The organism is Klebsiella sp. GN_Kp190, from assembly GCF_040061795.1.
GTDB lineage: Bacteria > Pseudomonadota > Gammaproteobacteria > Enterobacterales > Enterobacteriaceae > Klebsiella > Klebsiella michiganensis.
This window is the reverse complement of record NZ_JBEAFN010000071.1, coordinates 1-56,590: the sequence shown is the minus strand read 5'-3', so window position 1 is coordinate 56,590 and position 56,590 is coordinate 1. Positions and strand designations below refer to the sequence as shown.

Genomic DNA, 56,590 nt, shown 5'->3' with positions numbered 1-56,590 from the left:
CTGCACGACCCACCAATGCAAAAAAGCGCCCTAAAGGCGCTTTTTTGCTATCTGCGATATATAAGATTCGAACCTGCCGCAGGTTCGAGTCGACAAAATTGTCGGGAACAATTTTGCACAACGCGTAGCGTTGCCCGAAGGGCGAGTCTCAGGATGAGACGAGTAGCGAAGAGAGACAACGGAGCCGCCTGCGGCGACAGCCCGGAGGGCGAGCGAAGCGAGTCATCCTGCACGACCCACCAATGTAAAAAAGCGCCCTAAAGGCGCTTTTTTGCTATCTGCGATAGACAAAGCCGACACGGGCCTTCATCTTGCTATCCGGCACAGACCATCAATTCACCAGCGCCGCAATCAGCTTCTCCAGCGCGGGCGTCGCCTGCTGTTGGTCATAGACGATATACAAATCTGCGGGTATGCGTTCTTCCAGCGGGCGAAACACCACCCCCGGCCACGTCATTTGCGCATAGCTATCAGCGATGAGCGTAATACCTATCCCCATACTGACCATCGCCAGAACCGTTTGCGGCTCCATCACTTCACGGATAATCATCGGTGAGAATCCGGCGCTCTGGCACACGCGCTGCAAAAACGTCCAGTCGGTATGTATTGAAGGCATGGTGACAAAATATTCGTTACGCAACGCCGCAAGCGGGATCGCCTTACGCGCGGCAAGCGGATGCTCTTCCGGCATGGCCACCAGAAAAGAGGATTCGTGCAATCGCAGGCTGGTAAATCCAGGAGAAGGCGCTGTCGCCATTCGCCAGACGCCGGCGTCCAGCTCGCGTCGTTCCAGCATCGCCATCTGCATGGCGGGCATGTTCTCGCGGAAAAGCACCTCTACGTTAGGGTTCTCTTTCAAAAAACGCCGCATCACCGGACGCATTTTTCCCCACATAGCCGTACCTATCACGCCCAACTCTACCCGTCCCGCCTCACCCCGCCCAATCTGTTCCACGCGCGCCAACGCCTGATTCGCGCTGGAAAGCAGACGACGGGACTCCTCCATCAGGATTTTTCCTGCGTGGGTCAACGCTACGCTGCGGGAGTGGCGAACAAACAGCAGCGTGCCAAGCTGCTGCTCCAGGTCTTTAATGTGAATGCTGAGCGGAGGTTGCGACATGTTCAGACGGGCCGCCGCACGACCAAAATGCAGCTCTTCGGCAACAGCCAGAAAATAGCGCAATAACTTCAGATCGATACGATGCGTGCGTTCCATGGGTCATGCGCTCCTGAGGCATAAAGATAATGCGCAAAGTTACCACACTGCATCAGAAAAAATGAAACGGCGGAACATGTGCCCGCCGCGGAAGAGGATTAATGCGTCAGCGCTTTTTTCATTAACTTCTCAGGTTCATGTTTATATTTGAAGAACGCGGCAAAAATAACCGCCAGCAGCAATGAATAGGCCGCGAACACCAGCCAGATGGTCTGCCACTCTTTTACGCCATCAACAGAGAAGTAATCCACGGCCATGCCGCTGAGAACCGAACCTACCCATGCGCCAACACCGTTCACCATGGTCATAAACAACCCCTGCGCGCTGGCGCGAATATGCGCCCCCGCCTCTTGCTCTACGAACACCGATCCTGAAATATTAAAAAAGTCGAATGCGCAGCCGTAAACGATCATCGACATCAGCAGCAGAACAAAACCGAACGGAGACGGATCGCCAAAGGCAAAAAAGCCAAAGCGCAGCGTCCACGCCAGCATACTCATCAGCATGACCGTTTTAATGCCAAAGCGTTTCAGAAAGAATGGAATGGTGAGAATAAAGGCGACTTCCGCCATCTGCGAAACCGAAAGCAAAATAGAGGGATAGCGTACGACAAAGCTGTCGGCAAACGCCGGGTTGCGGGCGAAATCATGCAGAAAGGGGTTACCGAAGACGTTGGTTATTTGCAGTACCGCCCCGAGCATCATCGCGAAGAAAAAGAAAATGGCCATCCGCGGATTTTTAAACAATACGAATGCATCCAGTCCCAGCCTCGTGGCCAATGTGGCGCCAGGTTTCTTCTCGGTCACAGCAATTTTCGGTAGCGTAAGCGCATAAATCGCCAGTAATAACGACGCGGCAGAGGCGATATACAGCTGCGCGCTGCTCAGCTCCAGCCCCATCAGGCTCACCGTCCACATGGCGACAATAAAACCAAGAGTGCCAAATACGCGAACAGGAGGAAACGCGGTCGCCGGATCCTGGCCGGACTGTGCCAGACATGAATAGGAGATGCTATTAGACAACGAGATAGTCGGCATATAGGCCATCGCGTTAATCAGCATTACCCAGAACATCGTCTCCGGATCGGTGACGGTCGTTGCATAAAGAAGCACGCCCGCGCAGACCAGGTGGCAGAGCATATAGGCCCGTTCTGCACGTAGCCATTTATCGGCAACGATCCCCATAATGGCGGGCATGATAATGGCCGCCAGCCCTTTGGAACTATAGACAATGCCGACATTTGCCCCGGTGAAATGCAGTGTGTTTATCATGTAAGAACCCAGGGTGACCAGCCAGCTACCCCAGATAAAATATTGCAAAAACGACATGAGTTTTAAGCGAGAGGCGATACCCATTTTTCCGTTCCTTGCCATTAAAGTAAGACCCCGCAAGCGGGGTCAATATTTATTATTTTTTCAGGCCAGTTTGCGTAAGAAGCCGCAGATCAGGTTAATAAAGTTCTGCCGGGAGAGTTCGGCCGCTGCCAGGGTTTGCGCGTGAGATAGTTTCACATCGCCGAGGCCCTCAGCCAGATTGGTAATGGCTGAGACGGCCACCACTTTCAGCTCGCAATGGCGGGCAGCGATGACTTCCGGCACGACGGACATCCCCACCACATCGCCGCCGATAATCTGCATCATGCGAATCTCCGCCGCCGTTTCAAAATTCGGCCCGGGATAAGAGACAAATACGCCTTCAGTCAGCGGAAACCCCTCCTCCTCCGCTACGCGCTGCAGAACGGCGCGGTAATCCGCGTCATAGGCGTTGGCCAGGGAGAAGAAGCGTTCGCCGAAGCGCTCATCATTCAGGCCCACCATTGGCGTACCCGGCATCGTGTTAATATGATCGCTGAGCGCCACCAGACTTCCCGGCCCCACTTCCGGACGTAAAGAACCGGCCGCGTTAGTACAAAACAGCAGTTCACACCCCAGCAGCTTTAGCGTCCGGATGGCATCAGTCATCACCGTCATGCCCCGACCTTCATAGAAGTGCCCACGCCCTTTCATGCAGGCAACGGGTACGCCGGCCAGATTTCCAAGCACCAGTTCGCCGGCATGGCCGTGCACGGTACTCACCGGAAAGCCGGGCAGCTTCTCGTAAGATATCGCCACCGCATCTTCAATTTGTTCCGCCAGCGCCCCGAGACCCGACCCCAGGATAAAGGCCACCCGCGGCGTAAAATCCGGCTTATATCCGCGAATAATATCGGCGCTATACCAGGGATTCTGTGAGAAAAGCGTGTCGCTCATAAGCTGTCCTTAAAAACTGAAAGATCGATAAAGTGATTGGCTACCATGCTGTTATAACGATGCTACGCAATCGATTACCAATACAGTTTTCCCGGACGTTTGATATTAAAAAGCTATTGATTTCATTTCTGATACAAGGGGTCGTTTTCGCGTAAGGCGGTCAGCTGGCCAGCCTGCTGCCGCACCACCTCCCACAGCGCCTCTGCGGCTGTCGATAGCGAGCGGTTTTTACGCCGCGCCAGCATCAGCTGGCGTTCCACCACCGGGGTGAGTCGCTTCACCTGCAGATGACTTCCCTGAGGGAGCGGCAGCGCTAACGCAGGTAGGATGCTGATGCCTATCCCCGACTCAACCATTGGAAATAGCGTGGCCGGATGACCGATTTCCTGCACGATATTTGCGGTAACGGCGAATCCCGCGAGCGCGGCGTCAATCAGCGGCCGGCTACCCGAAGCATAATCCTGCAAAACCAGCCGCTGGTCATGCAGCGCATGCCAGCTCACCGCGTCCCTTTTAGCGAAAGGGTGATCGCGACGGCAAAGCAGCAGGAAAGGTTCAGCGAGAACCGCCTCACACTGCAAATCGGTCGCGGCGCCAGGGTCGATAACAATGCCAAAATCAACTTCTCCCTGACGGATGCTCTCCAGCACCCACTGCTGGGGGCGATCGTGCAAAACGAAATCTATCTCCGGATAGCGACGGTTGCTGTAGGCGATGCACTGCGGGATCAGATGGGCGGAAATGGTCTGGCTGGCCGCCACCCGCACGGTTCCCATAAGCTGCTGCCCGACGCGCCCGGCCTCACGCAACGTGCCGTTTAACTCATCCAGCAGGCGCTCAAGCCGGGCCGCCAGCTGCTGTCCGGCTTCCGTGAGCACCACTTCGCGCGTCGTTCGGTCAAGCAGGCGTACGCCGGTCTGATGTTCCAGCTCTTTCACGCTGTGGCTTACCGCTGACTGACTCAGGCCAATACTCTCCCCTGCCCGGCTAAAGCTTTTGACGCGAGCAACGGTCACAAAAACCTTCAACTGACGTAGCGAATAATTCATCTCTTTTTTTCATGAATAGATGCAATAAATCGATTTTATTTCTCAAACTAAAGAAAGCACAATAGCGACATCGATTTTCAGGAGCGTTTATGAAATTTTTCCGCATTCTTGATCCATTCACCCTGACATTAGTCACCGTCGTCCTGCTGGCCTCCTTTTTTCCTGCGCGCGGCGGATTTGTCCCCTTCTTTGAACATTTAACCACCGCCGCCATCGCGCTGCTTTTCTTTATGCACGGCGCCAAGCTCTCCCGTGAGGCGATCGTTGCCGGGGGCAGCCACTGGCGTTTACATCTCTGGGTCATGTGCAGCACGTTTATCGTTTTTCCCGTACTTGGCGTGCTATTCGCCTGGTGGGCGCCCGTTAACGTCGATCCGGCGCTCTATTCCGGGTTTATTTATCTCTGCATTCTTCCCGCCACCGTCCAGTCAGCCATTGCGTTTACCTCTCTGGCGGGCGGCAACGTGGCGGCTGCGGTATGCTCGGCTTCGGCCTCAAGCCTGCTGGGGATCTTCATTTCGCCGCTGCTGGTCGGCCTGTTGATGAACCTGCACGGTGCGGGGGGGAGTCTGGAGCAGGTTGGCAAAATCATGCTGCAGCTGCTGCTGCCGTTTGTGCTGGGACATCTCTCTCGTCCGTGGATTGGCAACTGGGTGGCAAAACATAAAAAGTGGATCTCGAAAACCGACCAGACCTCCATCCTGCTGGTGGTCTATTCGGCGTTCAGCGAGGCGGTTGTTAACGGTATCTGGCACAAAGTCGGCGTCGGTTCGCTGCTGTTTATCGTTATTGTCAGCATGGTGCTGCTGGCGATTGTGATTGCGATTAACGTCTTTGTGGCGCGCAGGTGCGGGTTTAATAAAGCGGATGAAATTACGATTGTCTTTTGCGGGTCGAAAAAGAGCCTGGCGAACGGCATTCCGATGGCCAACATTCTCTTCCCGACCTCTATCCTGGGGATAATGGTTCTGCCGCTGATGATCTTCCATCAGATTCAGCTTATGGTCTGTGCGGTGCTGGCGCGGCGCTATAAGCGCCAGGCCGAAGCGTTACAGGCGCAGGAGAAAAGCCGCGCCTCCGAAGCCTAACGCGGGCGCTTAAGGGGCTCGACCAGGCTGGTCAGCCCCTCCGTTTTAATCAATAGCGTTAATGCCATCAGCTCGCCAAGATGCCCGGCGGGAAATTGATCCTTACGGGCAAACCACAGCAAATACTCTTCCGGCACATCGATTAAGCGCCGCCCTTTGTATTTACCAAACGGCATTTCCGTGTTGGCAATCTCAATAAGCTGATCTTTATCCACGCGACTCTCCGAGCAAACGCAGCATTTCGTCTTCATCGATCACCGCAATTCCCAGCTCCTGCGCTTTGGCAAGCTTAGAGCCCGCCGCCTCCCCGGCGATGACCAGGTCGGTCTTCTTCGACACGCTGCCCGCCACCTTCGCCCCCAGCGCAACCAGCCGGGCTTTCGCATCGTCACGGGAGAGCTGACTCAGGCTACCGGTCAGAACCACCGTTTTGCCGGCAAAGGGGCTATCAATCTCTTCCGCATTGACCACGACCGGCGCCGGCCAGCGGACGCCTTCTTTACGCAGCTGAGCAATCACTTCGCGGTTGCTCTCTTCGGCAAAGAAATTACGCACGTGCGTGGCAACCACAATCCCGACATCGGGCACTTTTTGCAGATCGTCAATTGAAGCCTGCTCCAGCGCCTCAATGGTGCCAAAGTGGGCCGCTAAACCGGCTGCCGTCGCCTCACCGACTTCGCGGATCCCCAGCGCATAAAGGAAACGGGCAAAGGTGGTCTCTTTGGACTTCTCCAGGGCATCCACCACGTTCTGCGCTGATTTGGGCCCCATGCGATCGAGCCCGGTGAGTTTACCCGGCGTCAGTTGGAAGAGATCGGCCGGCGTATGCACGTACTCTTTTTCAACCAGCTGATCGATGATTTTATCGCCCATACCGTCAACGTCCAGGGCGCGACGGGAGACAAAATGCTTGAGCGCTTCTTTACGCTGGGCGCCGCAGATCAGACCGCCGGTACAGCGCGTCACCACTTCGCCTTCCACGCGTTCAACGTCGGAATGACATACCGGACAATGGGTGGGGAACACGATCTCACGCGTCTCCTCCGGGCGTTCTGAGAGCACGACGTTCACGACCTGAGGGATAACATCGCCGGCGCGGCGAATGACCACCTTATCGCCGATACGCAGCCCCAGACGCTCGATTTCATCAGCATTATGCAGCGTCGCGTTGCTGACCAGGACCCCGGCGACGTGTACCGGCTCCAGACGCGCAACCGGCGTGATGGCGCCAGTGCGCCCGACCTGAAACTCAACGTCGCGCACGAAAGTCATCTGTTCCTGCGCCGGAAACTTAAACGCCACCGCCCAGCGCGGCGCGCGTGCTACGAAGCCAAGCTGTTCCTGCAGCGCCAGCGAATCGACCTTGATGACCACGCCGTCGATATCAAACCCCAGCTTCGGCCGATCCTCTTCAACCTGGCGATAGTAATTAAGCACTTCCTCTGGCGTATGGCAGAGCTTTACACGCTCGCTGACCGGCAGCCCCCAGGACTTAAACTGCTGCAAGCGCGCCGAGTGGCTGGCAGGCAGCTCGCCGCCTTCCAGCACGCCCACGCCGTAGCAAAAGAAAGTGAGCGGACGCTTCGCGGTAATTCGCGGATCGAGCTGGCGTAAAGACCCCGCCGCCGCGTTACGCGGGTTAGCAAAGACTTTACCTCCGGTTCGCCGCGCCTCTTCATTAATTTTTTCGAACCCTGCCTGCGGCAGGAACACCTCTCCGCGCACCTCAAGCCGCTGCGGAATATTGTCACCGCGTAGCTTCAGGGGAATCGCGCGAATGGTACGCACGTTCGAGGTAATATCTTCACCGGTCGTTCCATCGCCGCGGGTCGCCGCCTGCACCAGCAGGCCGTTTTCATAAAGGATACTGACCGCCAGGCCATCCAGCTTGAGCTCGCAGCAGTAAGTCAGGTTATCGGTATTTTTCAGGCGATCCTGTACCCGCTTGTTGAACGCGAGGAAGCTCTCCTCATCAAAAACGTTGTCCAGCGACAGCATCGGGACTTCATGGCGAATCTGGCTAAAAGAGGCTAACGGTGCGGCACCGACGCGCTGGGTGGGCGAGTCCGGGGTGATCAGCTCAGGGTGCTGAGCTTCCAGCTCGCGCAGTTCGCGCATTAACCGATCGTATTCCGCATCAGGGATTTCCGGCGTATCCATGACGTGGTAGAGATATTCATGATGGCGAAGCGTGGTTCGCAGTTCAGTCAGTTTTTGTTCGTTCGATTCCATATCACACCATCAATGATAAAAAACCCCCGACGGGCGGGGGTTCAGGATAAGTAGATGAAACGCAAGAAGATGAATCAGGCGTTAGCCTCTTTCACTTCACGAATTCGGTCTTGATATTCACGCAATTTTTGCGGCGTCATCATACGACGCTGGTCATCCAGCACTACGCCGCCGACTTCATCGGCAATGTACTGCGCGGACTGCAGCATCAGCTTAAAGTTTTGCAGTTCATCGCCAAAGGACGGAACCTGCATAAAGATAGTCACCCCGGGCGTCATCATATCCGCCATGCTGTCAGGATTGAAGGTGCCAGGCTTAACCATATTGGCCAGACTGAAGAGCACCTGACCGCTGCCGTCCGGGCTGAGGTGGCGATGGAAAATATTCATATCGCCAAATTTGAAGCCCGCCTGCTGGATGCTATTGATGAGTAGCTCGCCGTTGAGCTGCGAACCGTGGTGCGCAGCGACGTTCATCACGATGACCGTCTCCTTACGCTCTTTAGGCTGCGGCGCGGCCTGCTGCGGCTCAGGGGCCTGAGGTTCCGGCGCCGGCTGCGGCTCTGGAGCGGCGGCAGGTTGTTGAACCGGCTGCTGCACATGCTGAACGGGCTGCTGCGCATGCTGAACGGGCTGCTGCGCATGCTGAACGGGTTGCTGCACATGCGGAACGGGCTGCGGCTGTACCGGCTGCTGAGGCGGCACGGCGCGCTGCGGCTGCTGGACCGGGGCCTGGGCGTGAACGGGCTGATGTTGCGGCGGCTGCGGTGCACGGACAGGCTCTTCCGGGCGCACAGGTGGCTGTTGCGCCTGACGCTCATAAGGAGGCTGATACTGGTGCTGCGGCTGACGAGGTGCTTCATGCTCCCCATGAACGCCATTCGACGCATGACTGGTCCGATGAACCCGGACTTCACCAACGCCTTCAACATCGTCATCAAAGTCGTCGCCTTCCGACGCTTCATCGTCGCGAGACTTCATACGTTTCAGTGGGCGATCGCGAAACATCGAGGAGCGTTCTTTACGGCTGGTCCAGAAACCGTGCACCAGTAAAGCGATTATGGCGATCGCGCCAACAATGATTAATATCAGACGCAAATCCTGCATCATTATATTCTCTGTTGTTCTAACACCTTGCCACCACGGCAAACATTTACTCACTAAGAGTATTTGCCGATTACATCAAGTGCAAGTGCGTCGGGGGCTTTCACTACATAAAGATGAACTAAATCGTGCTTTTTGCTGTTTTTTCGAACATTTCCTAACTGGTTATTGTCTGCTAACCCGATAAAATAGCCCGGCATTCAGCCTGGATGTCAAAAAAGGAGCATTACCTGACTATGGTTTCATCATCCGTAACGACCCCGCGCAGTGGCGTCTACTATTTTTCGCAGGGTTGGAAGCTGATCGGGCTGCCGGGGATCCGTCGATACGTATTCCTCCCTTTACTCGTCAACATTATTCTGATGGGCGGCGCATTCTGGTGGCTGTTCACGCGTCTGGACAGCTGGATCCCTTCGTTGATGAGCCATGTTCCTGAATGGCTGCAATGGCTTAACTATCTGCTGTGGCCCATGGTGGTCATTTCTATTCTGCTTGTCTTCGGCTACTTCTTCTCGACAATCGCCAACTGGATTGCCGCGCCCTTTAGCGGCCTGCTGGCCGAGCAGCTTGAAGCGCGCCTGACGGGCGCGACGCCGCCGGACGTCGGGGTTTTCGGCATCCTGAAAGATGTGCCGCGCATCATGAAGCGCGAATGGCAGAAGTTCGCCTGGTACCTGCCGCGGGCCATCGTCCTTTTGCTTCTCTACTTTATCCCCGGTATCGGCCAGACCGTCGCCCCCGTGCTGTGGTTCCTGTTCAGCGCCTGGATGCTGGCGATTCAGTACTGCGATTACCCTTTTGATAACCATAAGGTGCCGTTTAAAACGATGCGTCAGGCGCTGCGCACGCGCAAAGTGACCAATATGCAGTTTGGCGCCCTGACCAGCCTGTTTACCATGATCCCGGTGCTAAACCTGGTCATCCTGCCCGTCGCGATTTGCGGCGCGACGGCGATGTGGGTCGATTGCTACCGTGACAAACACGCCATGTGGAAGTAGCGCTATCGCTTTCGGAGCGGCTTATGCCGCTCCTTATTACTTCTGGCTTGCCATTATTTCTCTTCTGAATATAGATATGCTAAATCCTTACTTCCGCATATTCTTTAAGCGGGTATGCTGAAGCCGTACTCCCAAATTTCATACAGTTAAGGACGGGCCATGAGTAAGATTTTTGAAGATAACTCCCTGACTATCGGCCATACGCCGCTGGTACGACTGAACCGCATCGGTAACGGACGCATCCTGGCAAAGGTAGAATCTCGTAACCCGAGCTTTAGCGTAAAATGCCGTATCGGTGCCAATATGATTTGGGATGCCGAAAAACGCGGCGTGCTGAAGCCCGGCGTTGAGCTGGTGGAACCGACCAGCGGTAATACCGGTATCGCGCTGGCGTACGTGGCTGCGGCGCGCGGTTATAAACTGACGCTGACGATGCCGGAGACCATGAGCATCGAACGCCGCAAGCTGCTGAAGGCCCTGGGCGCTAACCTGGTGCTGACCGAAGGCGCCAAGGGGATGAAAGGCGCCATCCAGAAAGCCGAAGAAATTGTCGCCAGCGACCCGGAAAAATTCCTCCTGCTCCAGCAGTTCAGCAACCCGGCCAACCCGGAAATTCATGAAAAAACCACCGGCCCGGAAATCTGGGAAGATACCGATGGTCAAATCGACGTCTTCATCTCCGGCGTCGGTACTGGCGGTACGCTGACCGGCGTGAGCCGCTATATCAAAGGCACCAAAGGTAAAAAAGATCTGATTACCGTTGCCGTTGAACCTACCGACTCCCCGGTTATCGCCCAGGCGCTGGCAGGCGAAGAGCTGAAGCCAGGCCCGCACAAAATCCAGGGTATTGGCGCAGGCTTTATCCCAGGCAACCTGGATTTGAAGCTGGTGGATAAAGTAGTGGCTATTACCAATGATGAAGCCATTTCCACCGCCCGTCGCCTGATGGAAGAGGAAGGCATTCTGGCCGGCATCTCTTCCGGCGCTGCCGTTGCCGCTGCGCTGAAGCTGCAGGAGGATGAAGCCTTTACCAACAAGAATATTGTGGTTATCCTACCCTCTTCAGGTGAGCGCTATTTAAGCACCGCATTGTTTGCCGATCTCTTCACCGAGAAAGAACTGCAACAGTAATGCCAGCTTGTTAATATCGTGTAAAAAAGCACCTTTTCAGGTGCTTTTTTGTGGCGCACATCAAACTTTTACCCCTCCTGGCATTGATTCACTTCGTTGGGTCTGGTATTTAACCAGCACATTTATTTCGATGCGCGAAATTATTCCGATTTGGATTTCCATAAGCTGAATCGATTTTATGATTTGGTTCAAGTCTTCCTTTAGCGGCATAATGTTTAATGACGTGGTAGACGTTAACGGCCTGAAGGTTTCCACAGCGATTTTCCGCTGATGGTGCCGGAGCCGGATACGTGATGCCGGCGCTAACGATACAGGCTAAAGTTTGGCCGTTAGGCTAAACTTTAGGTCCACAACACTAAACCTATAAGTTGGGGAAATATAATGTTCCAGCAAGAAGTTACTATTACCGCTCCGAACGGTCTGCACACCCGCCCTGCTGCTCAGTTTGTTAAAGAAGCAAAAGGCTTCACTTCTGAGATCACTGTAACCTCCAACGGCAAAAGCGCCAGCGCCAAAAGCCTGTTCAAACTGCAGACTCTGGGCCTGACCCAGGGTACCGTTGTCACTCTCTCTGCCGAAGGCGAAGACGAGCAAAAAGCAGTTGAGCATCTGGTAAAACTGATGGCTGAACTCGAGTAAGTTCACGGGTTCTTTTTAATATCAGTCACAAGTAAGGTAGGGTTATGATTTCAGGCATTTTAGCATCCCCGGGTATCGCTTTCGGCAAGGCACTTCTGCTGAAAGAAGATGAAATTGTCATCGACCGGAAGAAAATTTCTGCCGATAAGGTTGATCAGGAAGTTGAACGTTTTCTGAATGGCCGCACCAAGGCCTCCGCCCAGCTGGAGGTCATCAAAACCAAAGCTGGTGAAACCTTCGGTGAAGAAAAAGAAGCCATCTTCGAAGGGCACATCATGCTGCTGGAAGATGAGGAGCTTGAGCAGGAAATCATAGCCCTGATTAAAGATAAGCATATGACTGCCGATGCGGCAGCCAATGAAGTTATCGAAGGTCAGGCTACTGCCCTGGAAGAACTGGATGACGAATACCTGAAAGAGCGTGCCGCTGACGTACGCGACATCGGTAAGCGCCTGCTGCGCAACATCCTCGGTCTGGCCATCATCGATCTGAGCGCGATTCAGGATGAAGTTATCCTGGTAGCCGCTGACCTCACCCCGTCTGAAACCGCACAGCTGAACCTGAACAAGGTGCTGGGTTTCATCACCGACGCGGGCGGCCGTACTTCCCACACCTCCATCATGGCGCGTTCCCTTGAACTGCCGGCCATCGTGGGCACCGGTAGCGTGACTACCCAGGTGAAAAACGGCGATTATCTGGTTCTCGACGCGGTGAATAATCAGGTTCTGGTTAACCCGAGCGATCAACAAATCGAAGAACTGCGCAACCTGCAGGCTCAGGTCGCTGAAGAGAAAGCGGAACTGGCTAAGCTGAAAGACCTGCCGGCCATTACGCTGGACGGCCATCAGGTTGAAGTCTGCGCCAACATCGGTACCGTACGCGACGTTGAAGGTGCCGAACGTAACGGCGCGGAAGGCGTTGGTTTGTATCGTACAGAATTCCTGTTCATGGACCGCGACTCGCTGCCGACTGAAGAAGAACAGTTCGCAGCATACAAAGCCGTTGCCGAAGCGTGCGGCTCGCAGGCGGTTATCGTTCGCACCATGGACATCGGCGGCGACAAAGAGCTGCCGTACATGAACTTCCCGAAAGAAGAGAACCCGTTCCTCGGCTGGCGCGCAGTGCGCATCGCCATGGATCGCAAAGAGATTCTGCGCGACCAGGTTCGTGCCATCCTGCGCGCTTCCGCTTTCGGTAAACTGCGCATCATGTTCCCGATGATCATCTCTGTTGAAGAAGTACGTGCACTGAAGAAAGAGATCGAAATCTACAAACAGGAACTGCGCGACGAAGGTAAGGCTTTTGATGAGGCAATTGAGATTGGCGTGATGGTGGAAACCCCAGCCGCTGCGACAATTGCGCGTCACTTAGCCAAAGAAGTTGATTTCTTTAGTATCGGTACCAATGATTTAACGCAGTATACTCTGGCAGTTGACCGTGGTAATGATATGATTTCACATCTTTACCAGCCAATGTCCCCGTCCGTGCTGACGCTGATTAAGCAAGTTATTGATGCTTCTCATGCTGAAGGCAAATGGACTGGCATGTGCGGTGAGCTTGCGGGCGATGAACGTGCTACACTTCTGTTGCTGGGTATGGGTCTGGACGAGTTCTCTATGAGCGCCATTTCCATCCCGCGCATCAAGAAGATTATCCGTAACACGAACTTCGAAGATGCGAAAGTATTAGCAGAGCAGGCTCTTGCTCAACCGACAACGGACGAGTTAATGACGCTGGTTAACAAGTTCATTGAAGAAAAAACAATCTGCTAATTCACGAGATGCGCGGCCCAAATTACTGCTTAGGAGAAGATCATGGGTTTGTTCGATAAATTGAAATCTCTGGTTTCTGATGATAAAAAAGACACCGGAACTATTGAGATTGTTGCCCCGCTCTCTGGCGAGATCGTCAACATTGAAGACGTGCCGGATGTAGTTTTTGCGGAAAAAATTGTGGGTGATGGCATTGCTATCAAACCTACTGGCAACAAAATGGTTGCGCCGGTAGATGGTACCATCGGTAAAATTTTTGAAACCAACCATGCTTTTTCAATCGAATCTGATAGCGGCATTGAACTGTTCGTTCACTTCGGTATTGATACCGTTGAGCTGAAAGGCGAAGGCTTCAAACGTATCGCCGAAGAAGGCCAGCGTGTGAAAGTCGGCGACCCGGTTATCGAATTCGATCTGCCGCTGCTGGAAGAGAAAGCCAAGTCTACCCTGACTCCGGTTGTTATCTCCAACATGGACGAGATCAAAGAGCTGATCAAACTGTCCGGTAGCGTAACCGTGGGTGAAACACCGGTTATCCGCATCAAGAAGTAATTCTTGCCGCAGAAGAATGGCGCCTCTCGGGCGCCATTTTTTTATCTCGCCGCTTTAAACGGCCGATAGCACTTCTCCCGCGAAAGTATTTTCATCCCTTCCGGGCCGCTTTCCAGAATCCGCTTCTCGCTGTCAGAAACCTGCAAATCACACTGATATCCGCCAACGGCGCCAAATAAAGATCCCACTTCGCAGACATCCTCAAGGGCTTCGCTGCCGGTGGTCTCAAAATGGCCGACGACTCTTCCCTGCTGACGCACCACTAAACGATAGCTCTTCATTCTCCCTCCCTATGCGGCGGAAGAATGAGCTCATCGCAGCCCTGTTCATTGGTCCAGGTCATAACCGCCAGCACCCGCTGCGCGGCAGCGTGGGCGGCCTCGCCCAGCGGCATTCCGCATACCAGACCGCTCGCCAGCTCGGCGCAAAAAAGGTCGCCCGTTCCCTTCAGATCGGTTTCAACGCGCGGATGTTCAACCACCTCGACCGACTGCGCGCTAACCACCAGCACGTTGATCGTGGCGCTATTTTCTCCCGGCGCGCTGGTGATAACGACCCATTTCAGTGAATCAGAGAGCAGACTACGGGCGGCAATAATCGCCTCCTGCTGATTATGGCAAGGCAGACCGCTTAGCGTCTCCAGCTCAAACAGATTGGGCGTGATCCCCTGCGCCAGCGGGAGCAAATGCGTACGATAGGCTTCAGGGATCTCGGCCTTGACGTAAATACCGCTATCCACATCGCCAATGACGGGATCAACGAGAATACACAGTTCAGGATGCTGCTCGCGAATGCGCAGCAGCCATTGCGCCAGACGCTTAATCTGCACGGCGCTGCCCATATAGCCGGTCGTTACCGCCCGCAGCTCGCGCAGGGCGTCACGCTCCTCCAGCGCCTTTAAATAGCCGGCAAACCACTCTTCCGGGATAACGCCGCCATAGTAAGTATCATAGTGCGGCGTATTGCTGAACAGCACCGTCGGCACCGCGATGACCCGCAGGCCGTGCTGCTTTATAGCCGGTATCGCAATACTGTTGCCTACGCTGCCGTAGACCACCTGCGACTGCACGGCCACAATATCGACCTGAAGCGCCCGACTTTTATCGTTGAAGAGCACCGATTGTATTTCATCTTGCTGGCCCATCCTTTCTCCCCCCGCTGGACAGCGGGTCATACTCTGATTATCATTCGTCCTATGCTAAAATTCATTTTGTCATAGGTCAATAATGATCGTTGGAAAAACTGCCAGTGAGATCTTCGATAGCATCCGCCATCTGGTACAAAGCGGCGCACTCAAGCCTGGCGATGTTTTACCGCCGGTCCGCGAGCTGGCGGGCAAGCTGTCGGTTAACCGCAATACCGTCGCTGCCGCCTATAAGCGACTGGTGACCTCTGGCCTGGCTATCAGCCAGGGGCGTAATGGTACCGCCATTAAAACGCATAATACCCTGCCCGCCCTTGAAGGTGGCGATCCCTCTTCGCCGCTGAAGGATATCTCCAGCGGCAATCCCGACCCCGCTCGCCTGGCAAACCTCAAGCACTATCTCAGCGCAATTGCGCCAGCGCCTCGTCTGTACGGCGATGCGGCGGTTGAACCACGGCTGGCCGCGTGGGCCAGCCGCTGGGTTAACAACGATGTGAACCTGGATGCCGATATTAACCTTGCCAGCGGCGCTGTCGATGCGCTTGAGCGCCTGCTGTGCGCCCTGCTGCTGCCCGGCGATAGCGTGGCCATCGAAGACCCCTGCTTTCTCAGCAGCATCAATATGCTGCGCTACGCCGGTTTTAGCCCTTCGCCGGTACCGGTCGACGGGGAAGGCATGCAGCCTGAAGCCCTTGAAGAGGCGCTGAGCAACGGCGCCCGGGCGGTCATTATTACCCCGCGCGCGCACAATCCGACCGGCTGTAGCCTCAGCGAATCCCGCGCCCGGGCAATACGCGAAATACTGGCCCGCTATCCGCAGGTTCTGGTGATTGTTGACGACCATTTCGCGCTGCTCTCCGCCACGCCCTGGTACTCCCCTATCGCCGCGGAAAGTCAGCGTTGGGCGCTGGTACGCTCCCTGTCAAAAACCCTGGGACCAGATTTGCGTCTGGCCATCGTCGCCAGCGACGCTGACACGTCGGCGGCGCTGCGACTGAGGCTTAATTCCGGTAGCCAATGGGTCAGCCATCTGTTGCAGGATCTGGTCATCGCCTGCCTTAACGACAACACCTTTATGGCCTCTCTGGCGGAAACCCGGCGCCACTATCGTCAGCAGCATGAAAAGCTGATTGCCGCCCTCGCCAGCCGCGGAATCACCCATCTGACGCCGGGAGACGGCCTTAATTTTTGGTTCCCGCTGGAAGAGCCGAGCCAGCCGGTAGCGCTCCGTCTGGCGCACGCCGGCTGGCTGGTTCGCGAAGGCGAAACGTTCGGCATTCGCGCCCCTTCGCACGGGCTGAGGCTGTCGCTTGCGACGCTCAGCGACAATGAAATGAATAAGCTCGCCAATGACTTATACCAGATATTACAACAACAGTGACGGGAGTTAACGCTATGCAGATCCACTTTATCGTCCATGAAGTCTTTGAAGCGCCGGGAGCTTACCTGCACTGGGCGCAGGCGCGCGGCTACGGTATCAGCTGGTCGCGGGTATACGCGGGGGACAGGCTACCGGAAAACGCCAACGCTTTTGATATGCTGGTTGTGCTCGGCGGTCCGCAGTCGCCGCGCACGACATTATCTGAGTGCCCCTGGTTTGATAGCCACGCCGAGCAGCGTTTGATTGCGCAGGCCATTGCCGCAGGACGGATCGTGGTAGGGATATGCCTGGGCTCGCAGCTTATCGGTGAAGCGCTGGGCGCGCCGGTCATGCAAAGTCCGGAAAAAGAGGTGGGTCACTATCCCATCACGCTCACCACCGCGGGCCTGCAGGATGACAAACTGGCCCATTTTGGCCCCTCGCTGGTCGTCGGCCACTGGCATAACGATATGCCAGGCCTGACCCCGGAGGCGGAAGTGATGGCCTCCAGCGAAGGCTGCCCGCGGCAAATTGTGAAATACAGCGACCGGGTTTATGGCTTCCAGTGCCACATGGAGTTTGATGCTGAGGTCATTGAGCTGCTGATCGCCCATTCGCAGCAGGAGCTTAGCGCCGCCAGAGGCAGGCGTTTCATTCGTAGTGAACAGGAGATGCGTGCCTGGGATTATCGCGAAATGAATGAGAAGCTATGGGCGTTTCTTGATAAGCTGACGGCAAAGTAAGCAAAAGGCTTTTATTAAAGCCCGACAATTTAAGGATCGCCAGAAATGCCCAATCCCAACCCACAGCTTAAAGCCGCCATCGAAGCCTGCGATCGCGCTATCTCCCAGGAGGATTACGCGACACTGATGGAGTATTACGCTGATGACGCCGCGCTGGTCGTCAAGCCAGGCATGGTGGTGCGGGGCAAAGAAAATATCCGCAACGCGTTTATCGCCATTGCCGACTATTTCCAGCACCGGCTGGTGGTGACGCAGGGAAAAATGGAGATTATCGAAGGCGGCGGCAATGCGCTGGTGATTATGGAAACCCGGCTGGATATCCCGACGGCGGAAGCCGGGATAACACAGGTCACGCGGCGCGCAACCTATGTCTTTCGTCAGCAGGGTGAACGCTGGCTCTGCACCGTGGATAACTCCTACGGTACGGACCTGCTCGACGCGCCCGAGGTTTAAATTCCCGCGCCCTGGGTAAAGTGCTCTTCGCCAAATACGCCGGTAGAAAGGTAGCGATCGCCGCGATCGCAAACGATCGCCACCACTACCGCGCCAGGATTTTCACCCGCCACGCGTAGCGCGCCCGCCACCGCGCCGCCGGAACTGACGCCGCAGAAAATTCCCTCCTTCACCGCCAGCATCCGCATGGTGTTTTCGGCATCCTGTTGATGGATATCGAGCACCGCGTCCACCAGCTGCGCGTTAAAAATGCCCGGCATATATTCGGCAGGCCAGCGGCGAATTCCGGGAATACTGCTCCCCTCTTCCGGCTGCAGCCCCACGATGCTCACCGCTTTATCCTGCTCGCGCAGAAAACGCGATACGCCGGTAATGGTGCCGGTGGTACCCATGCTGGAGACAAAATGGGTGATCCGCCCGTCGATCTGCTGCCAGATTTCCGGCCCGGTAGTGGTGTAGTGCGCGTACGGGTTGTCCGGGTTGTTGAACTGATCGAGCAGCTTGCCTTCGCCGCGCTGCGCCATGGCTAACGCTAAGTCACGCGCGCCTTCCATTCCCTGCTCTTTGGTGACCAGAATCAGCTCCGCACCGTAGGCGCGCATGGCGGCACGGCGCTCCTGACTCATGTTGTCCGGCATCAGCAGCTTCATCTGATAGCCTTTAAGCGCGGCGATCATCGCCAGCGCAATGCCGGTGTTGCCGCTGGTCGCTTCAATCAGCACATCACCGGGTTTAATCTCTCCGCGCTTTTCGGCCTCGACAATCATCGACAGGGCCGCCCTGTCTTTCACCGACCCCGCCGGATTGTTGCCTTCAAGTTTGACCCAGATTTCGCTGCCGTTGTCCGGCCCCATGCGCTGCAGTTTGACCAGAGGCGTGTTGCCGATTGTTTGTTCTAATGTATTCACGGTTTTGCCCAATAAAAAGCCCGGTAAGCATTACGCCACCGGGCGAAAAACATACGCGATAACCTATCAGGCTGACTCCGCCAGAGCAATATCCTCGCGCGTCTCAATGCGTTCCTTCCCGTGATAAATACGGGCATGCTGCAGACCGACAAACAGGCGCTCTCCCCGGTGCGGCGGGACGTCGTCGCGCATGACCACGGTCAGCGGCTCGGTATACCAGCCCAGCGGTTGTACCACCAATTGCGTGTAGTGACCTTTAGGGCTAGCTTCCAGCACCTGCACCGGCAGCGGTGAATCGAGGCTGGTTCGGCGGCTCACGTCAACTTCCCACGGACGCAGGAACAGATCGACCGGCCCCTGATGCGCGGAGGTATAGCCCAGCGGCCAGCGGTGCGCGCCCACGTGGAATTGTCCGCCGCGAATGGTGCCCTGCAGACGGTTCACCTCGCCCATAAATTCCAGCACAAAGCGGGTCGCCGGTTCGCGCCAGAGCTGCTCCGGCTCGTCAACCTGCTCAATGTTCCCCTGGCTCATCACTACCACGCGGTCGGCAACTTCCATCGCCTCTTCCTGATCGTGGGTGACGAAGACGCTGGTGAACTTCAGCTCTTCATGCAGCTGACGCAGCCAGCGACGCAGCTCTTTACGCACCTGGGCGTCCAGCGCGCCGAAGGGTTCATCCAGCAGCAGAATTTGCGGTTCAACCGCCAGCGCACGCGCCAGCGCCACGCGCTGCTTCTGCCCGCCGGAGAGCTGTGCCGGAAAGCGATCCGCCAGATGCGCAAGCTGTACCATCTCCAGCAGTTTGGTGACTTTCGCTTTGATGGCCGCCGCATTTGGGCGCTCGCGGCGCGGCAGTACGGTCAGGCCAAACGCAATATTGTCGAACACGGTCATATGGCGGAACAGCGCGTAATGCTGGAATACAAAGCCCACCTTGCGATCGCGGGCATGCAGACGGCTCACGTCGGTGCCGTGAAAGCGGATGTGCCCGCTGGTCTGATGCTCAAGCCCGGCGATAATACGCAGCAGCGTGGTTTTACCGGAGCCAGACGGCCCGAGCAGCGCCACCATTTGTCCGGAAGGGATATCCAGCGAGATATCATTCAGCACCTGGGTGCGACCAAAAGACTTCTTAATATTGGCAATCTCAATGCTCATGATTTCCCTCCTGATGCTGACGTTTTTCCTGATTTTCTAAACGCCACTGCACCACACTCTTCAAAAACAGGGTCAAAATAGCCATCAGCGTCAGCAACGCGGCGGCAGTAAACGAACCGATGGTGTTGTAGTCCTGCTGCAGCAGCTCAATCTGTAGCGGCAGCGACAGGGTTTCACCGCGAATAGAGCCGGAGACGACGGAAACGGCACCAAACTCGCCAATCGCGCGGGCGTTGGTCAGCACCACGCCGTAAAGCAGCGCCCAGCGGATATTCGGCAGCGTCACGCGGCGGAACATCTGCCAGCCTGACGCGCCCAGCAGCACCGCCGCTTCGTCTTCGTTGCTCCCCTGGCTTAACATCACCGGCACCAGCTCGCGCACCACAAACGGGCAGGTCACAAAGACCGTCACCAGCACCATGCCCGGCCAGGCGAACATGATCTGCAGGTTGTGCTCATCCAGCCAGCCGCCCAGCGGCCCGTTGGAGCCGTAAAAGAGCAGATACACCAGGCCCGCTACCACCGGCGACACGGCAAAAGGAATATCCAGCAGGGTCAGCAGCAGCTGACGTCCCGGGAAGTTAAAGCGCGTCACCAGCCACGCCAGCAGCGTGCCGAACACCAGGTTCACCGGCACGGTGATCAATGCAATCAGCACGGTCAGCCAGATGGCGTGCAGCATATCCGGGTTCGCCAGGTTTTCCAGCGCGGGCATCAGCCCCTTGCTGAAGGCCTGAACGAAGATATACACCGTCGGCACGACGAGAATAAACGCGGAAACCAGCACGCCCGCACCGATCAGAAACCATTTACCCCAGTTGATGCGGGGCGCATCGTATCGCTTCAATTGCGTAACTTCCGCCATCAGTGACCTACCACACGTCGACCAAAGCGACTTTGCAGAGTGTTAATCGAGTACAGCAGCAGCAGCGAGGCCGCGAGGATCACCGAAGCAATCGCGCTCGCCGCCGGGTAATCAAACTCCTGCAAACGAATAAAAATCATCAGCGAGGTCACTTCCGTTTTCCACGCAATGTTGCCGGCGATAAAAATCACCGCGCCGAACTCACCGAGGCTGCGGGTAAAGGACAGCGCAACGCCCGCCATCAGCGCCGGGGAGAGCTCCGGCAGCACCACCTTGCGAAAGCTCTGCCAGCGCGTGGCGCCCAGGGTTTCCGCCGCCTCTTCATATTCCGGACCCAACTCTTCCAGCACCGGCTGCACGGTACGCACCACAAACGGGATGCTGGTAAAGGCCATGGCCACCGCGATACCGAGCCAGGTATAGGTGACTTTAATATCAAATTTCGCCAGCCACTCGCCGTACAACCCGTTCACGGAGAAGAGCGAGGCGAGGGTTAAGCCGGCAACGGCCGTCGGCAGCGCAAACGGCAAATCCATCAGCGCATCAAGCAGCGTGCGGCCCGGGAAGCGGTAGCGGGTTAAGATCCACGCCATCAGCAGGCCGAACACGCCGTTAAAAATGGAGGCGACAAACGCCGACAGCAGCGTCACTTTATAGGCCGCCACCACCTGCGGGTTGGTCACCACGTCCCAGTACTGCGCCCAGCTCATCTGGGCAAGCTGCATCACCAGCGCGCTGAGCGGCAACAACAGGATAAGGCAGACGAACAGCAGGCTGGTCCCGAGGCTTAAGGTAAAGCCCGGCAGCACGCGTTTAGTCGATACTGCAAACATTACTTACGCCCCGCCGCCAGCAGTTTGTCCAGCTCACCGCCGCTGGCAAAATGGGTTTTCATCACATCAGGCCAGGAGCCAAATTTATCTTCCACGCGGAACAGTTCGGTCTGCGGGAATTTATCTTTCAGTTTGTTCATCACGTCCGGGTTATTCACGCGGTAGTAGTAATCGGTAATGATGGTCTGCGCCTGTGGGCTGTACAGGTAGTTGAGATAGGCTTTTGCCGCTTTCTCGGTACCGTTGGCCTGGACGTTTTTATCCACCCACGCCACCGGGAACTCGGCCAGGATGTTGGTTTTCGGGATAACCACCTCAAAGCCCTGCGCTTCATACTGTTTGCGGATGTTGTTCACTTCCGATTCGAAGCTGATCAGCACATCGCCCAGACCGCGCTCGGCGAAGGTCGTGGTAGCCCCGCGACCGCCGGTATCAAACACTTCGACGTTTTTCAGGAACTGGGTCATGAACTGCTCGGTTTTCGCTTTATCGCCGCCGTCAGCCTTGTCCGCCGCGCCCCACGCCGCTAAATAAGTGTAACGCGCGTTGCCGGAGGTTTTTGGGTTCGGGAAAATCAGCTTCACGTCGGAACGCACTAAGTCATTCCAGTCGTGGATATTCTTCGGGTTACCTTTACGCACCAGGAAGCCCATGGTGGAGTAAAACGGCGAGCTGTTATTCGGCAGACGGCTTTGCCAGTCGGCGGGGATCAGCTTGCCTTTGTCGTGCAGAATCTGGACATCGGTCACCTGATTGTAGGTCACCACGTCAGCCTTCAGCCCTTGCAGAATCGCCAGCGCCTGTTTTGATGACCCGGCATGAGATTGTTTTATCGTCAGCTTATCGCCGCCGTTATCTTTCGCCCACTGCTGTTCGAACTGCGGGTTAAGGGCGGCAAACAGCTCGCGGGAAACATCGTAGGAACTATTCAGCAATTCCGTCGCCTGCGCCTGTGCGACCAGCAGCACAGAAGCAGCCAGCGCCAGATATCCTTTTTTTAGTGATTTAACGGCCATTGCGCACCCTTATCAATATGATGATTTTCTGCTGATCATCATATTTATAACGGCTATGAAAGGAGTAACGGTTTTATATACCGTTTGGCGATTTGGAAGTCGAAAAGAGAATAAGGGAATGGCAAAGCTTATCTGAATCACGCATGCAGAACCGGAAAACGTTCGACGCCTGCCGGCCGCGCCGAACGGTCCCCTCTCCCTGCGGGGGAGAGGGTCAGGAGAAGATCTTACAGCGCCAGCAGTCTATCCAGCGAAGGCGCGAAGTAGTATCCGCCGGTCACCGGTTTGGTAAAACGCAGCATCGCGTCGCGCTTACCGTCGGTATCGCCGAACATGCTCAGCAGCTGCTGTTCAATATTGTGCAGACGCGCGCAGTAGGCGCAAAAGTAGAGGCCGTGGGTGCCGCTGGCGGTACCGTACGGCAGGCTCTGACGCACAATCTTCAGCCCTTTACCTTCTTCTTTCAGATCCACGCGGCTCAGGTGAGAGGTATCCGGACGATCGTCGCCGTCAATCTCTTCGTTGGCTTCTTTGGTACGGCCGATCATCATCTCCTGATCGGGAACGCTCATGCGATTAAGCTGCTTGAGGTTGTGCTCCCAGCGCTGCACAAATACGTAGCTGCCGCCCGCATCGACGCCATCCTGAATCACCGCCACTTCACGGCGGGTCTCTTCCCCCGCCGGGTTTTCAGTACCGTCGACAAAGCCGCTCAGATCGCGCTCTTCAATCCAGCGAAAGCCGTGAATCTCTTCTTTAACATCAATCGCTGCGCCAAAAGCGGAGAGGGCCGCCTGAGCGACAGAAAAATTCAGCTCATGCTGCGCGGACAGAATGTGGATTAGCACATCATACTGGGTGGCCGGGGCCAGACCTTTGCCATAGGACGGGAAGTCTTTTAGCTCTTCAGCCCCGACGCCACCGCTTAGCTGACGCCAGACGTTATGGCCAAAAGCGACCACCGCCCCCAGCTTCGCTTCCGGGTATTTCGCCTGAAAGGTGGCTAACTTATCGGCAAACACCTTGCTGGCTTCGCGCAGGGCGTCAACATCGCCTTTGACATTTGCTTCAATCCAAATCGCCGCACGGCAATGTTCCGGCAAAATGCCGCTCTGAACCTGAGACATCGCTCCTCCTGAAATAGTACAACCACAACGCTGTGGCTTTTTAAGGCGCTATTGTACCCGCTTTTTCAGGACCTCGAATCACTTCAGATCAAATTAGCGACGCCAGATAATCTTGCTCACCTTCCAGTTTTTCAGCGTGTCGTCGGAGGGCATTAGCTCATCAGGGCCGCTCCAGTTGCCGGTGAAGGCATAGCTAATATGCTGGCTACCCTCGGCCTTGCACTCCACCACGGCACCGTTATCGTTGCTGCCTTTCTGGCAGTTACCAAACGCTTTGCTGTAGATATCGCTGAACGGGGTACCGATTTTCACGCCGCTGGCGGCTTTGATATTGCTATCGCGCACGTCGATGCGGCTAATAGTCCCGCTCTCGCCGTTGATGGTCAGCGCGACCTTGTCATCTTTTAACGCTTCGAAATAGCGCACAATATTGCCGTTAGCCGTTTTCATGCCGCTGCGCAGGCGGTAGCTGCTGCCGAGCGCGTCGCCGATCGCCTGCTCGCTCAGCGCCGTTGACGCCGTCAGGTTGCCTACGCCCTGTTCGCTCACCTCCATAGAGGAACCAAACCAGTTCCACGGATAAGCCGCCGACCAGTTCACCGAGCTCATCGTTGAGCAGCCGGTTAAAGCCAGCGGTAGTGCGCAGAGAAGTAAACGTAGCGATTTCATGACTGAGTGTCCTTTCTGATGTATTCAACGCAAGTTGGAGTGCGCGATCGGCAAAAAGTGCCGTTAAACCTGTTCTTCGCGAAAACAGGCTTTCAGCCGACGGCTGCTTAACAGCCACCAGAGCGCGTAAAGATCCGCCGCCAGCAGGCCGATGGTCACCGCCGAAGGCGACTCGCCGCTCATCCACAACAGCGGTTGCCAGACCAACAGCAAGAGCTGGGAAAGCACCAGCAGCCAGCGCATCATGGGCCAGAGCCGGGGGAAGCGCTGACGATGCCCGCTAATGATAAACGCCAGCACCGCCGGAATGCCGGGGAGCAATCCCAGCCAAAAATTATCGTGGTCCGGATAAAACAGATTCAGCAGCGCGTCGCCCTGCTGGCGTGACGCGCCGGCCATCAGAAATAGCACCCACGTCCGCGCCTGAAGCAGCAGCACGCACCAAAAGAGAAACGGCAAACGCAGGCGGCCGTGGGTATCGAAATCGGCGGGGATAAACTCAGTATTCTTCATCTTCAATTAAGCGCTTGCCGAGGCACAGCACGTCTGAATGCTCATAGCCAAGGCGTTCGTACATCCCCTGCACCACATCATTATCTTCGCGAACCATAATATTTATTTTCGGACAGCCGCGGGCGATCAGCTTTTTCTCCAGCCGATTAAGTAGCGCATTAGCAATACCGCGACCGCGATATTCAGGATGCACGCCAAGATAATAGGCAGACCCGCGATGCCCGTCATAACCGCCCATCACCGTGCCAACCACTTCACCGTTAACTTCGGCGACCAGAAACAGGCTGGCATCGTGGTTCAGCTTACGTTCAATATCCATTTCCGGATCGTTCCATGGGCGAAGGAGATCGCAACGCTCCCACAGGGTGATGACCTCTTCGAAATCTTGCTGGCGAAAAACGCGTATCTCCATGGTATTCCCCACCATTGACGGTTAAAAACAGAGATTATGGCGTGATTGTGCCCGATAGCCAATATCAGGCGCAATGAGCCGCAAAAAATGGCATACTATGACTTTGTCATGTATTGAAATGAAAAGTAAAACAATTCTTATTTTGAATGGTCGTATCAGAAAAGACGATACGATATAACATTGGTTACCACTTGTTTGCAATTCAGGCCGAATGAGCACTTTTAAACCATTAAAAATACTTGCTTCGCGCCGCCAGGTGCTGAAAGCCGGGCTGGCAGCAATCACGCTTTCAGGGATCGCCTCACAGGCCAGCGCGAAAGAACAACAGCCATTGAAAACATCCAATGGGCACAGCAAACCCGCAGCGAAGAAAAAAGGCGCCAAACGCGTCGTGATGCTCGACCCGGGCCATGGCGGTATTGATACCGGCGCTATCGGCCATAACGGTTCAAAAGAGAAGCACGTCGTGCTGGCGATCGCTAAAAACGTGCGCAGCATTCTGCGCAGCAACGGCATCGATGCGCGCCTGACGCGCAGCGGCGATACCTTTATTCCGCTCTATGACCGGGTGGAGATCGCCCACCAGCACGGCGCCGATCTTTTTATGTCAATTCACGCCGATGGTTTCACCAACCCGAGCGCGGCCGGCGCTTCCGTTTTCGCCCTTTCCAACCGCGGCGCCAGTAGCGCCATGGCAAAGTATCTCTCGGACCGTGAAAACCGGGCGGATGAAGTGGCCGGCAAGAAAACGACGGATAAAGACCACCTATTGCAGCAAGTGCTGTTCGACCTGGTACAAACTGATACCATCAAAAACAGCCTGACGCTCGGTTCCCATATCCTGAAAAAGATCAAGCCGGTGCACAAGCTGCACAGCCGCAATACCGAGCAGGCGGCGTTTGTGGTGCTGAAATCGCCGTCGATTCCGTCGGTGCTGGTAGAAACCTCGTTTATTACCAATCCGAACGAAGAAAAACTGCTCGGCACCACCGCGTTCCGGCAGAAAATCGCCACGGCGATTGCCAACGGCATCATCAGCTATTTCCACTGGTTCGATAACCAGAAAGCCCACTCGAAGAGACGTTAATGAGACCCGATGCGCACCAGGTAAAAGCTTTCCTTCTCCAGCTCCAGGATGCTATCTGCCAAAAGCTCAGCGCCGTTGACGGCAGCGAATTCATCGAAGATAGCTGGCAGCGGGAAGGCGGCGGCGGCGGACGCAGCCGGGTGCTGCGCGATGGCGGTATCTTTGAGCAGGCTGGCGTTAACTTTTCGCACGTGCACGGCGAGGCGATGCCGGCCTCCGCAACCGCGCACCGCCCTGAGCTGGCGGGCCGCAGCTTTGAAGCGATGGGCGTCTCGCTGGTCGTGCACCCGCGCAGCCCCTATATCCCTACCAGCCACGCCAACGTGCGCTTCTTTATCGCGGAAAAACCGGGCGCCGAGCCGGTATGGTGGTTCGGCGGCGGCTTCGATTTAACCCCCTACTACGGCTTTGAAGAAGATGCCGTTCACTGGCATCGCACCGCCCGCGACCTGTGCCAGCCCTTCGGCGAAGAGGTTTATCCGCGCTATAAAAAGTGGTGCGACGACTACTTCTTCCTCAAGCATCGTAACGAGCAGCGCGGCATCGGAGGCCTGTTTTTTGATGATTTGAATACCCCGAACTTTGACCATTGTTTCGACTTTATGCAGGCGGTGGGCAATGGCTTCACCGATGCGTATCTGCCCATTGTCGAGCGGCGTAAAGAGAGGGTCTGGGGCGAGCGCGAGCGCGATTTTCAGCTCTACCGCCGCGGGCGCTACGTGGAGTTCAACCTGGTGTGGGATCGCGGCACCCTGTTCGGCCTGCAAACCGGCGGCCGCACCGAATCCATTCTGATGTCGATGCCGCCGCTGGTGCGCTGGGAATACGACTACCAGCCGGAAGCGGGCAGCCCGGAAGCGGCGCTGAGCGCGTTTATTCAGGTGCGCGATTGGGTTTAACGTTGCCTGATAGTGCGGTTCGCAGGCCAGATACGGCGCTGTTTTGCCTGATGACGCTACGCTTATCAGGCCTGCGATGACGGCGCGAATCACCATCCGCTAAATAGATCGTCATCACGCCCACTGCCGCATCCGCTGATGCAGCGTCAGCGACGGTTTCTCGGCGAACAGCTGCTGATAATCGGTAGCGAACTGGCCCAGGTGCCAGAATCCCCACTGCATCGCCGCATCCTTAACCGTCGTGCTCTGCGACCACGGGCTAATCAGCTCCCGGCGCACCGCGTTTAAACGAATGCGCTTCAGCCAGGCGTTCGGCCCGATCCCCAGAATGGCGTGAAAGGCGTTTTGCAGCGTACGGCGGCTGACGTGCAGTTGCTGACATAAATCGAGAACCGTCAGCGGCTCCGACATATTCTCCAGCACGTACTCCCGCGCCCGGGAAAGCAGACGCCGATAGCTCTGGTGGCTAATGCTCTCGGCGGTAATCATCGGCTGCGCCTCCTCCAGCATCGCCCCCATCGCCAGCAGGAGATTATCGCCCAACACCTTACGCACCGCGGGCTGATGAAGGTTCTCCGGATTCTCGCTAAACGTCGCCAGCGCCTGCTGCACAAAGCCCCACAGCGCCGCCTTGTGCTCCTCTTTGACCTCCAGCGCCGACTGGTTACGCAGCATATGCAGCACCCGCTCCGGGTGATGCAGGAAGCTGGCCTGGCGGGAAATGACATCCTCCGAGATCACTACGCCCAGAATGGTGTAATCATCCGGCGTGCTGAGCTCAAACTCGGTGCCGCCGGGTCGGGTGGCGATTTCGGCGCTGCCGAGGCACTGTGAGCCAATAAACCCCTGCTCGCCGCGGGTTGCCGGAATACCGAACCAGAAGGAGTTCGGCCACACCAGGCAGGACTGACGCAGCGCCAGGCCGGTATATTCGCGAAAGACCTGAATATCATCGAGCAGGATTTCGGTAAATTCACCGTGAAATTTCCCCGGATGCAGCTGATCGTAAATCTGCTGCCAGGCGGTAATCGTCAGGGCATGTTCATAGACATCGGTGGTCCGCCGCTGATGGACGTTGTCCACCTCGACCATCGGCGTCAGTTTAACGTCTTCGGGTAATGCTTCATGATAAAGATGGTGCAGGTTGGCCGGTTTTTTCTTTTTCATGATCTGATAAACCGGGAGCGCTTTCGCGTTCCCGGCACCTCCGACTGGTTAATTTTTTAAGCGATAGCGACTACTGCGTTTACGCAACGCTCCGGTAGAAAAGAGCTGCTCCAGCGCCTTCCTGGCCTCTTCAAGCGACCAGCCGAAATGGGCGGCCACCTCCCCTGCCGTCATTCCCTGACGCGTCGAAGAGAGCAGCGTCAGCAAGGGTTCTGAGGATTCCACGACCACCGGCGGCTCCGGCGTTTGCGGCAGCCGTTGAAAACCGGCGATCAGCCGCTGGGTATCCTCTTCCGGGCGTCCAATCTCCCGACGGCTGATAACGCGCCCCGTACGCTGCGCCGCAGCGCTGCCGGCATCCAGCGCCGCCCGGCACGCCGCCAGGTCGCCTTCCACCACCAGCGTCAGCCTGCCGGGGTCAAGAACCTCATGGCTGAGCAGCCGCACGTTGGCCGCCTTCAGCATCGCATCCGCCGCGTCAACGGCGGCCACCATGCCGTCCACTTCCAGTAATCCCAGGGCGTTGATCATCGCTTCCCCCTTACGCGCGCTGGATTGGATGACGGGCAATATCCAGAACGGCATCGGTAAAGGCGTTACAGGCGGCTTTACAGGCGGCCTGGCTTCCCGTCAAAAAGGCGGCGGAATAGTTGGTTTCCGACGGCGGCGGCACGTAGGTCACCAGCTGCACGTCGGCCGATTTCATTGCCGCATCGATACCGAAGGTCGCCTCCAGCGGCGGCGCCACCAGATAAGCGATCGGATCGCCCAGCGCAATGCCGGAGGTAGACGAGAGATAAGAGCCGGTACGCGACACCACGTGCGCCAGAAACGCCGTATCTTCGGCATCGTTGGCCCACTGGAACGCGGCCCCAGTTTCGATATGCGCCACCATCGCATCCAGACCGGCGCGCACTTCCGCCGGGTTCGGGCCGCCCAGCATAATCAGCACTTCACCTGCGGTTGGCGAAGGGCCGTGGGCCGCGCCGGCGTAAAGAGAACGACCGTAGACCACTTCCACCATCGCCTGTTTTGTCGCTTCGTCAGCGGCAATATAAGTCACATCATCCGAATCCGCCGTGATGAGTCCGAGGCTACGTATATGTGGCGGTAATTTAAGCTCGCGGGCAAAGCCGTCATTCACTGAGGCAATCACGCGCATGGCCGTCACCGAAGGGCGAATTAAATCTAATGCAGGCATGATGCCTCCTTACCGAGTCATGTTGATGCCGGAAGCCTTCTGCTCCAGCATGCGTTTGGCCAAATCGACAATCACCGCCGCGGCTTCTACCGGGGGCGTACCGCCCTGGTGAATATTGGAAATACAGGTCCTGTCCGCTTCGACGGTGGTCGCCACGCGCGGCGAATACACGGCGTAACAGGAGAGGCTTTCCGACTGCCCCAGCCCCGGACGTTCGCCTACCAGCAGGATGACCACCTTCGCGCCGAGAATTTCGCCAATCTGATCTTCAATTTTGACCCGCCCGTAGCGGACGAAGAACGGCGTACCGACCTTCAGTCCGGCCTGCTTCAGGCCCGACAGCAGCGGCGGCAGGATCTCTTCATAGTTGACGGTAATCGCGTCGGTAGAGAGGCCATCGGATACCACCACCTGAACGTCAGGATTCGCCACGCACTGCGCCTTCAGCGCCTCAATAGCCTCCGGACTCAGCCGACGGCCCATATCCGGGCGCGTCAGGTAGAGGTTTTTGTCGCTAATTTCGGAGCGCACCTCCAGCAATCCCTGGGTTTTCACCCACTCCTCCGGTACCTCTTTCAGCACCGTATCCTTGGAGCGCGAGTGGTCGGCGAGGAAGCGCAGCAGCGCGAGGGTGCGCGGACGCGGACCGGCGCGGCCGGTACACACGCGCGCCGCGGTGCTGCGCTTCAGTTCGGCCAGCACTTCCGCACGATGCGGCTGCTGCACGCCAATCCAGCCTTTCGCCTCTGGCGAACCTAAATCCAGCACGCAGCTCTCCGCCGCGACCTCGCACCGGCTGGCGCACTTCGTCACCGTCGCCTCAGGCGCTGCTGCTGCCGTCTGCGGTTGTCCCATTGACGCCATCACGCTACGTACAATTTCTTCAATCTGCTTTTGATCCATCATGTGTCATCCCCGCGTCATCAAAAGAACAGTGACGGATCGCCCGCCCGTTGGGTCAGACGACCGTTTGCCATAATGCCCATGGTTTCCAGCCAGCGTTCGAACTCCGGCGACGGCCGTAGATTCAGCAGCTGACGGACGGTAGCGGTATCGTGAAACGCGGTGGTCTGATAGTTGAGCATGATGTCGTCGCCGAGCGGCATGCCCATGATGTAGTTGCAGCCGGCGGTGGCGAGCAGAATCATCAGGTTTTCATTGAGGTTCTGGTCGGCGTCTGCATGGTTGGTGTAGCAGCAGTCGCAGCCCATCGAGATGCCGCTCAGCTTGCCCATAAAGTGATCTTCGAGACCGGCGCGAATAATCTGCCGATCGTTATAGAGGTACTCCGGCCCGATAAAGCCCACCACGGTATTGACGAGGAACGGATCGTAGTGCCGCGCCAGGCCATAGTTGCGCGCCTCCATCGTCACCTGGTCGGCGCCGAAGTTCGCGCCGGCCGACAGCGCCGAGCCCTGCCCGGTTTCAAAGTACAGGCAGTTCTCCCCGGCGATACGGTTAAACTCGGCGCCGACCGCCCTCGCTTCATCGAGCATCGCCAGCTCCACGCCGAACTCTTTTAGCCCCTTTTCGCTGCCGCAGATGCTCTGGAAAATAAGCCCCCCCGGGGCGCCGCGACGGATCGCTTCAATCTGGGTGGTGACGTGCGCCAGCACGCAGCCCTGGGTCGGGATATTAAACTTGTCGATAACGCCGTAGACGGTATCGAGGACGCGGGTCAGGTTCTCCACGTCATCGGTTACCGGGTTAACGCCGATCACCGCATCGCCCGCGCCGAACGAGAGCCCTTCGTAGATTTGCGCGGCAATGCTCTGCACGTCATCGCGGGTATCGTTCGGCTGCAGGCGGCAGCTAAAGGTGCCCGGCAGGCCGATGGTGGTGTTGGCTTTTTTAATCACCGGCATTTTCTTCGCGCCGTAGATCAGGTCGGCGTTGGAGCAGACCTTCGCCACCGCCGCCACCACTTCTGAGGTCAGCCCTTTGCGCACAAACGCGATGTCATCGCTGGTGACCTCATCGTTAAGCACGTATTCGCGCAGGTCGCTGATAGTCCAGTTTTTAATCCGCTGATAGGCGGTTTCGTTGACGTCATCCTGAATCAGGCGCGTCACGCAGTCCTCTTCATAAGGAATCACCGGATTGTTACGAATATCGGCGACCGTCATATCGGAGAGCACCTGCTTCGCCGCCACGCGCTGCTGCGAACTTTCCGCCGCCACCCCCGCCAGCACATCCCCCGAACGCAGTTCGTTGGCTTTAGCCAGCACCTCTTTTACATCCTTAAACTGATAAACATTGCCGAACAATGTGGTCTTTAGTTTCATAAGTCGTTCCCTCAGGAAGGAAATGCGAGTGATTTCACCGTCACCGGCACAACCGATCCGCCAAAAAGAGGCGTACCAATGTCGATATAGTCCCCCGCCCGTACGCTCACCTCATCGATGACCGCCAGCGGGAGTTGTTGCAGCTGCGGGCGCAGCAGCATGCCCAGCGCTTTGCCAAAGTCCTGCTCGGCCACCACCAGCAGGGGATGCGGGTTGGGAAAGCGCGCGACAAAAGCCAGCAGCGCGTCAATCACCACCAGCAGGGCGGCGTAGCGCACCGGCAACGAAGCAGGAAGCGCCAGCACGTAAGCATCCGATCCCGGATCCAGATCGAGCTGCATCAGCGCCTGCTGCCAGGCGCTCAGCAGATCGGCTTCATCAAGCGGGATCGCCACCGGCAGATTGCGCAGCGGGAGCTGAACCCCCTCCAGCCAGATGGTGCTGCCGGAAAGCGAGAGCGTGTGCGCGCCGGCGCCAATCACCGTGGCGCGTACGGTTTGCGCCGGGAACTGCACGTTCATCTCCCGCAGCCGCGGATGCTCATGCAGCGCCGTGGCCAACAGTGGCCCAATATCAGAAAAACAGAACGGATCCGCGGGCTGGTTGCGGTAGCACTCGCCCACTCCGCCGGAAAGGGTTATCACCTCGGGTACCGCGCCTGCGGGCAGCAGGCCGGTTTGCATCAGCCGTTGCGCCAGCGGAGAGAGCGTGCCGTCGATAACTTCGACGATCAGCTCCGCCATCCGCCGCGCTACCTGCGCTAACTGCGAAGCACTCAACGCGCGCGCATCGGCGCCTGCGCCAAAAACCTCATCGACGATCATTTGTCCCGGCTGATGGGCATAAACCACCCGCCCCTGGCCGTCGGTCTCCAGCAGGCGCCCGCCAACGTTCAGGCAGGCGGTGGCGCTGATTTTTCCCGCTTCAAACAGCGCGTAGTTTGAAGTACCACCGCCGATATCAATGTTCAGCACCCGGCACATCCGCTGTTCAGAAAGGGTTTGCGCCCCGGCGCCGTGACCGGCAATCACCGATTCCAGATGCGGCCCGGCGCTGGCCACCACAAAATCGCCGAGCGACTGCGAGAGCGCCATCACCGCCGCCCTTGCGTTGCGGGTTTTCGCGCTTTCGCCGGTAATAATGATCGCCCCGGAGTCCACCGATTCGGGGGCAACTCCGGCGGCCTGATACTGCGCCAGAATCAGCGCCTTGAGTTCGGTCTCCTTCAGACCGCCCTGCTTATCAACCGGGGTAAAGAAGACCGGGCTTTGCCAGCTAATTTCGCGTTTGATGAATTCGTAGCGCGGCACCTGCGACACCGCCGCACGGTTAACCAGCTCAAGGCGGGAGAAGATCACCTGAGTGGTGGTGGTGCCAATATCGATACCGACGCTCAGCAGCTGGCGAGTTTTCACGATTGCGCCTCCGCTTCGGTTTTCGCCGCCGCCGGCGCGCTTTCATCTTTCGGCACCAGCAGCATCGCTACGCCAATGGCGGTGACGCCGCCGATCAGCTTGCCGACGATCATCGGGAAGATCATGGCGTTCATGTTGGCGGCGGCGAAGCCTAAGTGGTCCCCCAGCGCGAAAGCGGCGGAGACGGAGAACGCGCAGTTGATGACTTTGCCGCGGGTATCCATCTGCTTCATCATGCCGAACATCGGGATGTTGTTGGCCAGCGTCGCCACCATCCCGCCGGCAGCCATATTGTTGATTTTCAGCAGATTACCGACGCGCATCAGCGGCTTTTCAAACCAGCGGGTCAGCAGCAGCACCATCGGATAAGCGCCGAGCAGCACGCAGGAGATCGAACCAATAACTTCGATAGCGCGCATCACCTCGCCGGGCTGGTCGCCGGGAGCCATAAAGATCGGGTCGAGCCCCGGGATCAGATCCCAGCCGAGCAGGAACTTGATGACCGCCGCGGCCAGGCCGATGGTGATCAGCGCCACCAGAAATTTGGCGAAGATCTGGAAGCCGTTGATCATTTTTTCCGGAATAAACTTCAGCCCCAGCGCCACCAGCACCGCGACGATAAGCACCGGGATCATATTCATCAGGATCAGCGCGAAGGTGAACTCCACCGGCTGTCCGTTAATCTCTACGCCGGAGTACATGGCCACCAGGCCGCCGGCGATGCAGCCGATTGGAATCGTGACGATCCCGGCCAGCACGCCCAGCGCCAGGTAGCGGCGGTCGGAGGGCTCGATGATGCCGAGCGCGACCGGAATGGAGAACACCAGCGTCGGCCCCATCATCGCCCCGAGGATCAGGCCGGAATAGAGCCACGCCGCCACGTCGCCGCCCGCCAGCTCTTTAGCGAGGAAGAAGCCGCCCATATCGCAGGCCAGCAGCGTTCCGGCGAACATCGACGGGTTGGCGCCGAGCATTTCATACAGCGGAATTATCACCGGCCCGAGCAGGTGCGCCAGTACCGGCGCCAGCGCGGTCATCCCGACCATCGCCAGGCCCAGCGCGCCCATCGCCATAAACCCCTCTTCGAACTGGCCGCCGGATCCTTCGATGCTTTTGCCAAACTTGCCGAGAAAGCGCGCCGAGCCGCCAAACTGCGACAGGATCCTGTCCACGGCGGCAATCAGCATAAAGAACATCATGATGTACATGATGATTTCGTTAATTCCCATAGCCTTTACTCCCTGTCATTTATGATTTGTAGATACTGTGAACGCCGGGGCATTAACCACGCTCCGGGGGCTTTCCCGGGTCGCGGCGTGAACGCCTTACCCGGGCTACGGAATAGCAGACGGCTGCGATCCTGTAGTCCGGCTAAGCGCAGCGCGAGCCGGGACAGCCACACGCCTCCGGGAAAATGGCCGCATCAGCGCGCCGCCGCGTACAGATCGATAATCTGCTCCCGGGTGGCGGTGCGTGGATTGGTGCGCAGACAAATGTCCTCCTGCGCCGCCTGCGCCCATGCGCTGAAATGTTCGGGCTTCGCCCCGGCGTCAGAGAGTCGTTTGCTCAGGCCGACTTCGGCGATCAGCGCCTCTACGGCGGCGATTGCCTCGTGGTCGTCGGTTTTTTTAGCGGTCAGCGCCCGGCCGATCTGGCTGAAACGCTCGCGGCATACCATGCGGTTAAACTGCATTACCGTCGGCAGCAGCATGGCGTTGGCCTGCCCGTGTGGAATATGCAGCGCCGCGCCGGGCTGATGCGCCATCGCATGACACAAGCCAAGACCCGCGCTGGAAAAGGCCATTCCCGCCATACAGGAAGCCAGCAGCATGCTTTCGCGGGCGGCGAGGTCGTGGCCGTAGCCCACGGCCTTCGGCAGCGCCTGGCCGATCATCGCTATCGCGCCAAGCGCCAGGCTATCGGTAAAGGGCGTCGCGTTGAGCGCGCTGTACGCCTCAACGGCGTGAGTCAGCGCGTCAATCCCGGTCATCGCCGTCACCGGCGGCGGAACGCCTTCGGTCAGGGCGGCGTCGAGAATCGCCACGTCCGGCATGAGCGAGGCGTGGGCCAGCACCTGCTTGCGCCCGCTGACCGCATCGATAATCACCGTCACGTTGGTGGTTTCCGAGCCGGTTCCGGCGGTGGTAGGCACCGCAATGAGCGGCAGACGCGGGCGCAGTACGCTGCTTTCCGTCATCGCGCTGAGCGTCTGCTCCGGGTTGGTGACCAACAGCGCGACCGCTTTCGCCGCGTCAAGCACCGAACCGCCGCCAAAGGCCACCACGCCGTCGCACTTCGATTCGCGCAGCTGCGCCACCGCCGCGCAGACGTCGGTAATGCACGGCTCTCCCGGCGGACAGGGCCAGACGGTCATCGCCACCCCCTTCATCGCCAGGCTGCGCGCAAGCCCGGCGGTCATTCCCGCCTGATGCAGGAAACTGTCGACCATCACCAGCAGATGGCTTACGCCTCGCGCTTGCGCTTCCTGACCGCAGGCGCCCAGCGCGCCGAGGCCGCACAGCGTCACCGGCGGCACGCTGAAGGTTTTCACCCGCTGCAGATTCAGGGTATCGAATGCCTGAAAGAGCGCCGTCTGCAGTTCAGCTTGCATAGATTCCCTCCGCTTTCTCTCTCCCGCTGCTGGCTATCGCCAGCGGGGTCATAAACAGGCTGTGCTGCGGTAAATGCACCCGTAATTCCGGGAAGCGCTTGCGAAACAGCGCGTCCACGCCCGGCTGCATACAGGAGCCGCCCGCCAGCCATAAATCAGCAATGCCCTGGCCTTCGATATGGTGAGCAACAATCTCGGCCATCTTTTCGTATACCGGCTTCACCACCGGCCAGATCTCCTGGACGTTGCTGCGCTTGTACTGCTCCGCCTCTTCCAGCGGCATGCGGCGGTTACCGGCAAGGGTCAGGGAGATATGGTGACCGCCGGTCGCTTCATCGGCGGAGTACGTCACCTCGCCCCTTTTGACGATAGCGATCCCGGTGGTGCCGCCGCCGATATCCACCACGCCCGCGTTGTCGAGCTGTAGCAGATCCGCCACCGCGGTCGGTTCATCCAGCACGTGGCTAACTTCCAGCCCGGCAGATTCGAGTACGTTGATCGAAATACGCGGGTCGGTGCCCGGCGGAAACGAGGTCGCCGCGTGGCTGAAGCGACAGCCAAGCTGCTGTTCGAGCATATCGAGATGGCGGCGCACGATGGTGACGGCGCCGAAGAAATCCCAGACGATGCCGTCACGCACTACGTCAGCCCAGTCCAGACACACCGCCACCGGCTGCCCTTCGCTGTCGACAACCATCGACACCACGTCGCAGGTGCCTAAATCCACGCCCAGCCACAGCGGTGATTCACTGGCGGCAGGCGTCTGATTACACAGGGCGGCCGCTTTTTGCAGTCTGGGGGTGAGCCAACGTTGTTCGTCGTGTGCCATGAGTCATCCCTTATACAATTCGGAAGGCATCCACCAGCACGCAGCGCCGCAGGCGAACGAAGGTGCGCGCACTGGTCACCCCCTCCCCGGTTGGCGTGGTGATGGTCATGGTGGTCCAGCCCTCTCCGCCCAGCCCGAGCCCGGCGATGCACGGCCCGTTTTTAACGAAAATGCTGGTATCAATGGCGTTCGCCATCTGATTCATGTTGTCGATATTGCGCGAGTGCATCGCCGCCGTGTGGTGGCAGCCGCCCTCCAGCTGCACCGCCAGCGCGATAGCGTCATCGACGCTGGCCACCCGTACGACAGGGAGCACCGGCATCATCAGTTCCGTCACGGCAAATGGATGGCTGGCCGGGGTTTCCACGAACAGCAGGCGCGTCTGCGGCGGCACGTTCAGGCCGATGGCGGCGGCAATCTTGCTCGCGTCACGTCCCACCCAGTCACGGCTGACCGTACCTTTGCCGCGCTCATCGATATTCTTCAGCAGCACCGGCTGAAGCTGCTCGGCCTGGGCCGCGCTGAGCTTCACCGCCTGCTGGCCTTCCATCAGGCGCATCAGCTCGTCGGCGACGCTATCGACCACAATCAGCACCTTTTCGTCGGCGCAGATGATGTTGTTATCAAACGAGGCGCCTTTGACGATGGACTGTGCGGCGCGCGCCAGGTCGGCCGTTTCGTCGACCACTACCGGCGGGTTACCGGCGCCGGCGGCAATCAGACGTTTATTGGTATGCTTGCGCGCGGACTCCACCACCGCTTCACCGCCGGTGACCACCAGCAGGCCAATACCGGGGTACTTAAACAGCCGCTGGGCCGTTTCGATGTCCGGGTTCGCCACGGTGACCAGCAGATTGGCCGGACCGCCCGCGGCAATCACCGCCTGGTTGAGCAGCATAATCGCCCGCTGGGAAACCCTTTTCGCCGCCGGATGCGGGGCGAACACCACGCTATTGCCCGCGGCAATCAGGCTGATGGCGTTATTAATTACCGTCGCCGCCGGGTTGGTGGAGGGGGTGACCGAGGCCACCACGCCCCAGGGCGCGTTTTCAATCAGCGTCAGGCCGTTATCGCCGGTGAGCACCTGCGGAGAGAGGCACTCCACGCCCGGCGTGCCGCGCGCCTGGGCCACGTTTTTGGCAAATTTATCTTCAACGCGACCCATGCCGGTTTCGCTGACGGCAAGCTCCGCTAATTCTCTGGCGTGTTTTTCGCCCGCCTCACGGATGGCGTGAATCGCCAGCTGGCGCATCGCCACGCTTTTCAGCCCCTGCTGGGCCACCTTTGCCGCCGCGACGGCGTCATCCAGGGAGGCAAAGACGCCCATCTCATGAACGGCGTCGTCCGGCTGGCTGCTGGCCGTCATTTTCAGCAGTACCGCTTTCACCACCTGTTCAATATCCTGTTGATTCATGATGTTCAGTCCTATTTATGGAAAATCACCTGACCGCCGGCCACCGCTTCATCGACGATACCGATGACGCACAAATCCACAGGAGACGCCTCGCTGCTGTGTGCCTGTCGCGCCGAGCTTCCGCTCACCAGCAGCACCCATTCGCCGGGCCCCGCGCCGATGCTGTCGATGGCGACGGCGCACTGCCCGTCGGGCTTGCCCGCGGCATCAATCATCTCCACCATTAGCAGCTTGTCGTGCGCCAGCCCCTGATGGCGGACGGTGCAGACAATCTGTCCCGTGACGACTGCCAGTTTCATACCGCCTCCCTGAATTGCGTGGTAAGTCGTGGGCCGGATAAGCGCAGCGCCATCAGGCAATGGCGCGCGTTAATGCCGGAGGGCAACGCTGGCGCGTCTTATCCGGCCCGACCATCAGATGTTGCTGTCGCCTTTAAAACTGATGGGGAACACCTCCTCCAGATCGCCGTGCGGACGCGGAATCACGTGCACCGAGACCAGCTCGCCGATGCGCTGCGCCGCAGCGGCGCCGGCATCGGTAGCGGCTTTGCAGGCCGCCACGTCGCCGCGCACCATCGCGGTCACCAGACCGCCGCCAATCTGCTTCACGCCAACCAGCTTCACGCGCGCGGCTTTCACCATCGCATCAGAGGCCTCAATCAGCGCAACCAGGCCCCGGGTTTCAATCATTCCTAATGCTTCCATTGTGTTTTCCTCTTACTTAAGGGGGTCCAGAACGGGACCGTTCATTCAACCTGCGTGGGTAAGCGGCACTCGCCGCTTACGTCACTCCGGCGCGGCACGGCTGCCACTAACGCCAGTTCGATAATTTCCTGCACGCTACAGCCTCGGGAGAGGTCGTGGAGCGGTGCGGCCAGCCCCTGAATCAGCGGCCCGACCGCACGATAGCCGCCCAGGCGCTGGGCGATTTTGTAGCCGATGTTGCCGGCTTCCAGCGACGGAAAAACCATCACGTTGGCCCGCCCCTGCAGCGGACTGGCGGGCGCTTTTTGCGCGGCGACCTCCGGCACGAAGGCGGCGTCAAACTGCAGTTCGCCATCCACCATCAGCTGCGGAGCGCGCTGACGCACGATCTCTGTGGCCTGCTGTACGTTGGCGACGTTGGGATGACGGGCGCTGCCGCTGCTGGAAAACGACAGCATCGCCACCCGCGGCTCCTCGCCGGTAATGGCCTGCCATGTCTCCGCGCTGGCAATGGCGATATCCGCCAGCTGCGCCGCCGTCGGCTGCGGCACCACGCTGCAGTCGGCAAATCCCAGCGCCGGTCCGACGTACTGCGGCAGCATCAGAAAGATCGACGACAGCGTTTTGCAGCCAGGCTGAAGGCCAATAATGCGTAATCCGGCGCGCAGCACGTTCGCCGTCGAGGAGAGATTGCCGGCAATACACACGTCGGCCTTCCCGGCGCTGACCATGGCGGCGGCGAACATCAGCGGGTCGTTGAGTTTTTCCTCCGCGTCCGGCGGCGTTTTTTCTCCGGCGCGGGCAAGCCAGCGCCGGGCAAACGCTTCACGCATTTGCCGGTTGCTGTGCGGGTCGACGATCTGCATACCGTCCATCGGCAGGCGGTGGCTGAGGGCGAACTGGCGCAGGGCAAAAGGGCTGGCGATCAAAATCGGCTTTGCCAGCCCCTGCTGCTGGAGGTAGTGCGCCGCTTTGAGGACGCGGATATCCAGCGCGTCCGCAAACACCACCCGGGCGGGCGAACGCAAAGCCAGTTGACGGGCGCGTTGAATAATCATTGCTCCCCTCCCAGACGCTGTTGGATCTGACTGACGGTTAGCGGATGTTTCGCCACGCTTAAAATCATCATCACGTAGACGGTGCTGGAGAGGCGGTTGAGCGCCTGCAGAATGTCCGGACGTAAGACCTCAAAACTGCGGGTAATAAAGACCTGCGCGGCGACCGTTTCCGTTTCGCGTATTTTGCTGCGCAGCAGATTGAGCAGCGCGGCATCGCGGCCGTGGCCGGCTTCCGGCACCAGATGATCGTGGTCGAGATAGCGCAGCGGCTGGTGGGAAAGGCGATGCAGTTCATCCTCGTTCAGCCCGACGATAGACTGCGCCGCCAGCGGTTCACCCACGGCGTCGGCGCGCATAATATTGCCCAGGCGCGAGCGGATATCCGCCAGCCAGGGCTGCCAGGGCTCCGCCAGTTCGATTTGCAGCCATACCGCCAGGGCGATGGTGGCGTCGAGGGCGGCGCGAAAGCCCAGCCGCGGATCGCTTTTGGCGACCATTTTTTCCGCCGTCAGATGGGTCAGGGTGTCCGGTTTTTTGTCTACCGGCTGGCGGCACAGTTCGCAGCAGGCCTGCGGATGCGTACCGCTGCTGGTTAAACCGTGTACCGGCTGCGGCTGCTGCGCGTCGTCATCGACAAACAGGCTGCCCTGCTCGTCGAGAAACTTAATGCGCAGACGGCGGCTTTCCAGCAGCTCCCGGGCCGAAGGCGTCAGACGGGCGTCGGCGGGCAGATGAATTTCTGCTCCTTCGCTGAGCGTATGGTTCGCTCTGAGCCAGGCTTCGGTAATAAAATCTTTCATAGCGATTGCCAGTTCGCAGGCCAGGCGACGTACAGGAAGCGCACGGTCGACGGCGTGCCGAATTCAATGCTCGAACCTTTCGGGATAAACATCACGTCCCCGGCTTTGGCCACCATGGTTTCGCCTTCATGGCGCACGTGGAGTTCGCCCTCCAGCACCATGTCGACCTCGTCATAGTTCAGCGTCCAGGGGAAGAAGGCGTTTTCCCACTGCATAAACCCGGCGGCCATGCTGCTGCCGTCCTGCTCGGTGACCAAATCCGTTAAGCCGACGCGGTGCGGTTCGGCGCCGTCGAAGCGGCCGAATTTCACGCTGCTGCCGTCAATGACCTTTACGCCGCCTTTACCGGTGACCGCCTTAAAGCTGGGCTGCATCGCGTCCATCCCCAGCGACTGCTTCTCCTTCATCACTTTTTCCATCAGCTGCGCCACCAGGCTTTCGGTAAACTGCCCTTCCGGCAGCTGCGCGATAATGGTTTCGCGAATGCGCTGGCTTTCGGTTTTTTCCTCTGCCGCCGGGACTGCCGGCTCTGGCGCGGATTCATCGCACTCCTGGATGGCGACGCCCAGCAGCTCCGCAACTTCGCGGGCTTCCGGGGTGATGATGCTGGCGCGCAGCACAACCGATATTTCCTCTTCGCCTCGCGCGTGGACCGCACGAATATCGTTAGCTGTGATAAGTTTCTTCACCTGCCCCTTCCTCCTTTTGGCTGAGCTCACTCAGGTAATTCACCAGATGCTCTACGCTTTGCGGGTCGTGAGCGTTGAGTTCGAAAATCGGCTCCTGAAACCCCATCCCGTACAGCAGTTGCCGCACCGCGGCGACGTCGGCGTCCGGCATATCCGTTTTGCTGATCGCGGCGATATGTCGTTTATTCGCGCCAATATCCAGTAGCCCGGCGGGTAAGCGACTTTCGGTATCATTTGCCGCGTGGACATAAATCAGCGTATCGACATCCTGCAGCGTGGTAATTAATGCGTGGTACCAGCGCGGATGGCTGAAATATTCCCCCGGGGTGTCAATATCGCCTTTCTCGTTAAATTCCACGGCCTGCGTTTTTCTCGCGAGGGAATAATTTCCCTGCAACGCATTAAATAGCGTTGTTTTTCCCGCGCCCACCGTACCGACAAATGCAATACGTTTCATTGCCGCCTCTAATTAGCTTTTGGTTAACTCGCAGAGGGTGTAATTTAATAATCGGCCAAGCCCGCTCACCGTCTGCAGCAGCGCCTCTTCTACCGCGCCGACCGAGCCGTAAATCACCAGCGCGCCGCTAAACCGGTCGAGAAAACCGATATGCACATCGGCGGCCTTCATCGCTAAATCACCGGCGATCATGGCTGTTTCTCCAGGGGTTAAGGTCATAATGCCGATAGCGCCGGATTCGGGAACGCCGATCTTTTTCGCCAGTTCTGCCCCAGGGTGCGCAATCAGATGCGCCAGCGTCACCTGCTTGCCGGGTACAAATTCCTGAATGATGCGTTCTTTATCCATGGCTCACCGCTCCGCTAAAACTTGCGCTTATCGTGACAAGTTTCCGCTGGAGTAAATAACAAAATTCGGCAAGTTGATTTGAAAGGTGAGATAGATCACTTATAAACAGAAATAAAAAAGCGCGGGAGAATTCCCGCGCCTGAAATAATTAAATGAAAATTACAGCGGCTGAGTTTGCGCTTCAACAACCGCCAGCGCGACCATATTCACGATACGCCGTACCGAAGCAATTGGCGTCAGGATATGCACCGGCTTCGCGACGCCCATCAGCACCGGTCCGACGGTGACGCCTTCAGAGCTGGAGACGCGAAGTAAGTTGTAACTAATACGCGCCGCTTCCATATTCGGCATCACCAGAATATTGGCCGAACCTTTCAGCGGGCTGTCCGGCATCCGCTCATTACGAATGCTTTCCACCAGCGCGGCATCGCCGTGCATTTCGCCATCGATCATCAACTCCGGCGCCTGCGCCTTCACCAGCTCCAGCGCCTGGCGCATTTTGCTGGCGGACGGGCAGTCCGAGGAACCAAAGTTCGAGTGCGACAGCAGCGCCACCCGCGGTTCAATCCCGAATCGACGAACGGTTTCTGCCGCCATCAGGGTGATCTCGGCAATTTGCTCCGGCGAGGGATCGTGGTTGACGTAGGTGTCGGCGATAAAGGTGTTGCCGCTCGGCAGCAGCAGCGCGTTCATCGCCCCGGCCGCATGAACCCCTTCGCGGTAGCCAAACAGCGGCTGAATGACGCTGTAGTGCTCGTGATAGTCACCGATGGTGCCGCAGATCATCGCATCGGCTTCGCCGCGCTGCACCATGATCGCGCCAATGACCGTAGTGTTGCTGATCACCGCCCGCTGCGCCTGCTCCTGGGTGATCCCGCGGCGCTTCATCAGGGTGTAATATTCATTCCAGTACTCTTTGAAGCGCGGATCGGATTCGTTATTGACGATCTCAAAATCAACCCCGGCTTTGATCTGCAGTCCCAGCTTCTGGATGCGCATCTCAATGACGCCGGGACGACCGATCAGAATCGGTTTCGCCAGCCCAAGGGAGACCAGCTCCTGAGTCGCGTGCAGTACGCGGGTATCTTCGCCTTCCGCCAGTACCACCCGCTTCGGCTCTTTGCGCGCCTGCGAGAAAATCGGCTTCATAAACAGGTTCGTTTTGTAGACGAACTCGCTGAGCTTCTCGATGTACGCATCAAAATCGGCGATCGGGCGGGTCGCGACGCCGGAGTCCATCGCCGCTTTCGCCACTGCCGGAGCAATCTTGACGATCAGCCGCGGGTCGAACGGCTTCGGAATGATATATTCCGCGCCGAAGCTCAGATCCTGATCGCCGTAGGCGGAGGCCACCACTTCGCTCTGTTCAGCGTGCGCCAGCTCGGCAATCGCGTGCACCGCCGCCAGCTTCATCTCTTCGTTAATCGCCGTTGCGCCGACGTCCAGCGCGCCGCGGAAGATGAACGGGAAGCACAGCACGTTGTTCACCTGGTTCGGATAGTCGGAGCGGCCGGTACAGATAATGGCGTCGGAGCGCACCTCTTTCGCCAGCGGCGGCAGAATCTCCGGCTCCGGGTTAGCCAGCGCCAGAATCATCGGCGCGCGGGCCATTTTCTTCACCATCTCCTGAGTCAGCACTTTCGGGCCCGAGCAGCCGAGGAAAATGTCCGCCCCGTCAATCACGTCATCCAGCGTGCGTTTGCCGCTGTCTTCGACCGCATAGGCCGCTTTCGTCTCCGCCATATTCGGCTCGCGGCCCTTATAGATAACGCCTTTCGAGTCGCAGACCACGATGTTGTGTTTCTGCATCCCCAGCGCCACCAGCAGGTTCATACAGGCAATCGCCGCCGCGCCCGCGCCGGAGACCACCATCCGCACGTCGGAGATGTTTTTCTCCACCACCCGCAGACCGTTAAGAATCGCCGCGGTACTGATAATCGCCGTCCCGTGCTGATCGTCATGGAAAACCGGAATATTCATGCGCTCGCGCAGCTTTTGCTCGATGTAGAAGCACTCCGGCGCTTTAATATCTTCAAGGTTGATACCGCCGAAGGTCGGCTCCAGCGCCGCGACGACGTTGATAAATTTGTCCGGGTCCAGTTCATCGACTTCAATATCGAACACATCGATACCAGCGAATTTTTTAAACAGAACGCCTTTGCCTTCCATCACCGGCTTACCGGCCAGCGCGCCGATATTGCCCAGCCCCAGAACGGCCGTGCCGTTGGAGACCACCGCCACAAGGTTGCCGCGCGCGGTATATTTATAGGCTGCCAGCGGATCCTTCTCGATTTCCAGGCAGGGCGCGGCGACACCCGGCGAGTAGGCCAGGGCCAGATCGCGTTGGGTAGCCAGCGGTTTGGTCGGGGAGACCTGGATTTTTCCGGGGACCGGGAATTCGTGGAAATCAAGGGCGCTTTGTTTTAACTGCTCATCCATTTTATCGTTCCTTTCACGTATCGATCGTAGGGGGTGAAACGTTATCGCGTACCTGGTGTTCACCCTAAAGGGCCACCTAGTATCTCGCCTGACGGCTTCGTAAACTTTGAACACCGCCAAACTCTCGCCATAACAAAGTTATATTTGTTATCGATTTATATTGTTTATGTAACTTAGTTTCAGAAGCAATGATAGCCCCGTCTGCTATGCTTTTTAGTTATGCAACTCATCACCCTCTCTATCCTAAACCAATAAAAACTCATGTAACCTATTGTTTCAGGAGCACATTATGTCCCGTAGAGAACTAGCCAACGCCATCCGCGCCCTGAGTATGGATGCAGTCCAGAAAGCCAACTCCGGCCACCCCGGCGCGCCAATGGGTATGGCCGATATCGCCGAGGTGCTATGGAACGATTTCCTCAAGCACAATCCTGAAAACCCGCAATGGTACGATCGCGACCGCTTTATTCTCTCCAACGGCCACGCGTCGATGCTGCTTTACAGCCTGCTGCATCTGACGGGCTATGACCTGCCCATCGAAGAGATAAAAAACTTCCGTCAGCTGCATTCAAAAACCCCGGGCCACCCGGAGATTGGCTATACGCCGGGAGTGGAAACCACCACCGGTCCGCTGGGGCAAGGACTGGCGAATGCCGTGGGCCTGGCTATCGCCGAGCGCACGCTGGCGGCCCAGTTTAATCAGCCAGACCATGAGATCGTCGATCACTTCACCTACGTGTTTATGGGCGATGGCTGCCTGATGGAGGGGATTTCTCACGAAGTGTGCTCTCTGGCGGGGACGTTAGGACTGGGCAAGCTGATCGGCTTCTACGACCACAACGGCATTTCCATTGATGGCGAAACCAAAGGCTGGTTTACCGATGACACGGCAAAACGCTTTGAGGCCTATCACTGGCATGTGGTGCATGAAATTGACGGCCACGACCCCGAAGCCGTGAAGAAAGCGATTCTGGAAGCCCAGAGCGTGAAGGACAAACCCTCGCTGATTATCTGCCGTACGGTGATAGGCTTTGGTTCACCGAATAAAGCCGGGAAAGAAGAGGCCCACGGCGCGGCGCTGGGAGAACAGGAAGTGGCGCTGGCGCGCCAGCAGCTGGGCTGGCATCACCCGGCGTTTGAGATCCCGAAAGAGATCTACCGGGCCTGGGACGCGCGTGAAAAGGGACAAAAGGCGCAGAAAAGCTGGCAGGAGAAGTTTGCCGCCTATCAGCAGGCCCATCCGCAGCTGGCGGCGGAGTTTACGCGGCGCATGAGCGGCGGACTGCCTGAGTCGTGGAATGAAACGACGCGGAAGTATATTGCCGATCTGCAGGCTAACCCGGCGAAAATCGCCACCCGCAAAGCTTCGCAAAATGCCCTCGATGCCTACGGCCCGCATCTGCCGGAACTGCTGGGCGGCTCCGCTGACCTCGCGCCCAGCAACCTGACCATCTGGAAAGGGTCGACTTCGCTGAAAGAGGATCCGGCGGGTAACTATATCCACTACGGCGTACGCGAGTTCGGGATGACGGCCATCGCCAACGGCATCGCGCATCACGGCGGGTTTGTCCCCTATACCGCCACCTTCCTGATGTTCGTCGAATATGCCCGCAACGCGGCGCGTATGGCGGCGCTGATGAAAGCGCGGCAAATCATGGTCTATACCCACGACTCCATCGGTCTCGGCGAAGATGGTCCGACGCACCAGGCGGTAGAACAGCTGGCCAGCCTGCGCCTGACGCCAAACTTCAGCACCTGGCGACCGTGCGATCAGGTGGAGGCCGCGGTGGCGTGGAAGCTGGCGGTCGAACGTCACAGCGGGCCGACGGCGCTGATCCTCTCAAGGCAAAATCTGGCGCAAATGGCGCGCACGCCGGAGCAGGTACAGAATATCGCCCGCGGCGGCTACGTGCTGAAGGACGCTGGCGGCAAGCCGGACCTGATCCTGATAGCTACCGGTTCGGAAGTCGAGATCACCGTGCTGGCGGCGGAGAAGCTGCTGGCCAAAGGGGTGAACGTGCGCGTGGTCTCCCTGCCATCGACCGACGTGTTTGATGCCCAGGAGGAAGCCTACCGGGAATCGGTCCTGCCGTCGGACGTCAGCGCCCGCGTCGCGGTTGAGGCCGGCATCGCCGACTACTGGTATAAGTATGTGGGGCTAAAAGGCAAAATCGTCGGCATGACCGGCTACGGTGAATCGGCCCCCGCGGATAAGCTCTTCCCTTACTTCGGCTTTACCGTTGAGCATATCGTTACCGTGGGGGACGAGGTACTGAACGGGTAACCCAGAGCGTGGGCCAGGCGTCTGGCCCCTGCCAGTTATCGCACTGCGGCTGCCGCGCGTAGCGTACCAGGCTAAACCGCTGGCCGTCATAGCGCCAGCGCGTTTGCGTCCCGCAGTCGCCGGGCGCGCGCCCTTTATCCAGCGTCACCAGTTCCTGGCGTCGATCGTCGTAGCGGGCGTTTACCAGTTCGACATCGCGCGGCCCGTCGCCGGGGGGCTGGAAAGGCAGAGTGAGCCGTACCGGATGAGCAATATACGGCCGCTGGCGCGACACCAGCCAGGCCAGCCAAATGGTGTTGTAGGCGCCCGCTTCGCAGCTGGTCATCAGCAGCACCCTATCGTCGGTCAGCGCGGCAACCCGCACCTCGCGGCGAAACGGATCCAGCGAACAGGCGCTGCTGTTCATGCGCTCGTTGCCATAATCCATGAGATCGTTAAGTTCATCGCGGCTGAGGGGGGACTCCGCCACGTCGATTCTCGCCACCGAGCGCAGCGCCGGGGCGGGCGGAACGCTGAGCGGCGGCTCTTCCCCCTTCCCTACCCACGCGGTTTCGTTCCCCACGCGCTTCTGCCGGCTATCGATAAACAGCAGGGCGGCTTTCAGCCCCTGTAAAGAGATGGCCTGCAGGCCATTTTCGAGGGTTATCGCCTTTGCTGCCTGCACCTGCTGCAGAAAGGCATCAATGGTGACGCTATCGTCGGTTTCAAGCAGTTTGTCGGCGATCTGCCAATGTTTATCGCCCAGAGACAGGGGTTTACCATCGAGGCGAAGGCGCGGCGCAATCGGCGCCAGCGCCGCGACCGGATTGCCCACGCCGCCGAGTTCAATGCGCAGGCTGGCGCTGGTAGCCGCCCCGGCGCTGCGGGTGAGGGTCATGACCAGGCCGTGATGCAGCCCGACGTTGCGGGCCACGCAGAAGTTCTGATTGTTGCAGGTTACCTGCCAGTCATTGAAGAGCTGTTGTGCCGGCGCCGCCCGCACCAGCGACGTCGGCACTAAACCGAAAAGCAGAAACAAAATAACCCGATGCAACATGAGCGGCACAACCCCGGAGAAAACGCCATACACAGCGGCTATGTTCACCAGCGGCGAGGTTTTACTCAATCGGATTTATCAGAGATCCCCGTTCATCAGCCCGGAGGTTTGCAAATATTGCAGCAGGATCACCGCTTTGCCATCGCGGATCTCCCCGTTCGCCATCATCTCCAGCGCCCGATGATAAGGGAGCTCCAGCACCTCAATATCTTCATCATCAACGCCGCCGCCATCGTTGGCCCGCTGAGTATCGTTATATTCGGCAATAAAGAAATAGATAAGCTCGGTGACGCCGCCGGGCGACATAAACAGTTCAAACAGTTTGCGCACTTCACCCACTTCGAAACCGGTCTCTTCAATGGCTTCTTTGCGCACGCACTCCTCCGGCTCATCGCTGTCCAACAGCCCGGCGCAAGTTTCAATCAGCATCCCGTCTTCGTTGCCGTTTATCCAGGTCGCGATGCGGAACTGGCGAACCAGCACGACGGTCTGCTTATGGCGGTTATACAGCAAGATGGTCGCGCCGTTGCCGCGATCGTAGACTTCGCGTCTATGGCGAACCACGCTGCCGTCGCTGCGCGTCAGTTCATAGGTCATGTTGCGCAAAAGGAACCAGTTTTCGGAGAGGATTTTATCTTTGATAATGTTGATATTGAGTGACATACGAGCCCCACAGCGTGAAATGACGATTCCATACTACGCTGTGAAGCCCGCTTTGTCGTCAGTGAAGCGGAATCGATTTAACCTCGAGGAAGTCCATTATCCCCTGCGCCGCGTGGCGGCCTTCCGCCATGGCGGTCACCACCAGATCGGCGCCACGCACCGCATCGCCGCCGGCAAACACTTTGCGATGGGTGGTCTGGTAGCGGTAGCGGCTTTCCACATTGGCCTTGATTCGACCCCGGCTGTCGAGCTTAACGCCCACCGATTCCAGCCACGGCATACCGTGCGGATGGAAACCAAAAGCCATGATCACCGCGTCGGCGGGCATGACAAACTCGCTTCCGGGGATTGGCGACGGGCTGCGGCGCCCCTGAGCGTCCGGCGCGCCCAGCCGGGTACGCAGAAAGCGTACGCCGTTGACGTGTCCCTTTTCGTTCAGCTCCAGGGTGACCGGCTGGACGTTAAATTCAAACTGCGCCCCCTCTTCGCGCGCGTTTTTCACCTCTTTCTTCGAACCAGGCATATTGGCTTCATCGCGACGATAGGCGCAGGTAACCTGCTTCGCGCCGTGGCGCAGCGCGGTACGCACGCAGTCCATCGCCGTATCGCCGCCGCCGAGCACCACGACGTTCAGCCCTTCGGTGTTGACGTAAGGCTCTTCCGGCAGCTCAAGCAGCCCCATCACCTGTTTGGTGTTGGCTATCAGGAACGGCAGCGCGTCATATACGCCGGGCGCGTCTTCATTCGGCAGATCCGCTTTCATCGAGCGATAGGTTCCGGCGCCAATAAATACCGCGTCATAGTCATCAAGCAGCGTCGTCAGCGGGATATCTTTGCCTATCTCGCAGTTCAGCTCAAAGCGCACGCCCATCTGGGTAAAGATTTCCCGCCGCCGGGCAAGCAGAGATTTATCCAGCTTAAAGGCAGGAATACCAAAGGTCAGCAGACCGCCAATTTCCGGGTGACGGTCAAAGACCACCGGACTCACGCCGTTACGCACCAGACGGTCGGCGCAGGCGAGCCCGGCAGGACCCGCGCCGATAATCGCCACCCGCTTGCCGCTTTCAACGACCTGAGAAAGATCCGGCCGCCAGCCGTTGGCCAGCGCCTGGTCGGAGATATAGCGTTCAATGTTGCCGATAGTCACCGAACCGTGCTCATCGCGCAGCGTGCAGGCCCCTTCGCACAGGCGATCCTGCGGGCAGACGCGGCCGGTAATTTCCGGCAGGCAGTTGGTCTGGTGAGAAAGCTCCACGGCGGCGGAAATATCCCCCTCTTTCACGCGTTCAATCCACTGCGGAATATGGTTATGCAGCGGACAGGTCCATTCACAAATGCTGTGCTCGCCGCACGTCAGGCAGCGCTCCGCCTCGCGGTTGGCCTGCCCGGCGCTGAACGGCAGATAGATTTCGCTAAAATTGGCCTTACGCGCCTCGGCGGATAGCTTGTCGGGCTCGCCGCGCGGCGGCGTCGCGGCCATCTGCGCGACTTTGCCCGCGGAGCAAGGCGCCATCGCCGCGCCGGGGTGGCCAAGACGCGCCGCGCGCTGACGCCGCTGTTTCGCCAGATTCACCAGCGTGCTGTCCGTTGCCAGCACCAGCGCTTCGGCCGGGCAGTTTTGTACGCAGGCGGGCCCCTCTTCGCGACCGCTGCACAAATCGCATTTATGCGCCGTCGCTTTGACCCTCTCCTCCTGTACCGGCGTCAGGACGATTTGCATCACGCCAAACGGGCAGGCAACCATACAGGATTTACAGCCGATGCATTTCTCCTGATTAACCTGGACGCTGTCGTTAAGCTGGCTGATGGCGCCATTGGGACAACTGCGGGCGCACGGCGCCCCTTCACAATGGTGGCAGGTTACGGCGTTACGTTTTTGCTCGTTTTTGATAACCGTAATGCGCGGCAAAAAACGCTGCGGGGTCAAAACATGCTGCTCATCGTTGTGCGCCATGACGCAGGCAACTTCACAAGCCTTGCATCCAATGCACTTATGACTATCGCTTAAAATAAAGTGGTTCATGACATCCTTCAGTCTTCGTGGTGAATAACCCCTCAATTCGCATGCTTATCTATTACCCGACAAAACGGTGCCGGAACAATGTGCATTTGCACAGGTTGCCGATTTTTTGGTAATAACCCGAGGTGGATCAATTTTTTTGACTTAAATGAAATCACGTTTTATTTAGCTAAGTAATAATGCGCTACGTATGCGCCACCGCGGCGGCGCGCCGAAAGGAAGGAGCAGATAGAGGAAGAAAGAGAGTTCTTTACGCTGCCATAAAAGGCACACGATAAATTACACTATCTCCTTATTTTCTCCACGATTGCCTGAGGGCTTGCCGCTAGAGTGTCACAGGCTGTGCAATAACAAAAAAATGTGCAAAATGAGGTCCTAATTCTGATGGCGAATTTTTTTATCGATCGCCCCATTTTTGCGTGGGTACTGGCAATACTTTTATGCCTGACCGGTACGCTCGCAATTTTGTCGCTTCCCGTTGAGCAATATCCCGACCTTGCCCCGCCTAACGTACGGATCACAGCGAACTATCCGGGCGCTTCGGCACAGACGCTGGAAAATACGGTCACCCAGGTTATCGAGCAAAATATGACCGGCCTCGATAACCTGATGTATATGTCATCCCAGAGCAGCGGCACCGGCCAGGCCACCGTGACGCTGAGCTTTACCGCCGGGACCGATCCGGATGAAGCGGTCCAGCAGGTGCAGAACCAGCTACAGTCGGCGATGCGCAAACTGCCGCAGGCCGTCCAAAACCAGGGCGTAACGGTGCGTAAAACCGGGGATACCAATATCCTGACGATCGCCTTCGTCTCTACCGACGGCAGTATGGATAAACAGGATATCGCCGACTACGTCGCCAGTAATATTCAGGACCCGCTCAGCCGGGTCAACGGCGTCGGAGATATTGACGCCTATGGTTCGCAGTATTCGATGCGCATCTGGCTCGATCCGGCCAAACTCAACAGCTTTCAGATGACGGCGAAAGACGTCACTGATGCCATCTCTTCGCAGAACGCGCAGATCGCCGTCGGCCAGTTGGGCGGCACGCCGTCGGTGGATAAACAGGCGCTCAACGCGACGATTAATTCACAATCGCTGTTACAAACGCCGGAACAGTTCCGTGATATTACCCTGCGGGTTAATCAGGACGGTTCGGAAGTCACCCTTGGCGACGTCGCCACCGTCGAGATGGGGGCGGAAAAATACGATTACCTCAGCCGCTACAACCGCCAGGCGGCGTCCGGGCTGGGGGTTAAGCTGGCCTCTGGCGCAAACGAAATGGCGACCGCTGAACGCGTCATCAGCCGTCTGAACGAGCTGTCGCAATATTTCCCGCACGGCCTGGAATATAAAGTCGCTTACGAAACCACCTCATTCGTTAAGGCGTCGATTACCGACGTCGTGAAAACGCTGCTTGAAGCCATCGCGCTGGTCTTTCTCGTGATGTATCTGTTCCTGCAGAACTTCCGCGCCACGCTGATCCCGACCATCGCCGTTCCGGTGGTGCTGATGGGAACCTTTGCCGTCCTTTACGCCTGCGGCTACAGCATCAACACCTTAACCATGTTCGCGGTGGTGTTGGCGATAGGCCTGCTGGTGGACGATGCCATCGTGGTGGTAGAGAACGTCGAGCGTATTATGAGCGAGGAGGGCCTCTCGCCGCGTGAAGCGACGCGAAAATCAATGGGGCAGATTCAGGGCGCGCTGGTCGGTATCGCCATGGTGCTATCGGCGGTATTTGTGCCGATGGCCTTCTTCGGCGGCACCACCGGCGCGATCTACCGCCAATTCTCGATTACCATCGTCTCGGCGATGGTACTGTCGGTGCTGGTGGCGATGATCCTCACCCCGGCGCTGTGCGCCACATTGCTTAAACCCGTTCATAAAGGCGAAACCCACGGGCAGCGGGGCTTTTTTGGCTGGTTTAACCGCACGTTTAACCGTAACGCCAGCCGCTACGAAACCGCGGTCGGCAAAATTCTTCATCGTTCGCTGCGCTGGATAATGATCTACGTCCTGCTGCTGGGCGGGATGGTCTTTCTGTTTCTGCATCTGCCCACGTCATTCCTGCCGCTGGAAGACCGCGGCATGTTTACCACTTCGGTGCAGTTGCCGAGCGGCTCAACCCAACAGCAAACCCTGAAGGTGGTGCAGCAGGCGGAAGACTACTTCCTGAACAATGAGAAGCAAAACGTTGAATCGGTGTTCGCGACCATCGGCTCCGGCCCCGGCGGCAACGGCCAGAACGTGGCGCGTATGTTCGTACGCCTGAAGGACTGGGACGAACGCGATCCCACAACCGGTTCATCTTTTGCCATCATCGAACGCGCAACCAAAGCGTTTAACAAAATTAAAGAAGCGCGCGTCTTTGCCAGCAGTCCGCCGGCCATCAGCGGTCTGGGCAGCTCCGCCGGTTTCGATATGGAGCTGGAGGATCACGCGGGCAACGGACACGAAGCGCTGATGGCCGCCCGCGATACCCTGCTGGAGCTAGCCGGCAAAAATAACCAGCTCACCCGCGTCCGCCACAACGGCCTCGACGATAGTCCGCAGCTTCAGGTGGACATCGATCAGCGTAAAGCGCAGGCGCTGGGCGTCTCTATCGACGATATCAACGACACCCTGCAGACCGCGTGGGGGTCAAGCTACGTCAACGACTTTATGGATCGCGGCCGCGTGAAGAAGGTCTACGTTCAGGCGGCCGCGCCGTATCGCATGCTGCCGGACGATATCAACCTGTGGTACGTGCGCAACAGCAGCGGTACGATGGTGCCCTTCTCCGCCTTCGCGACCTCGCGCTGGGAGACCGGCTCGCCGCGTCTGGAGCGCTACAACGGCTACTCGGCGGTAGAGATCGTCGGTGAAGCCGCGCCGGGCGTCAGTACCGGTACCGCCATGACGATTATGGAAGAGCTGGCCCAGCAGTTGCCGAACGGCTTTGGTCTCGAATGGACGGCGATGTCTTATCAGGAGCGGCTCTCCGGGGCGCAGGCGCCGGCGCTGTACGCCATTTCGCTGCTGGTGGTGTTCCTGTGCCTGGCGGCGCTGTATGAAAGCTGGTCGGTGCCGTTCTCGGTGATGCTGGTGGTGCCGCTGGGGGTTATCGGCGCGCTGCTGGCGACCTGGATGCGCGGACTGGAAAACGATGTCTATTTCCAGGTGGGCCTGCTGACGGTTATCGGCCTGTCGGCGAAGAACGCCATTCTTATTGTCGAATTTGCCAATGAGCTGAATCAGAAAGGCGAAGATCTGCTTACCGCCACGCTCTCCGCCTGCCGCCAGCGTCTGCGGCCGATCCTGATGACCTCACTGGCGTTTATCTTCGGCGTACTGCCGATGGCCACCAGCACCGGGGCGGGCTCCGGCAGCCAGCATGCCGTCGGCACCGGGGTGATGGGCGGGATGATTTCCGCCACGGTGCTGGCTATCTTCTTCGTGCCGCTGTTCTTTGTGCTGGTACGCCGCCGCTTCCCGCTCAAGGAACGGCCGCAATAATCGGGACGCGCCCTGACGATATTTTCGCCAGGGCCAAATAACAGAAAAGGCGACCGGACAGGTCGCCTTTTTCATGTGGTCGCTTCAACTGCATTATTATTCTGCCTGTGAAATCGCCATGCTTTTATTGCGGAAAACTATTTACGAAGCATGCCTTCGATAAAGTCTTTCCAGTTCCCCAGTTCGTGTTCAATCATAATAGCCTCTCTTATTATTATGGGTGATTTTATGCAAATTCATTGATGGTTAAAAGCCTGTTTGCGCTATCGTACTGATAACTTTCATTACCCCCTGCGGAACGTTCTCTTTCATTCGTAAGTACTATGAGCCGATTTTGCGCATTTTAATGTGACCAACAGCAACATTTAGCAACATTTGTTCATCAGCCTGAATCACCGGAATCCGCCTCGAGGCCAGGAAACGCCGTTAGGGGGCGTTCAAAAAACAGCCAAAATGTAACAATGAATATATCCCGACGGGAAAAAACGATATTTATTAAAGCATTTCACGTATTATTTATTCAGGGCTTATATATTCGGAACATTCTTAGCCAATCGTTTAATTCAACGGAAAAGGTTTAATCATGCTTACCATGTACGGGATAAAAAACTGCGACACCATAAAAAAGGCTCGCCGCTGGCTGGAGACGCAGCAGATAGAATATCGCTTTCATGATTATCGTGTCGATGGTCTGGATCGCACTTTATTAGATACCTTTATCGCTGAACTCGGCTGGGAAGCCCTGCTTAACACCCGGGGGACGACGTGGCGCAAGCTGGATGAAACGGTCCGCGCCGGTATCAATAACGCCGACGCTGCGGCAAAACTGATGCTGGAAATGCCGGCAATCATTAAACGCCCATTGCTCTGCGCGCCCGGTCAGCCTATGCTGCTGGGTTTCAGTGAATCAAGTTATCAGCAGTTTAACGAGGTGTAGTCTATGTCTTGCCCGGTCATTGAGCTGGCTCAGCAGCTTATTCGCCGCCCTTCCCTCAGCCCCGATGATGCGGGATGCCAGGCGTTAATGATTGAACGCCTGCGTGCGATTGGCTTTACCGTTGAACCGATGGATTTCGGGGATACCCAAAACTTCTGGGCCTGGCGCGGGCGCGGGGAAACGCTGGCGTTTGCCGGCCATACCGATGTCGTCCCGTCGGGGGACGCCGATCGCTGGATTAACCCCCCCTTTGAACCCACCATTCGCGACGGCATGCTGTTTGGCCGCGGCGCCGCGGATATGAAAGGCTCGCTCGCGGCAATGGTCGTCGCCGCCGAACGTTTTGTCGCTCAGTATCCAAATCATAAAGGTCGTCTGGCCTTCCTGATCACTTCTGATGAAGAAGCCAGCGCCAAAAACGGCACCGTTAAGGTTGTTGAAGCGCTGATGGCGCGCAACGAGCGCCTGGATTATTGCCTGGTCGGCGAACCGTCCAGCACCGAAGTCGTCGGCGATGTAGTGAAAAACGGCCGTCGCGGCTCTCTGACCTGCAACCTGACCATTCACGGCGTACAGGGGCACGTGGCCTACCCGCATCTCGCCGATAACCCGGTGCACCGCGCCGCGCCGATGCTGGCGGAGCTGGTGAATATCGAATGGGATAAGGGCAACGAGTTCTTTCCGCCGACCAGTATGCAAATCGCTAACGTGCAGTCCGGCACCGGCAGCAACAACGTAATTCCCGGCGATATGTTCGTCCAGTTCAACTTCCGCTTTAGCACCGAGCTGACCGACGAAATGATTAAAGCGCGCGTCGTGGCGCTGCTGGAGAAGTACGCGCTGCGCTACAGCGTCGACTGGTGGCTCTCAGGCCAGCCGTTCCTGACCAGCCGCGGTAAGCTGGTTGATGCGGTGGTTAACGCCATTGAGCACTATAATGAAATAAAACCGCAGCTGCTGACCAACGGCGGCACCTCCGACGGGCGCTTTATCGCGCGTATGGGCGCGCAGGTGGTTGAACTGGGGCCGGTGAACGCCACCATTCATAAAATAAACGAGTGTGTGAATGCCGCCGACCTCCAGCTGCTGGCGCGGATGTACCAACGCATCATGGAACAGCTGGTCGCCTGACGGCATCAATAGAGAAGAGGTAAGCGCATGGATTGGCTAACGAAATACTGGTGGGTTCTGGTGTTGGTATTTTTGGTGGGCGTGATGATCAACGTGATTAAAGATCTGACCCGCGTTGACCACAAAAAATTTCTCAACAATAAACCGGATCTGCCCCCGCATCGCGACTTCAACGACAAGTGGGACGACGATGACGACTGGCCGAAGAACGACCCGTCGAAGAAGAAGTAACATCTTACTGCGGATTGCCATAAAGCAATCGCCCGGCGAGTTCGACGCGGGTCAAGTAGCCCGGACTGATGCGCAGCATCGCCTCCGGGAAAATATCCTACTCTGCGCTCTTTTCCCGGGGGCGGCGCTTAACGCGCCTTGCCCGGGCTACGGG

At 57.9% G+C, this 56,590-nt stretch carries 55 protein-coding genes and 1 pseudogene; 16 read left to right on the top strand and 40 right to left on the bottom strand.

The window, feature by feature from the left end; genetic code table 11:
- Positions 1-331: 331 nt before the first annotated feature.
- The 4 genes from ABLU67_RS26030 to ABLU67_RS26015 form a co-directional block, all read right to left on the bottom strand.
- A complete protein-coding gene (locus tag ABLU67_RS26030; protein ID WP_014230307.1) occupies positions 332-1,216 on the bottom strand; it encodes a LysR family transcriptional regulator in 885 nt (294 codons plus the stop codon).
- 98 nt (positions 1,217-1,314) lie between these two features.
- Complete coding sequence (locus ABLU67_RS26025) at positions 1,315-2,571, bottom strand: nucleoside permease (RefSeq protein ID WP_014230308.1); 1,257 nt, start codon at positions 2,569-2,571, stop codon at positions 1,315-1,317.
- A gap of 60 nt (positions 2,572-2,631) precedes the next feature.
- A complete protein-coding gene (xapA, locus tag ABLU67_RS26020; protein WP_014230309.1) occupies positions 2,632-3,465 on the bottom strand; it encodes a xanthosine phosphorylase in 834 nt (277 codons plus the stop codon).
- Between the two features lie 122 nt (positions 3,466-3,587).
- Entirely contained in the window at positions 3,588-4,514 is a 927-nt protein-coding gene (locus ABLU67_RS26015) for a LysR family transcriptional regulator (RefSeq protein WP_032693079.1), read from the bottom strand.
- Positions 4,515-4,603: 89 nt separating this feature from the next.
- On the opposite strand from ABLU67_RS26015, the gene ABLU67_RS26010 reads away from it, so the two are divergent.
- The gene (locus ABLU67_RS26010) at positions 4,604-5,602 is read left to right on the top strand and encodes a bile acid:sodium symporter family protein (protein WP_348852595.1); all 999 of its coding nucleotides are present in this window, start codon (positions 4,604-4,606) and stop codon (positions 5,600-5,602) included.
- Here the strand turns inward: ABLU67_RS26010 and ABLU67_RS26005 are convergent.
- The 3 genes from ABLU67_RS26005 to zipA form a co-directional block, all read right to left on the bottom strand.
- On the bottom strand, positions 5,599-5,817 hold the full coding sequence (locus ABLU67_RS26005) for a DUF3820 family protein (RefSeq protein WP_004123346.1): 219 nt from the start codon (positions 5,815-5,817) through the stop codon (positions 5,599-5,601). The genes ABLU67_RS26010 and ABLU67_RS26005 overlap by 4 nt on opposite strands.
- A complete protein-coding gene (gene ligA, locus ABLU67_RS26000; RefSeq protein WP_348852594.1) occupies positions 5,810-7,834 on the bottom strand; it encodes an NAD-dependent DNA ligase LigA in 2,025 nt (674 codons plus the stop codon). Before ligA ends, ABLU67_RS26005 begins: the two co-directional genes overlap by 8 nt.
- A gap of 74 nt (positions 7,835-7,908) precedes the next feature.
- Complete coding sequence (gene zipA / locus ABLU67_RS25995) at positions 7,909-8,943, bottom strand: cell division protein ZipA (protein ID WP_348852593.1); 1,035 nt, start codon at positions 8,941-8,943, stop codon at positions 7,909-7,911.
- A 230-nt stretch (positions 8,944-9,173) separates the two neighbouring features.
- Here zipA and cysZ point away from each other — a divergent pair, with 230 nt between their 5' ends.
- The 5 genes from cysZ (at position 9,174) to crr (ending at position 14,029) form a co-directional block, all read left to right on the top strand.
- Positions 9,174-9,935, top strand: coding sequence for a sulfate transporter CysZ (cysZ, locus tag ABLU67_RS25990; RefSeq protein ID WP_009654873.1), 762 nt, complete (start codon positions 9,174-9,176; stop codon positions 9,933-9,935).
- A 159-nt stretch (positions 9,936-10,094) separates the two neighbouring features.
- Positions 10,095-11,066, top strand: a complete 972-nt coding sequence (cysK, locus tag ABLU67_RS25985) for a cysteine synthase A (protein ID WP_025106638.1) — start codon at positions 10,095-10,097, stop codon at positions 11,064-11,066.
- A 381-nt stretch (positions 11,067-11,447) separates the two neighbouring features.
- Positions 11,448-11,705, top strand: coding sequence for a phosphocarrier protein Hpr (ptsH, locus tag ABLU67_RS25980; protein WP_002913505.1), 258 nt, complete (start codon positions 11,448-11,450; stop codon positions 11,703-11,705).
- Between the two features lie 44 nt (positions 11,706-11,749).
- Complete coding sequence (gene ptsI, locus ABLU67_RS25975; RefSeq protein WP_004852999.1) at positions 11,750-13,477, top strand: phosphoenolpyruvate-protein phosphotransferase PtsI; 1,728 nt, start codon at positions 11,750-11,752, stop codon at positions 13,475-13,477.
- Between the two features lie 42 nt (positions 13,478-13,519).
- Entirely contained in the window at positions 13,520-14,029 is a 510-nt protein-coding gene (crr, locus tag ABLU67_RS25970; RefSeq protein WP_000522253.1) for a PTS glucose transporter subunit IIA, read from the top strand.
- A 41-nt stretch (positions 14,030-14,070) separates the two neighbouring features.
- Here crr and ABLU67_RS25965 read toward each other — a convergent pair whose 3' ends face one another.
- Both ABLU67_RS25965 and pdxK read right to left on the bottom strand, forming a co-directional pair.
- Positions 14,071-14,310 carry a hypothetical protein gene (locus tag ABLU67_RS25965; RefSeq protein ID WP_004104337.1) on the bottom strand — a complete coding sequence of 80 codons (240 nt, stop codon included), beginning with the start codon at positions 14,308-14,310 and terminating at the stop codon, positions 14,071-14,073.
- The gene (gene pdxK, locus ABLU67_RS25960) at positions 14,307-15,173 is read right to left on the bottom strand and encodes a pyridoxine/pyridoxal/pyridoxamine kinase (protein ID WP_014230316.1); all 867 of its coding nucleotides are present in this window, start codon (positions 15,171-15,173) and stop codon (positions 14,307-14,309) included. The genes ABLU67_RS25965 and pdxK overlap by 4 nt, the downstream gene beginning before the upstream one ends.
- An 82-nt stretch (positions 15,174-15,255) precedes the next feature.
- Between pdxK and ptsJ the strand changes: the two genes are divergently transcribed.
- The 3 genes from ptsJ to ABLU67_RS25945 are packed head-to-tail and all read left to right on the top strand — an operon-like array spanning position 15,256 to position 17,729.
- A complete protein-coding gene (gene ptsJ / locus ABLU67_RS25955; RefSeq protein ID WP_025106635.1) occupies positions 15,256-16,554 on the top strand; it encodes a transcriptional regulator PtsJ in 1,299 nt (432 codons plus the stop codon).
- A 14-nt stretch (positions 16,555-16,568) separates the two neighbouring features.
- Positions 16,569-17,276 carry a GMP synthase gene (locus ABLU67_RS25950; protein WP_009654866.1) on the top strand — a complete coding sequence of 236 codons (708 nt, stop codon included), beginning with the start codon at positions 16,569-16,571 and terminating at the stop codon, positions 17,274-17,276.
- A 45-nt stretch (positions 17,277-17,321) separates the two neighbouring features.
- Positions 17,322-17,729 (top strand): nuclear transport factor 2 family protein, encoded by a 408-nt coding sequence (locus tag ABLU67_RS25945; RefSeq protein WP_014230318.1) that lies wholly within the window; start codon positions 17,322-17,324, stop codon positions 17,727-17,729.
- On the opposite strand, the gene cysM is transcribed toward ABLU67_RS25945, so the two are convergent.
- From cysM to ABLU67_RS25900, 9 genes are all read right to left on the bottom strand, one after another.
- Positions 17,726-18,637, bottom strand: coding sequence for a cysteine synthase CysM (gene cysM / locus ABLU67_RS25940; protein WP_348852592.1), 912 nt, complete (start codon positions 18,635-18,637; stop codon positions 17,726-17,728). The two genes, ABLU67_RS25945 and cysM, sit on opposite strands and share 4 nt — an antisense overlap.
- Positions 18,638-18,703: 66 nt before the next feature.
- The gene (gene cysA / locus ABLU67_RS25935) at positions 18,704-19,798 is read right to left on the bottom strand and encodes a sulfate/thiosulfate ABC transporter ATP-binding protein CysA (RefSeq protein WP_004853015.1); all 1,095 of its coding nucleotides are present in this window, start codon (positions 19,796-19,798) and stop codon (positions 18,704-18,706) included.
- The gene (gene cysW, locus ABLU67_RS25930) at positions 19,788-20,663 is read right to left on the bottom strand and encodes a sulfate/thiosulfate ABC transporter permease CysW (RefSeq protein WP_004853017.1); all 876 of its coding nucleotides are present in this window, start codon (positions 20,661-20,663) and stop codon (positions 19,788-19,790) included. The genes cysA and cysW overlap by 11 nt, the downstream gene beginning before the upstream one ends.
- On the bottom strand, positions 20,663-21,496 hold the full coding sequence (cysT, locus tag ABLU67_RS25925) for a sulfate/thiosulfate ABC transporter permease CysT (protein ID WP_004123378.1): 834 nt from the start codon (positions 21,494-21,496) through the stop codon (positions 20,663-20,665). The genes cysW and cysT overlap by 1 nt, the downstream gene beginning before the upstream one ends.
- Complete coding sequence (cysP, locus tag ABLU67_RS25920; protein WP_014230322.1) at positions 21,496-22,512, bottom strand: thiosulfate/sulfate ABC transporter substrate-binding protein CysP; 1,017 nt, start codon at positions 22,510-22,512, stop codon at positions 21,496-21,498. The genes cysT and cysP overlap by 1 nt, the downstream gene beginning before the upstream one ends.
- A gap of 227 nt (positions 22,513-22,739) precedes the next feature.
- Positions 22,740-23,639: a Dyp-type peroxidase gene (locus tag ABLU67_RS25915; RefSeq protein WP_009654897.1), complete on the bottom strand. Its 900-nt coding sequence runs from the start codon at positions 23,637-23,639 to the stop codon at positions 22,740-22,742.
- Between the two features lie 93 nt (positions 23,640-23,732).
- Positions 23,733-24,308, bottom strand: a complete 576-nt coding sequence (locus tag ABLU67_RS25910; RefSeq protein ID WP_014230324.1) for an RpoE-regulated lipoprotein — start codon at positions 24,306-24,308, stop codon at positions 23,733-23,735.
- Between the two features lie 63 nt (positions 24,309-24,371).
- Positions 24,372-24,821: a DUF2919 domain-containing protein gene (locus ABLU67_RS25905; RefSeq protein WP_004853030.1), complete on the bottom strand. Its 450-nt coding sequence runs from the start codon at positions 24,819-24,821 to the stop codon at positions 24,372-24,374.
- Entirely contained in the window at positions 24,808-25,233 is a 426-nt protein-coding gene (locus ABLU67_RS25900; RefSeq protein WP_004853033.1) for a GNAT family acetyltransferase, read from the bottom strand. The genes ABLU67_RS25905 and ABLU67_RS25900 overlap by 14 nt, the downstream gene beginning before the upstream one ends.
- Positions 25,234-25,444: 211 nt before the next feature.
- Between ABLU67_RS25900 and amiA the strand changes: the two genes are divergently transcribed.
- Entirely contained in the window at positions 25,445-26,320 is an 876-nt protein-coding gene (amiA, locus tag ABLU67_RS25895) for an N-acetylmuramoyl-L-alanine amidase AmiA (RefSeq protein WP_004870750.1), read from the top strand.
- Positions 26,320-27,219 (top strand): oxygen-dependent coproporphyrinogen oxidase, encoded by a 900-nt coding sequence (gene hemF / locus ABLU67_RS25890; RefSeq protein ID WP_047723139.1) that lies wholly within the window; start codon positions 26,320-26,322, stop codon positions 27,217-27,219. Before amiA ends, hemF begins: the two co-directional genes overlap by 1 nt.
- A 114-nt stretch (positions 27,220-27,333) precedes the next feature.
- Here hemF and eutR read toward each other — a convergent pair whose 3' ends face one another.
- The 18 genes from eutR to maeB form a co-directional block, all read right to left on the bottom strand.
- Positions 27,334-28,386 (bottom strand): HTH-type transcriptional regulator EutR, encoded by a 1,053-nt coding sequence (gene eutR / locus ABLU67_RS25885; protein ID WP_025106630.1) that lies wholly within the window; start codon positions 28,384-28,386, stop codon positions 27,334-27,336.
- 48 nt (positions 28,387-28,434) lie between these two features.
- On the bottom strand, positions 28,435-28,917 hold the full coding sequence (gene eutK / locus ABLU67_RS25880) for an ethanolamine utilization microcompartment protein EutK (RefSeq protein WP_014230327.1): 483 nt from the start codon (positions 28,915-28,917) through the stop codon (positions 28,435-28,437).
- 10 nt (positions 28,918-28,927) lie between these two features.
- Complete coding sequence (eutL, locus tag ABLU67_RS25875) at positions 28,928-29,587, bottom strand: ethanolamine utilization microcompartment protein EutL (RefSeq protein ID WP_004853042.1); 660 nt, start codon at positions 29,585-29,587, stop codon at positions 28,928-28,930.
- 9 nt (positions 29,588-29,596) lie between these two features.
- Positions 29,597-30,490, bottom strand: a complete 894-nt coding sequence (gene eutC, locus ABLU67_RS25870) for an ethanolamine ammonia-lyase subunit EutC (RefSeq protein ID WP_025106629.1) — start codon at positions 30,488-30,490, stop codon at positions 29,597-29,599.
- 20 nt (positions 30,491-30,510) lie between these two features.
- Positions 30,511-31,872, bottom strand: coding sequence for an ethanolamine ammonia-lyase subunit alpha (gene eutB, locus ABLU67_RS25865; RefSeq protein WP_004104373.1), 1,362 nt, complete (start codon positions 31,870-31,872; stop codon positions 30,511-30,513).
- An 11-nt stretch (positions 31,873-31,883) separates the two neighbouring features.
- Positions 31,884-33,287 (bottom strand): ethanolamine ammonia-lyase reactivating factor EutA, encoded by a 1,404-nt coding sequence (gene eutA, locus ABLU67_RS25860; RefSeq protein ID WP_102803362.1) that lies wholly within the window; start codon positions 33,285-33,287, stop codon positions 31,884-31,886.
- Positions 33,284-34,516 carry an ethanolamine utilization protein EutH gene (gene eutH / locus ABLU67_RS25855; protein ID WP_025106627.1) on the bottom strand — a complete coding sequence of 411 codons (1,233 nt, stop codon included), beginning with the start codon at positions 34,514-34,516 and terminating at the stop codon, positions 33,284-33,286. Before eutH ends, eutA begins: the two co-directional genes overlap by 4 nt.
- A gap of 194 nt (positions 34,517-34,710) precedes the next feature.
- The gene (gene eutG, locus ABLU67_RS25850; protein ID WP_348852591.1) at positions 34,711-35,898 is read right to left on the bottom strand and encodes an ethanolamine utilization ethanol dehydrogenase EutG; all 1,188 of its coding nucleotides are present in this window, start codon (positions 35,896-35,898) and stop codon (positions 34,711-34,713) included.
- Positions 35,888-36,727 (bottom strand): ethanolamine utilization protein EutJ, encoded by an 840-nt coding sequence (gene eutJ / locus ABLU67_RS25845; RefSeq protein ID WP_348852590.1) that lies wholly within the window; start codon positions 36,725-36,727, stop codon positions 35,888-35,890. Before eutJ ends, eutG begins: the two co-directional genes overlap by 11 nt.
- A 10-nt stretch (positions 36,728-36,737) precedes the next feature.
- A complete protein-coding gene (locus ABLU67_RS25840) occupies positions 36,738-38,141 on the bottom strand; it encodes an aldehyde dehydrogenase family protein (protein WP_025106624.1) in 1,404 nt (467 codons plus the stop codon).
- Between the two features lie 11 nt (positions 38,142-38,152).
- Positions 38,153-38,440, bottom strand: coding sequence for an ethanolamine utilization microcompartment protein EutN (gene eutN, locus ABLU67_RS25835; protein WP_275050777.1), 288 nt, complete (start codon positions 38,438-38,440; stop codon positions 38,153-38,155).
- 114 nt (positions 38,441-38,554) lie between these two features.
- The gene (gene eutM / locus ABLU67_RS25830) at positions 38,555-38,845 is read right to left on the bottom strand and encodes an ethanolamine utilization microcompartment protein EutM (protein ID WP_000387720.1); all 291 of its coding nucleotides are present in this window, start codon (positions 38,843-38,845) and stop codon (positions 38,555-38,557) included.
- Between the two features lie 41 nt (positions 38,846-38,886).
- Positions 38,887-39,903: a phosphate acetyltransferase gene (pta, locus tag ABLU67_RS25825; protein ID WP_032750862.1), complete on the bottom strand. Its 1,017-nt coding sequence runs from the start codon at positions 39,901-39,903 to the stop codon at positions 38,887-38,889.
- Positions 39,900-40,703 carry an ethanolamine utilization cob(I)yrinic acid a,c-diamide adenosyltransferase EutT gene (gene eutT, locus ABLU67_RS25820; RefSeq protein WP_014839175.1) on the bottom strand — a complete coding sequence of 268 codons (804 nt, stop codon included), beginning with the start codon at positions 40,701-40,703 and terminating at the stop codon, positions 39,900-39,902. The genes pta and eutT overlap by 4 nt, the downstream gene beginning before the upstream one ends.
- Positions 40,700-41,392 (bottom strand): ethanolamine utilization acetate kinase EutQ, encoded by a 693-nt coding sequence (gene eutQ, locus ABLU67_RS25815; RefSeq protein WP_109241387.1) that lies wholly within the window; start codon positions 41,390-41,392, stop codon positions 40,700-40,702. Before eutQ ends, eutT begins: the two co-directional genes overlap by 4 nt.
- Positions 41,370-41,849 carry an ethanolamine utilization acetate kinase EutP gene (eutP, locus tag ABLU67_RS25810; RefSeq protein ID WP_009654912.1) on the bottom strand — a complete coding sequence of 160 codons (480 nt, stop codon included), beginning with the start codon at positions 41,847-41,849 and terminating at the stop codon, positions 41,370-41,372. Before eutP ends, eutQ begins: the two co-directional genes overlap by 23 nt.
- A gap of 12 nt (positions 41,850-41,861) precedes the next feature.
- Complete coding sequence (gene eutS, locus ABLU67_RS25805) at positions 41,862-42,197, bottom strand: ethanolamine utilization microcompartment protein EutS (RefSeq protein ID WP_004123425.1); 336 nt, start codon at positions 42,195-42,197, stop codon at positions 41,862-41,864.
- Between the two features lie 159 nt (positions 42,198-42,356).
- On the bottom strand, positions 42,357-44,636 hold the full coding sequence (gene maeB, locus ABLU67_RS25800) for an NADP-dependent oxaloacetate-decarboxylating malate dehydrogenase (protein ID WP_004853066.1): 2,280 nt from the start codon (positions 44,634-44,636) through the stop codon (positions 42,357-42,359).
- A 289-nt stretch (positions 44,637-44,925) separates the two neighbouring features.
- Between maeB and tkt the strand changes: the two genes are divergently transcribed.
- A complete protein-coding gene (gene tkt / locus ABLU67_RS25795) occupies positions 44,926-46,920 on the top strand; it encodes a transketolase (RefSeq protein WP_122116645.1) in 1,995 nt (664 codons plus the stop codon).
- Here tkt and ABLU67_RS25790 read toward each other — a convergent pair.
- From ABLU67_RS25790 to aegA, 3 genes and pseudogenes are all read right to left on the bottom strand, one after another.
- Complete coding sequence (locus ABLU67_RS25790) at positions 46,889-47,956, bottom strand: DUF1176 domain-containing protein (RefSeq protein WP_207172340.1); 1,068 nt, start codon at positions 47,954-47,956, stop codon at positions 46,889-46,891. The genes tkt and ABLU67_RS25790 overlap by 32 nt on opposite strands.
- A gap of 65 nt (positions 47,957-48,021) precedes the next feature.
- A pseudogene (gene nudK, locus ABLU67_RS25785) lies at positions 48,022-48,619 on the bottom strand (GDP-mannose pyrophosphatase NudK).
- A 58-nt stretch (positions 48,620-48,677) separates the two neighbouring features.
- Positions 48,678-50,642 carry a formate-dependent uric acid utilization protein AegA gene (gene aegA / locus ABLU67_RS25780; RefSeq protein WP_025106618.1) on the bottom strand — a complete coding sequence of 655 codons (1,965 nt, stop codon included), beginning with the start codon at positions 50,640-50,642 and terminating at the stop codon, positions 48,678-48,680.
- A 381-nt stretch (positions 50,643-51,023) separates the two neighbouring features.
- Here aegA and acrD point away from each other — a divergent pair, with 381 nt between their 5' ends.
- Entirely contained in the window at positions 51,024-54,137 is a 3,114-nt protein-coding gene (acrD, locus tag ABLU67_RS25775; RefSeq protein ID WP_004853071.1) for a multidrug efflux RND transporter permease AcrD, read from the top strand.
- A 137-nt stretch (positions 54,138-54,274) separates the two neighbouring features.
- On the opposite strand, the gene ypfM is transcribed toward acrD, so the two are convergent.
- A complete protein-coding gene (gene ypfM / locus ABLU67_RS25770) occupies positions 54,275-54,334 on the bottom strand; it encodes a protein YpfM (protein WP_100181659.1) in 60 nt (19 codons plus the stop codon).
- Between the two features lie 386 nt (positions 54,335-54,720).
- Here ypfM and ABLU67_RS25765 point away from each other — a divergent pair, with 386 nt between their 5' ends.
- The 3 genes from ABLU67_RS25765 to ABLU67_RS25755 are packed head-to-tail and all read left to right on the top strand — an operon-like array spanning position 54,721 to position 56,436.
- Entirely contained in the window at positions 54,721-55,074 is a 354-nt protein-coding gene (locus ABLU67_RS25765; protein WP_004853073.1) for an ArsC family reductase, read from the top strand.
- Between the two features lie 3 nt (positions 55,075-55,077).
- Positions 55,078-56,205, top strand: coding sequence for a succinyl-diaminopimelate desuccinylase (gene dapE / locus ABLU67_RS25760; RefSeq protein ID WP_004853076.1), 1,128 nt, complete (start codon positions 55,078-55,080; stop codon positions 56,203-56,205).
- Between the two features lie 27 nt (positions 56,206-56,232).
- On the top strand, positions 56,233-56,436 hold the full coding sequence (locus ABLU67_RS25755) for a YpfN family protein (protein ID WP_004123464.1): 204 nt from the start codon (positions 56,233-56,235) through the stop codon (positions 56,434-56,436).
- Positions 56,437-56,590: the final 154 nt, after the last annotated feature.

What these genes read in the sequence shown, in the direction of transcription:
- ABLU67_RS26030 (WP_014230307.1), bottom strand. Translation starts at nt 1,216, where the DNA reads ATGGAACGCACGCATCGTATCGATCTGAAGTTATTGCGCTATTTTCTG.
- ABLU67_RS26025 (WP_014230308.1), bottom strand. Translation starts at nt 2,571, where the DNA reads ATGGGTATCGCCTCTCGCTTAAAACTCATGTCGTTTTTGCAATATTTT.
- xapA (WP_014230309.1), bottom strand. Translation starts at nt 3,465, where the DNA reads ATGAGCGACACGCTTTTCTCACAGAATCCCTGGTATAGCGCCGATATT.
- ABLU67_RS26015 (WP_032693079.1), bottom strand. Translation starts at nt 4,514, where the DNA reads ATGAATTATTCGCTACGTCAGTTGAAGGTTTTTGTGACCGTTGCTCGC.
- ABLU67_RS26010 (WP_348852595.1), top strand. Translation starts at nt 4,604, where the DNA reads ATGAAATTTTTCCGCATTCTTGATCCATTCACCCTGACATTAGTCACC.
- ligA (WP_348852594.1), bottom strand. Translation starts at nt 7,834, where the DNA reads ATGGAATCGAACGAACAAAAACTGACTGAACTGCGAACCACGCTTCGC.
- zipA (WP_348852593.1), bottom strand. Translation starts at nt 8,943, where the DNA reads ATGATGCAGGATTTGCGTCTGATATTAATCATTGTTGGCGCGATCGCC.
- cysZ (WP_009654873.1), top strand. Translation starts at nt 9,174, where the DNA reads ATGGTTTCATCATCCGTAACGACCCCGCGCAGTGGCGTCTACTATTTT.
- cysK (WP_025106638.1), top strand. Translation starts at nt 10,095, where the DNA reads ATGAGTAAGATTTTTGAAGATAACTCCCTGACTATCGGCCATACGCCG.
- ptsH (WP_002913505.1), top strand. Translation starts at nt 11,448, where the DNA reads ATGTTCCAGCAAGAAGTTACTATTACCGCTCCGAACGGTCTGCACACC.
- ptsI (WP_004852999.1), top strand. Translation starts at nt 11,750, where the DNA reads ATGATTTCAGGCATTTTAGCATCCCCGGGTATCGCTTTCGGCAAGGCA.
- crr (WP_000522253.1), top strand. Translation starts at nt 13,520, where the DNA reads ATGGGTTTGTTCGATAAATTGAAATCTCTGGTTTCTGATGATAAAAAA.
- ABLU67_RS25965 (WP_004104337.1), bottom strand. Translation starts at nt 14,310, where the DNA reads ATGAAGAGCTATCGTTTAGTGGTGCGTCAGCAGGGAAGAGTCGTCGGC.
- pdxK (WP_014230316.1), bottom strand. Translation starts at nt 15,173, where the DNA reads ATGGGCCAGCAAGATGAAATACAATCGGTGCTCTTCAACGATAAAAGT.
- ptsJ (WP_025106635.1), top strand. Translation starts at nt 15,256, where the DNA reads ATGATCGTTGGAAAAACTGCCAGTGAGATCTTCGATAGCATCCGCCAT.
- ABLU67_RS25950 (WP_009654866.1), top strand. Translation starts at nt 16,569, where the DNA reads ATGCAGATCCACTTTATCGTCCATGAAGTCTTTGAAGCGCCGGGAGCT.
- ABLU67_RS25945 (WP_014230318.1), top strand. Translation starts at nt 17,322, where the DNA reads ATGCCCAATCCCAACCCACAGCTTAAAGCCGCCATCGAAGCCTGCGAT.
- cysA (WP_004853015.1), bottom strand. Translation starts at nt 19,798, where the DNA reads ATGAGCATTGAGATTGCCAATATTAAGAAGTCTTTTGGTCGCACCCAG.
- cysW (WP_004853017.1), bottom strand. Translation starts at nt 20,663, where the DNA reads ATGGCGGAAGTTACGCAATTGAAGCGATACGATGCGCCCCGCATCAAC.
- cysT (WP_004123378.1), bottom strand. Translation starts at nt 21,496, where the DNA reads ATGTTTGCAGTATCGACTAAACGCGTGCTGCCGGGCTTTACCTTAAGC.
- cysP (WP_014230322.1), bottom strand. Translation starts at nt 22,512, where the DNA reads ATGGCCGTTAAATCACTAAAAAAAGGATATCTGGCGCTGGCTGCTTCT.
- ABLU67_RS25915 (WP_009654897.1), bottom strand. Translation starts at nt 23,639, where the DNA reads ATGTCTCAGGTTCAGAGCGGCATTTTGCCGGAACATTGCCGTGCGGCG.
- ABLU67_RS25910 (WP_014230324.1), bottom strand. Translation starts at nt 24,308, where the DNA reads ATGAAATCGCTACGTTTACTTCTCTGCGCACTACCGCTGGCTTTAACC.
- ABLU67_RS25905 (WP_004853030.1), bottom strand. Translation starts at nt 24,821, where the DNA reads ATGAAGAATACTGAGTTTATCCCCGCCGATTTCGATACCCACGGCCGC.
- ABLU67_RS25900 (WP_004853033.1), bottom strand. Translation starts at nt 25,233, where the DNA reads ATGGAGATACGCGTTTTTCGCCAGCAAGATTTCGAAGAGGTCATCACC.
- amiA (WP_004870750.1), top strand. Translation starts at nt 25,445, where the DNA reads ATGAGCACTTTTAAACCATTAAAAATACTTGCTTCGCGCCGCCAGGTG.
- hemF (WP_047723139.1), top strand. Translation starts at nt 26,320, where the DNA reads ATGAGACCCGATGCGCACCAGGTAAAAGCTTTCCTTCTCCAGCTCCAG.
- eutR (WP_025106630.1), bottom strand. Translation starts at nt 28,386, where the DNA reads ATGAAAAAGAAAAAACCGGCCAACCTGCACCATCTTTATCATGAAGCA.
- eutK (WP_014230327.1), bottom strand. Translation starts at nt 28,917, where the DNA reads ATGATCAACGCCCTGGGATTACTGGAAGTGGACGGCATGGTGGCCGCC.
- eutL (WP_004853042.1), bottom strand. Translation starts at nt 29,587, where the DNA reads ATGCCTGCATTAGATTTAATTCGCCCTTCGGTGACGGCCATGCGCGTG.
- eutC (WP_025106629.1), bottom strand. Translation starts at nt 30,490, where the DNA reads ATGGATCAAAAGCAGATTGAAGAAATTGTACGTAGCGTGATGGCGTCA.
- eutB (WP_004104373.1), bottom strand. Translation starts at nt 31,872, where the DNA reads ATGAAACTAAAGACCACATTGTTCGGCAATGTTTATCAGTTTAAGGAT.
- eutH (WP_025106627.1), bottom strand. Translation starts at nt 34,516, where the DNA reads ATGGGAATTAACGAAATCATCATGTACATCATGATGTTCTTTATGCTG.
- eutG (WP_348852591.1), bottom strand. Translation starts at nt 35,898, where the DNA reads ATGCAAGCTGAACTGCAGACGGCGCTCTTTCAGGCATTCGATACCCTG.
- eutJ (WP_348852590.1), bottom strand. Translation starts at nt 36,727, where the DNA reads ATGGCACACGACGAACAACGTTGGCTCACCCCCAGACTGCAAAAAGCG.
- ABLU67_RS25840 (WP_025106624.1), bottom strand. Translation starts at nt 38,141, where the DNA reads ATGAATCAACAGGATATTGAACAGGTGGTGAAAGCGGTACTGCTGAAA.
- eutN (WP_275050777.1), bottom strand. Translation starts at nt 38,440, where the DNA reads ATGAAACTGGCAGTCGTCACGGGACAGATTGTCTGCACCGTCCGCCAT.
- eutM (WP_000387720.1), bottom strand. Translation starts at nt 38,845, where the DNA reads ATGGAAGCATTAGGAATGATTGAAACCCGGGGCCTGGTTGCGCTGATT.
- pta (WP_032750862.1), bottom strand. Translation starts at nt 39,903, where the DNA reads ATGATTATTCAACGCGCCCGTCAACTGGCTTTGCGTTCGCCCGCCCGG.
- eutT (WP_014839175.1), bottom strand. Translation starts at nt 40,703, where the DNA reads ATGAAAGATTTTATTACCGAAGCCTGGCTCAGAGCGAACCATACGCTC.
- eutP (WP_009654912.1), bottom strand. Translation starts at nt 41,849, where the DNA reads ATGAAACGTATTGCATTTGTCGGTACGGTGGGCGCGGGAAAAACAACG.
- eutS (WP_004123425.1), bottom strand. Translation starts at nt 42,197, where the DNA reads ATGGATAAAGAACGCATCATTCAGGAATTTGTACCCGGCAAGCAGGTG.
- maeB (WP_004853066.1), bottom strand. Translation starts at nt 44,636, where the DNA reads ATGGATGAGCAGTTAAAACAAAGCGCCCTTGATTTCCACGAATTCCCG.
- tkt (WP_122116645.1), top strand. Translation starts at nt 44,926, where the DNA reads ATGTCCCGTAGAGAACTAGCCAACGCCATCCGCGCCCTGAGTATGGAT.
- ABLU67_RS25790 (WP_207172340.1), bottom strand. Translation starts at nt 47,956, where the DNA reads ATGTTGCATCGGGTTATTTTGTTTCTGCTTTTCGGTTTAGTGCCGACG.
- aegA (WP_025106618.1), bottom strand. Translation starts at nt 50,642, where the DNA reads ATGAACCACTTTATTTTAAGCGATAGTCATAAGTGCATTGGATGCAAG.
- acrD (WP_004853071.1), top strand. Translation starts at nt 51,024, where the DNA reads ATGGCGAATTTTTTTATCGATCGCCCCATTTTTGCGTGGGTACTGGCA.
- ABLU67_RS25765 (WP_004853073.1), top strand. Translation starts at nt 54,721, where the DNA reads ATGCTTACCATGTACGGGATAAAAAACTGCGACACCATAAAAAAGGCT.
- dapE (WP_004853076.1), top strand. Translation starts at nt 55,078, where the DNA reads ATGTCTTGCCCGGTCATTGAGCTGGCTCAGCAGCTTATTCGCCGCCCT.
- ABLU67_RS25755 (WP_004123464.1), top strand. Translation starts at nt 56,233, where the DNA reads ATGGATTGGCTAACGAAATACTGGTGGGTTCTGGTGTTGGTATTTTTG.